Source organism: Vibrio renipiscarius (assembly GCF_000827885.1).
Taxonomy (GTDB): domain Bacteria; phylum Pseudomonadota; class Gammaproteobacteria; order Enterobacterales; family Vibrionaceae; genus Vibrio; species Vibrio renipiscarius.
On record NZ_JTKH01000006.1, the window covers coordinates 345,383 to 403,053 of the forward strand.

Annotated in this window: 48 protein-coding genes and 1 pseudogene (2 of these 49 running past the window's edge); 35 read left to right on the top strand and 14 right to left on the bottom strand. The window is 46.2% G+C overall.

Annotated elements, in window-relative coordinates; genetic code table 11:
• The 5 genes in view from OJ16_RS04865 to OJ16_RS04885 are tightly spaced (at most 15 nt apart) and all read right to left on the bottom strand, a layout consistent with a single transcriptional unit that may run on beyond the window.
• Positions 1-354, bottom strand: the 5' portion of a protein-coding gene (locus OJ16_RS04865) for a FecCD family ABC transporter permease (protein WP_040987985.1). Its footprint begins 717 nt before the window's first position; only the first 354 of its 1,071 coding nucleotides appear in the window; the start codon lies at positions 352-354; its stop codon lies beyond the left edge, outside the window.
• A 10-nt stretch (positions 355-364) separates the two neighbouring features.
• The gene (locus OJ16_RS04870) at positions 365-1,219 is read right to left on the bottom strand and encodes a heme/hemin ABC transporter substrate-binding protein (protein WP_040987987.1); all 855 of its coding nucleotides are present in this window, start codon (positions 1,217-1,219) and stop codon (positions 365-367) included.
• Positions 1,219-1,653, bottom strand: coding sequence for an ExbD/TolR family protein (locus OJ16_RS04875; RefSeq protein ID WP_040987989.1), 435 nt, complete (start codon positions 1,651-1,653; stop codon positions 1,219-1,221). Before OJ16_RS04875 ends, OJ16_RS04870 begins: the two co-directional genes overlap by 1 nt.
• The gene (locus OJ16_RS04880; RefSeq protein WP_040987991.1) at positions 1,653-2,366 is read right to left on the bottom strand and encodes a MotA/TolQ/ExbB proton channel family protein; all 714 of its coding nucleotides are present in this window, start codon (positions 2,364-2,366) and stop codon (positions 1,653-1,655) included. The genes OJ16_RS04875 and OJ16_RS04880 overlap by 1 nt, the downstream gene beginning before the upstream one ends.
• A 15-nt stretch (positions 2,367-2,381) precedes the next feature.
• The gene (locus tag OJ16_RS04885; protein ID WP_082030211.1) at positions 2,382-3,200 is read right to left on the bottom strand and encodes an energy transducer TonB; all 819 of its coding nucleotides are present in this window, start codon (positions 3,198-3,200) and stop codon (positions 2,382-2,384) included.
• Positions 3,201-3,511: 311 nt separating this feature from the next.
• On the opposite strand from OJ16_RS04885, the gene hutW reads away from it, so the two are divergent.
• The 17 genes and pseudogenes from hutW (at position 3,512) to pyrF (ending at position 23,441) form a co-directional block, all read left to right on the top strand.
• Positions 3,512-4,900, top strand: coding sequence for a heme anaerobic degradation radical SAM methyltransferase ChuW/HutW (hutW, locus tag OJ16_RS04890; protein WP_040987995.1), 1,389 nt, complete (start codon positions 3,512-3,514; stop codon positions 4,898-4,900).
• A 154-nt stretch (positions 4,901-5,054) separates the two neighbouring features.
• Entirely contained in the window at positions 5,055-5,576 is a 522-nt protein-coding gene (hutX, locus tag OJ16_RS04895; protein WP_040987997.1) for a heme utilization cystosolic carrier protein HutX, read from the top strand.
• Positions 5,573-6,169, top strand: a complete 597-nt coding sequence (gene hutZ / locus OJ16_RS04900) for a heme utilization protein HutZ (protein WP_082030212.1) — start codon at positions 5,573-5,575, stop codon at positions 6,167-6,169. The genes hutX and hutZ overlap by 4 nt, the downstream gene beginning before the upstream one ends.
• Before the next feature lie 81 nt (positions 6,170-6,250).
• Positions 6,251-8,416: a TonB-dependent hemoglobin/transferrin/lactoferrin family receptor gene (locus tag OJ16_RS04905; protein WP_040987999.1), complete on the top strand. Its 2,166-nt coding sequence runs from the start codon at positions 6,251-6,253 to the stop codon at positions 8,414-8,416.
• Between the two features lie 643 nt (positions 8,417-9,059).
• Positions 9,060-10,361, top strand: coding sequence for a trigger factor (gene tig / locus OJ16_RS04910; protein WP_040988001.1), 1,302 nt, complete (start codon positions 9,060-9,062; stop codon positions 10,359-10,361).
• Between the two features lie 106 nt (positions 10,362-10,467).
• The gene (clpP, locus tag OJ16_RS04915; protein WP_040988003.1) at positions 10,468-11,082 is read left to right on the top strand and encodes an ATP-dependent Clp endopeptidase proteolytic subunit ClpP; all 615 of its coding nucleotides are present in this window, start codon (positions 10,468-10,470) and stop codon (positions 11,080-11,082) included.
• A gap of 123 nt (positions 11,083-11,205) precedes the next feature.
• Positions 11,206-12,486, top strand: a complete 1,281-nt coding sequence (clpX, locus tag OJ16_RS04920) for an ATP-dependent protease ATP-binding subunit ClpX (RefSeq protein ID WP_040988005.1) — start codon at positions 11,206-11,208, stop codon at positions 12,484-12,486.
• Positions 12,487-12,612: 126 nt separating this feature from the next.
• Positions 12,613-14,965: pseudogene (gene lon / locus OJ16_RS04925) on the top strand (endopeptidase La).
• A 173-nt stretch (positions 14,966-15,138) separates the two neighbouring features.
• Positions 15,139-15,432: an HU family DNA-binding protein gene (locus tag OJ16_RS04930; RefSeq protein WP_268871251.1), complete on the top strand. Its 294-nt coding sequence runs from the start codon at positions 15,139-15,141 to the stop codon at positions 15,430-15,432.
• A 170-nt stretch (positions 15,433-15,602) separates the two neighbouring features.
• Entirely contained in the window at positions 15,603-17,462 is a 1,860-nt protein-coding gene (gene ppiD, locus OJ16_RS04935) for a peptidylprolyl isomerase (RefSeq protein WP_040988007.1), read from the top strand.
• A gap of 138 nt (positions 17,463-17,600) precedes the next feature.
• Complete coding sequence (locus OJ16_RS04940; protein ID WP_040988009.1) at positions 17,601-17,903, top strand: ComEA family DNA-binding protein; 303 nt, start codon at positions 17,601-17,603, stop codon at positions 17,901-17,903.
• Between the two features lie 208 nt (positions 17,904-18,111).
• Entirely contained in the window at positions 18,112-18,792 is a 681-nt protein-coding gene (cmk, locus tag OJ16_RS04945; RefSeq protein ID WP_040988011.1) for a (d)CMP kinase, read from the top strand.
• 108 nt (positions 18,793-18,900) lie between these two features.
• A complete protein-coding gene (rpsA, locus tag OJ16_RS04950; RefSeq protein WP_040988013.1) occupies positions 18,901-20,571 on the top strand; it encodes a 30S ribosomal protein S1 in 1,671 nt (556 codons plus the stop codon).
• A 202-nt stretch (positions 20,572-20,773) separates the two neighbouring features.
• Positions 20,774-21,052, top strand: a complete 279-nt coding sequence (ihfB, locus tag OJ16_RS04955) for an integration host factor subunit beta (RefSeq protein WP_040988015.1) — start codon at positions 20,774-20,776, stop codon at positions 21,050-21,052.
• A gap of 133 nt (positions 21,053-21,185) precedes the next feature.
• The gene (locus OJ16_RS04960; RefSeq protein WP_040988017.1) at positions 21,186-21,464 is read left to right on the top strand and encodes a lipopolysaccharide assembly protein LapA domain-containing protein; all 279 of its coding nucleotides are present in this window, start codon (positions 21,186-21,188) and stop codon (positions 21,462-21,464) included.
• A 25-nt stretch (positions 21,465-21,489) separates the two neighbouring features.
• On the top strand, positions 21,490-22,659 hold the full coding sequence (lapB, locus tag OJ16_RS04965; protein ID WP_040988019.1) for a lipopolysaccharide assembly protein LapB: 1,170 nt from the start codon (positions 21,490-21,492) through the stop codon (positions 22,657-22,659).
• 86 nt (positions 22,660-22,745) lie between these two features.
• A complete protein-coding gene (gene pyrF, locus OJ16_RS04970) occupies positions 22,746-23,441 on the top strand; it encodes an orotidine-5'-phosphate decarboxylase (protein ID WP_040988021.1) in 696 nt (231 codons plus the stop codon).
• A gap of 301 nt (positions 23,442-23,742) precedes the next feature.
• Here pyrF and OJ16_RS04975 read toward each other — a convergent pair whose 3' ends face one another.
• The gene (locus tag OJ16_RS04975) at positions 23,743-24,507 is read right to left on the bottom strand and encodes a hypothetical protein (protein ID WP_040988023.1); all 765 of its coding nucleotides are present in this window, start codon (positions 24,505-24,507) and stop codon (positions 23,743-23,745) included.
• Between the two features lie 349 nt (positions 24,508-24,856).
• Between OJ16_RS04975 and cysB the strand changes: the two genes are divergently transcribed.
• The 5 genes from cysB to OJ16_RS05000 all read left to right on the top strand — a co-directional run bounded on the left by cysB (position 24,857) and on the right by OJ16_RS05000 (position 30,306).
• Entirely contained in the window at positions 24,857-25,831 is a 975-nt protein-coding gene (gene cysB, locus OJ16_RS04980; RefSeq protein WP_040988025.1) for an HTH-type transcriptional regulator CysB, read from the top strand.
• A gap of 68 nt (positions 25,832-25,899) precedes the next feature.
• On the top strand, positions 25,900-27,093 hold the full coding sequence (locus OJ16_RS04985) for a methyltransferase (RefSeq protein ID WP_040988026.1): 1,194 nt from the start codon (positions 25,900-25,902) through the stop codon (positions 27,091-27,093).
• Positions 27,094-27,487: 394 nt separating this feature from the next.
• On the top strand, positions 27,488-28,453 hold the full coding sequence (locus OJ16_RS04990; protein WP_040988028.1) for an ABC transporter substrate-binding protein: 966 nt from the start codon (positions 27,488-27,490) through the stop codon (positions 28,451-28,453).
• Between the two features lie 126 nt (positions 28,454-28,579).
• A complete protein-coding gene (locus OJ16_RS04995) occupies positions 28,580-29,515 on the top strand; it encodes an ABC transporter permease (protein ID WP_040988030.1) in 936 nt (311 codons plus the stop codon).
• On the top strand, positions 29,512-30,306 hold the full coding sequence (locus tag OJ16_RS05000) for an ABC transporter ATP-binding protein (RefSeq protein WP_040988032.1): 795 nt from the start codon (positions 29,512-29,514) through the stop codon (positions 30,304-30,306). The genes OJ16_RS04995 and OJ16_RS05000 overlap by 4 nt, the downstream gene beginning before the upstream one ends.
• A 122-nt stretch (positions 30,307-30,428) precedes the next feature.
• Here OJ16_RS05000 and dusC read toward each other — a convergent pair whose 3' ends face one another.
• A complete protein-coding gene (dusC, locus tag OJ16_RS05005; protein WP_040988034.1) occupies positions 30,429-31,379 on the bottom strand; it encodes a tRNA dihydrouridine(16) synthase DusC in 951 nt (316 codons plus the stop codon).
• A 91-nt stretch (positions 31,380-31,470) separates the two neighbouring features.
• Complete coding sequence (locus tag OJ16_RS05010) at positions 31,471-32,040, bottom strand: prepilin-type N-terminal cleavage/methylation domain-containing protein (RefSeq protein WP_040988036.1); 570 nt, start codon at positions 32,038-32,040, stop codon at positions 31,471-31,473.
• Positions 32,041-32,257: 217 nt separating this feature from the next.
• Here OJ16_RS05010 and OJ16_RS05015 point away from each other — a divergent pair, with 217 nt between their 5' ends.
• The 5 genes from OJ16_RS05015 to OJ16_RS05035 all read left to right on the top strand — a co-directional run bounded on the left by OJ16_RS05015 (position 32,258) and on the right by OJ16_RS05035 (position 37,656).
• Positions 32,258-32,872 (top strand): YecA family protein, encoded by a 615-nt coding sequence (locus tag OJ16_RS05015; RefSeq protein WP_040988814.1) that lies wholly within the window; start codon positions 32,258-32,260, stop codon positions 32,870-32,872.
• An 85-nt stretch (positions 32,873-32,957) separates the two neighbouring features.
• Positions 32,958-33,554 carry an outer membrane lipoprotein chaperone LolA gene (lolA, locus tag OJ16_RS05020; protein ID WP_040988037.1) on the top strand — a complete coding sequence of 199 codons (597 nt, stop codon included), beginning with the start codon at positions 32,958-32,960 and terminating at the stop codon, positions 33,552-33,554.
• 63 nt (positions 33,555-33,617) lie between these two features.
• Positions 33,618-34,907: a replication-associated recombination protein A gene (locus tag OJ16_RS05025; RefSeq protein WP_328286855.1), complete on the top strand. Its 1,290-nt coding sequence runs from the start codon at positions 33,618-33,620 to the stop codon at positions 34,905-34,907.
• Positions 34,908-34,998: 91 nt separating this feature from the next.
• Complete coding sequence (serS, locus tag OJ16_RS05030) at positions 34,999-36,306, top strand: serine--tRNA ligase (protein WP_040988039.1); 1,308 nt, start codon at positions 34,999-35,001, stop codon at positions 36,304-36,306.
• Positions 36,307-36,768: 462 nt separating this feature from the next.
• Positions 36,769-37,656, top strand: coding sequence for a DMT family transporter (locus tag OJ16_RS05035; protein ID WP_040988040.1), 888 nt, complete (start codon positions 36,769-36,771; stop codon positions 37,654-37,656).
• 55 nt (positions 37,657-37,711) lie between these two features.
• Here OJ16_RS05035 and ansA read toward each other — a convergent pair whose 3' ends face one another.
• Positions 37,712-38,728, bottom strand: a complete 1,017-nt coding sequence (gene ansA / locus OJ16_RS05040; RefSeq protein ID WP_040988041.1) for an asparaginase — start codon at positions 38,726-38,728, stop codon at positions 37,712-37,714.
• A 145-nt stretch (positions 38,729-38,873) separates the two neighbouring features.
• Positions 38,874-40,724 carry a signal peptide peptidase SppA gene (gene sppA, locus OJ16_RS05045; RefSeq protein ID WP_040988816.1) on the bottom strand — a complete coding sequence of 617 codons (1,851 nt, stop codon included), beginning with the start codon at positions 40,722-40,724 and terminating at the stop codon, positions 38,874-38,876.
• Between the two features lie 410 nt (positions 40,725-41,134).
• On the opposite strand from sppA, the gene OJ16_RS05050 reads away from it, so the two are divergent.
• Positions 41,135-43,138 carry an NADPH-dependent 2,4-dienoyl-CoA reductase gene (locus OJ16_RS05050; protein WP_040988818.1) on the top strand — a complete coding sequence of 668 codons (2,004 nt, stop codon included), beginning with the start codon at positions 41,135-41,137 and terminating at the stop codon, positions 43,136-43,138.
• 65 nt (positions 43,139-43,203) lie between these two features.
• Here the strand turns inward: OJ16_RS05050 and OJ16_RS05055 are convergent, their stop codons facing one another.
• Both OJ16_RS05055 and purU read right to left on the bottom strand, forming a co-directional pair.
• The gene (locus tag OJ16_RS05055) at positions 43,204-43,785 is read right to left on the bottom strand and encodes a hypothetical protein (RefSeq protein ID WP_040988042.1); all 582 of its coding nucleotides are present in this window, start codon (positions 43,783-43,785) and stop codon (positions 43,204-43,206) included.
• Positions 43,786-43,987: 202 nt separating this feature from the next.
• Positions 43,988-44,821 carry a formyltetrahydrofolate deformylase gene (gene purU, locus OJ16_RS05060; RefSeq protein WP_040988044.1) on the bottom strand — a complete coding sequence of 278 codons (834 nt, stop codon included), beginning with the start codon at positions 44,819-44,821 and terminating at the stop codon, positions 43,988-43,990.
• Positions 44,822-45,088: 267 nt separating this feature from the next.
• Between purU and OJ16_RS05065 the strand changes: the two genes are divergently transcribed.
• The 7 genes from OJ16_RS05065 to rnd all read left to right on the top strand — a co-directional run bounded on the left by OJ16_RS05065 (position 45,089) and on the right by rnd (position 52,573).
• Positions 45,089-47,029 carry an ATP-dependent DNA helicase gene (locus OJ16_RS05065; protein ID WP_040988045.1) on the top strand — a complete coding sequence of 647 codons (1,941 nt, stop codon included), beginning with the start codon at positions 45,089-45,091 and terminating at the stop codon, positions 47,027-47,029.
• Complete coding sequence (gene tsaB / locus OJ16_RS05070; protein WP_040988047.1) at positions 47,030-47,731, top strand: tRNA (adenosine(37)-N6)-threonylcarbamoyltransferase complex dimerization subunit type 1 TsaB; 702 nt, start codon at positions 47,030-47,032, stop codon at positions 47,729-47,731.
• A 42-nt stretch (positions 47,732-47,773) separates the two neighbouring features.
• A complete protein-coding gene (locus OJ16_RS05075) occupies positions 47,774-48,076 on the top strand; it encodes a hypothetical protein (RefSeq protein WP_040988049.1) in 303 nt (100 codons plus the stop codon).
• Positions 48,077-48,131: 55 nt separating this feature from the next.
• A complete protein-coding gene (locus tag OJ16_RS05080; RefSeq protein ID WP_040988051.1) occupies positions 48,132-48,689 on the top strand; it encodes a Slp family lipoprotein in 558 nt (185 codons plus the stop codon).
• Positions 48,690-49,535 (top strand): alpha/beta fold hydrolase, encoded by an 846-nt coding sequence (locus tag OJ16_RS05085; protein ID WP_040988053.1) that lies wholly within the window; start codon positions 48,690-48,692, stop codon positions 49,533-49,535.
• Positions 49,536-49,664: 129 nt separating this feature from the next.
• Entirely contained in the window at positions 49,665-51,383 is a 1,719-nt protein-coding gene (fadD, locus tag OJ16_RS05090; RefSeq protein WP_040988055.1) for a long-chain-fatty-acid--CoA ligase FadD, read from the top strand.
• Between the two features lie 71 nt (positions 51,384-51,454).
• Positions 51,455-52,573: a ribonuclease D gene (gene rnd, locus OJ16_RS05095; RefSeq protein WP_040988056.1), complete on the top strand. Its 1,119-nt coding sequence runs from the start codon at positions 51,455-51,457 to the stop codon at positions 52,571-52,573.
• A 166-nt stretch (positions 52,574-52,739) separates the two neighbouring features.
• On the opposite strand, the gene OJ16_RS05100 is transcribed toward rnd, so the two are convergent.
• Together OJ16_RS05100 and rne are read right to left on the bottom strand one after the other, a co-directional pair.
• Positions 52,740-54,299: a SulP family inorganic anion transporter gene (locus OJ16_RS05100; RefSeq protein WP_040988058.1), complete on the bottom strand. Its 1,560-nt coding sequence runs from the start codon at positions 54,297-54,299 to the stop codon at positions 52,740-52,742.
• 337 nt (positions 54,300-54,636) lie between these two features.
• On the bottom strand, positions 54,637-57,671 hold the 3' portion of the coding sequence (rne, locus tag OJ16_RS05110; protein ID WP_040988063.1) for a ribonuclease E. The gene runs 151 nt beyond the window's last position; 3,035 of the gene's 3,186 nt are visible here — the last part of the coding sequence; the start codon falls outside the window, past its right edge — the gene reads right to left on this strand; the stop codon is at positions 54,637-54,639.

A 57,671-nucleotide genomic window follows, 5' to 3' on the forward strand; every position in this document is an offset into this window, starting at 1 on the left:
CCCAAGCGCGGCACCAGACGATACCCCGATAATGCCCGGATCGGCTAACGGATTGCGAAATAACCCCTGCATAACGGCACCACTAATGGCCAAAATACCACCGACCGCAATCGCCAGTAAGGTGCGAGGCAGACGAACTTGTTGCACGACCATTGTAATATGCGCGGGTAAATCACCACGGCTGGTGGAAAGTAAATCGCTTGGCAATAACGATTGAATGCTATCAAAAAAACCAATGTTCATCGGGCCGACACTTATCGATGCAACGGTCGCAAAATAAAGCGTGATGGCCGCGATAATACAGAGGGATTTAGCGCTCAACATGCGTGAGGCTGTCAGTGTGGAAACCGCCATAGTGAGCCTATTATTTGTTATCTTCTGGGTGGAATGTTTGGAATAAATCATCAGTGAGCTGCAAGCTCTCAATGCCTAATCCACCAATAATGGCGCTGCTTTGAATTGGAATAATGCGGTCTTGGCTACCTGCTGGTGTGGCGGCAAGTAATGGGAACTCTTTGAGGATGCCGTCCTTTCCGCCCATGGCTTGCCATGCGCGATCCGACACCAACAGATAATCAGGCTGCATTTCGACCATCGCTTCCTGAGAAACAGGCTTGTAGGAGCTCAGCATCTCTTTTGCTGGGTTTTGGCCTCCGGCAAGCTCAATGATCACATCAATGGTGGTTTTGTCCCCTGCGATGGTCGCGGGACGGCCTTTGCTTAACATGGCAAACAGCACTTTGGGTGTCGACGTGACTTCGCGCTGCTGCATAGTCTGCAATTTGGCTTTCAGTGAGGCTTTAAGCGCCTTAGCTTGCTCTTGTGTACCGGTGATAGCCGCAATTTTATCAATACGCAGAAATAATTCGTCTTCCGTATCCCCAGAAGGCACCGTTTCCACGTTGATTCCGCCATTTTTTAACAGCGTTAATGTACTTTCTGGGCCCATTTCTGCGGAGCCAATGATATGTGTTGGTGATAATGCCATTAGTCCCTCAGCAGAGAGTTGGCGATGGTAGCCGACAAGCGGTAATTGATCGTTGGTGTTGAATTTTTTACTGGTGACATCCAGTGCCACTAATTGATCGTCAGCGCCCAGAGCGATAAGAATTTCAGTAATGCTCGATCCTGCGCTGATGATGCGATTGTTTGGTTGTTCTTGCGCCATAATTGAGCTCGAAGCAACGAGTAGGCCAAGGGTTAACAGCAGTTTTTTCATTAGTGTTCTTCCATAACAATATTGGTGGCAGAGATGTGGTGTTTTTGCATAAAAGCGAGCAAGTTAAGCATGGATTCGACGTCTGCTTTTTTATCGGCGGCGATCACAATGGGCTTATCTGGCGTTTCACTACGGGCTTTCAACAATGCGGCGGTGAAGCCCCCCCAATCCTGAAACTCCGTACCGTCGACTGCCCAGCGATTACCTTGATTTGTATCCACATCGGAATAAAGAATGCCGACTGAAATTACGGGTTTATCTGGTCGGGTGAGCGCGCTGCTCTCTTCCGTTTTAGGGATGTCGACATTGAGTGTTTGAACGCTGACATTCGCCGTCAGCAGCAGAAACACCATGACAATAAAAATGATGTCGAGCATCGGAGTTAAGTCAGGTTTAAATTCGTCATCACCGAACTGAGAATGTGACTGGATCATCAAATTACCTCGTTCGTCGCAGGGGTGATGAAGACTTTTTTATTTGCACACTCTTGCTTCGCGCAGTGATTTTCCGCGCAAGGATCGACAGAGATCCCCTCAATATGCAAGTTACTGTGATTGAGGGTGTATTCGATTTTTGCCAAGGTTTTGTCTACCCACATACTCAAAAGTTGTGCGCCCATAATCGCGGGTAGGGCAATCAGCAAACCCGCGGCGGTGGTGGTCATCGCAAGCCCTAAGCCATCAGCCAAATTCGCCGGTGAAATCGCCCCTTCTGTTGATGTGATGCCTTTAAACATTTCCATCAAACCTAACACGGTGCCCAGCAAACCAATTAATGGGCTGATGACGCCAATCATGGACAATAATCGGATACCTGAACGAAATTGCTGACGCTTTTTGAATAGCCAAATGCTGACGGCTTCTTCACGCAAAGGTTTGGTGAAGTGGCGATGGTTGAGCAGCATACGCATCGATTGAAAGGCCAACTGGCGACCATTTAATTCTTGAGAAATAAAGCGGTCGACGGCTTCTGAATGATTGAAATCGAGTTTGTGCACCTGCTTTAAAATACGGGTGGTGTAAGTTCGCCCATTGAGCAACATATATAAGGTGCGCTCAATTAAGATAACCAGAGTGAGAAACGACATGATGATTAACGGCCATGTCATGATACCGAGTTGGCTTTGCATATGACTCAATGTTTGCATGATGATTTGTCTTTACTACTGTAATTTGAAATTGATAGGGATGTGAACACGGTGCGCGATGGCTTGCCCGTGCTCAATTCGACGAGAAAACTGCCACTGCTTAATGGTATTCAGTGCCCGCTGGTCCAGTATGGAATGGCCGCTGGATGTAATGATTTTTTGTTTAATTTGTTTGCCTTCCTGGTTGAGCCAAACCTCAATCAACGCTTTGCCTTCTAAGCCTTTTTTTCGTGCCAGTTTTGGGTAAGAAACCGGTACAGGCTTCGCACTAAATTGCGGCTTACTGACCAACATTGGCTCACTCGTCTGAGAGGCGCTTTGGGCTGTGCTTTGCTGTCGGTTTAATTCTGCCTCTTCTGGCAATTTTGTTGTTTTGCTCTCTTTCTGTGGTGATTTCGCCGGTTTTGGACTCGGCGTCTTTGTCATTAAGGGCTCTTTTTTGATCGGCTTTGCCGCAGGTTTAGTGACAGGTTTGTTTGTGGGCTTCGCAATGGGCTCAACCGCGTGTTTGGTTTCTGCCGGTGCCGGTGCCGGTGCCGTCGCTGTTTTCTGTTCGGATTTGGCGGTGTCTGCCTTCTTACTTTTCGGTTCGTGTTTTGTTTCAACGACCGCTTTCGGCTTCTTGGCGCTGTCTTGCTCTATTTCTTTGTTCGAATTTGGTTCTGCCTGTGGCGTCGGTGTTGAGGCTGCCCGAGCAAGTAACTGGATTTGCATTGCGTTGATGCCTTGCTCCATAGACACGTGAATGACCTTCTCTTGAGGCGAATATGACAACGCCATACCTTGGATAAGGCATGCAATTAGTCCAGCAATTAAGTAACGAAGCTTTGTCATAGGGAACCGCAAGTAATTGACGTTGAAAACAATATGGCGCAAAGCAATGCCGCGCCGTTTAAATAACGAGATGCATTATCCACTAAATGACAATGAGATCAAATATCATTTACATTATCATTTGGGATCTATATTATGTCGAGAATAATTCTTATTTACAATTTAATTTATAAGATTTCACCCACAAGTTTTATGTCTAAGTTCGTCTTTTCTGAATGACAGAGTCAGGTGATTCTCGAGAGGTTCGGGGCTTTACGAATGCCGAAATAGACAGGCTTTTTGTGGGATGAAATAGGTATTGTGTAAACACTATGAATCCAAATGCCCCAGAAAGTGCTTCAGATGCGTCCGAGATTGACGCTATTGTTTTTGATCACACTGATGAATCCATTGTTGGCAGAAATACACCCGATCCGCTTCGGTTTGCCTTTAGCGGTAAAACTGGCCCCCACGTAGGGGGCAGTTCTGTGCCCGTCCCGCAAAGTAAAACTCAAGACGTCGTTTTGAATGCACTCAATACCCCTGCGACGGTAAAAGCGCGCTGTTTGTATATCCACATTCCTTTTTGTCGCGTTCGTTGTACCTATTGCAATTTCTTCCAATACGCCTCGAGCGATCAGCTTATTGCGGAGTATTTTGCGGCATTGGTGATGGAAATTGAGCGTAAGGCAGCCTTTGCCTGGACACAAAGTTTGCCGTTTCAGGCGGTGTATGTGGGTGGGGGAACGCCAACAGACTTGAGTGCCGATCAGATCAAACAATTGGGCCAACTCATCCGAACGCGTTTTCCGCTGACGCCCGATTGTGAAATCACCTTAGAAGGCCGTGTGAATCGCTTTAGCGAAGCGAAATTTGAGTCGGCATTGGAGGGCGGGTTTAACCGTTTTTCACTGGGTGTACAAAGCTTCGATAGCAAGGTCCGTCGTGCGGCGAAGCGCTTAGATGATGGTGATGTGGTTTTAGAGACGTTACAAAAAATGGTGCGCTATAACGCCGCCCCTATTGTGATTGATCTGCTTTATGGCTTACCACATCAGACGTTAGACATTTGGCAAAATGATCTGGAAATGTACATCGAATCTGGCGTAGATGGTGTCGATCTTTATCAACTGCTCGAATTACAAAACCTGCCAATGGCGCGCTTGATTGAACAAGGCAAGTTACCTCAACCCGCCAATACGGCCACGAAAGCGCAGATGTATCAGATGGGGGCCGATTTTATGGCGCGTTTTCACCAGCGCCGCTTGAGTGTCAATCATTGGGCTTCAACCAATCGAGAGCGCAGCATCTATAACAGTTTGGCTAAAACCAGTGCGGAAGTTTTGCCTATTGGCGCTGGCGCTGGTGGAAACTTTAATGGGATTAGCGCGATGCAACACCGCGATATGACGGCGTATATCGATGCGATTCAACAGCAACAGTTCCCAATAGGTATGGCGTTTAAAGGCGATCCGAACGCTCGTTCCCTAAATCAATTTAAAGCAGCGTTTGACCGCGGCGCGTTATTGAAGCGTGACTGCATCGCTTGGTTTGACCGCTTAATGCCGCTGTTTGAAGCATGGCAAGACAGGGGCCTAGTGACGATTACACCTCAAGCGGTGGCACTGACGCAAGCGGGGCAGTTTTGGTCGGTTAACTTGGCTTCCAGCCTGATCAAAGTCATCCAAAATGAGAGTGCGACTCGGTTGGCCGTCGCTTAATACAACGGCCGATAGCGCAGGCACTTATCACGGACATAGGTGCCTGTTTGATCAGCGAATATTTTTAAGGGTTCGCATCATTCGACAGTCAATTCGACAGCCAATTCGACGGTATAGAACCCGACAACAACAGATTTGATGTGAAGGAGAAATCATGTACAGCACATGTTCAGAAGTAGAAGTTAAACAACAAGTCACCGCCGCGCTGGCGCTGGATGTCGCCACGCCGGTTTCAGAAATGTCTCAACAACTGGCGCTGAGTGAAGGTGCCATTACTTTTGCTTTACCAGCAGAGATGGTGACTCAAGTGAAGGGGCACCACGCGCAAGCGATTTTAGAGCAGTTACCAGCGTGGGGGACCGTCACTACGATAGTGCATTCATTTGGCTCCATATTCGAAAGTAAAGCCCGTTTCCCAAAAGGTAAGGTGGCGCATGGCTATTACAATTTAATGGGACGTGAAGGTGAACTGCACGGCCATTTACGTCTGGATTTGGTTGAGCATATTGCCTTTGTGAGTAAGCCGTTTAGAAGTATGGAAAGTCATTACATTGGTTTCTTTAACGCTGATGGTAGCTGTATTTTTAAAATTTATGTTGGCCGCGATAAAAAGCGCCAACTGATCGCAGAGCAAGTGGCAGCGTTTGGCCAAATGAAGGAGACATTGAGCGCATGAGTGTAGAAAGTCAGCCAGAGAATAATCAAGACCAAACCTCTCAGATCGATCTTGAAAGAGAAGAGGTACGTCGTGAACGTTTACAAAATCGTTTAGAGCCAGAAGTGCGTGAATTTAGAGACTCACGCCAAACGCTTCAGTTGGCAACGATAAACCCAGAAGGGATACCCAATGCGACTTACGCGCCTTTTGCCTTTGACAGTCAGGCCTATTACATCTTGGTGAGTGATATTGCTGCGCACGGTCGTAACCTGAAAACCAACCGTAATGTCTCGATCATGATGGTTCAAGATGAAAGCGAAGCGAAGCAAGTGTATGCCCGTAAGAGATTAACCTTCGATACCACCGCGGAACTCGTCGAAAAGCAGTCACCGGTATGGCACAGCGGCATCGCTGCGTTACAAGCACGTTTTGGTGAAATTATCGATAATCTCAGCCAGTTGGGAGATTTCAATTTATATCGCCTGATACCTGAATCTGGCCGCTATGTGAAAGGATTCGGTCAAGCGTTTGAAATTTCGGGAAATGACTTATTGGACTTTGTTCATCTCACCGAAGGGCATGTTCAAGCCGAAAAAGAGCGTATGGCTTAATTTTTAGCCTGAACATTAACGCTCCTTCATAAAAAAATCTAAATCGAGGGAGCATTTTTAGTATTTGAAATGGATATATTCATGATAAAGCAAACTCAACTTGCGCTCTTCATTGGCGCAGTTCTTTCTGCCCCTGCTTTGGCAGAAGACGTCTACTCATTCGATGAAGTGGTCGTTTCGGCAACCCGTACGGAACAAAATAAAGAAGATGTTGCTTCTTCTATTGAAACGGTCAGTCGCTCGGAACTTGATAACACCATGACCAACAATCTCAAAGATACGCTGAAATTCACACCAGGTGTGGAAGTGGAAGGCAGCGGTCGCTTTGGGGTGTCGGGCTTTAATATTCGTGGTGTCGATGATAGCCGCGTTAAAGTGATGGTGGATGGCATACAGCAACCAGTGCCGTATGACCCGGGGGCCAGTCAACAGCGTAAATACCCGAACACCATCGAGACTGATATGCTAGCGGGCATTGAAGTGAACAAGGGGCCGTCATCAAGTCTTTATGGCTCAGATGCGCTCGGTGGCGTGGTTTTATTTCGTACCAAAAATCCTGATGATGTGCTCGTAACAGACGGTGATGAACATCGTTTTGGTATTAAAAGCGGCTACGCGTCAGTGAATGAAGAATTCAAAAACACCCTGACTTGGGCGATGCGCAGCGGTGACTGGGAAACCATCACGATGCTGACTTATGCTGACGGTAAAGAGTATCAGACCCATGGCGATGGTGCTGATGTCTTAGGGAAAGATCGTGGCGCGGCCGATCCTGCTGATTCCAAACTTTATAATGGCTTAGCGAAAATATTCTATCAAGCAAATGACGCCCATCGCCTTGGTTTGACGTTTGAATACTACAACTATCAATACGATTCGTTCTTAGCCTCGGAAGAGGGCTATGAAATCATGCCAGACTTCGTCTATACCGACTCGAAAGTGGCCGATGATAACACGCGAGTTCGTGTGGGTTTTGAGCATGATTGGACCATGAACACGACGGTCGCCGATGAGCTATTGTGGAAACTGGCCTACCAGACTACCGAAAGCCAATCGGATAACTACGACACCACCAATTTCCCGGGCAGTGGTTTTATGCCAGGTTATGATGACCGCAAGCGTAACCGCCAACGTATCGCTCAAGACGATTCGCTGCAGTTCGATGCCCAATTTAACAAGTTGCTCAGTTACAGCACGCATTACCACGAGATTACTTACGGTGCGAGTTACTTGAAAAACGAGTTCTCGTTAGAAAATACCGATTATTTCATTCAAAGTGGCCAAGCTGGCGTGCCGGATGGAACCTCGAAGCCAGGTAGCACGGGCTTGCCGAATGCCAAAGTGACCCAGTGGGGCATGTATGTACAAGACCAGGCATTCTTAATGGATGAGCGTTTGGTACTGTCTGCTGGCCTACGTTACGACTCATTTAAAACGGCGCCAGAAACGTCAGACGGATATGACGTTGAACATGTTGATAATGACAACGATGCGTTGACTGGGCGAATTGGTGCGGTTTACCACGTATCCGACATGTTTAGCCCTTATGCGCAAATTAGCCAAGGCTTTAAAGCGCCAACGGTGTATGACTTGTACTACGTCTATGACCAAGGGGCGATTTTTGAAGGCAATCCCGACCTGAAAGCCGAAACCAGCCTTTCTTACGAGCTTGGTTTCCGTGGTAAAAATGAGGTTGTGCAGTACGAGTTGAGTGCGTTCTATAACGACTACGATAACTTCATTGCTGAGCAAAAAATCGGTGAGCAAGGTGGCAAAGACGTCATTACTATGCAAAACATCGATAAAGCTCGAATCTACGGTGCTGAATTTGCCACTACCGTGCTGGGGCCTAAAGGTCTTTATAGCCGTTTAAGCGTGGCATACGCCAATGGTGAAGACAGAAAAACGGGTAAAGAACTTGATTCTGTCGCGCCTCTGACCGGTATTATTGGGCTCGGTTACAATGACGCGAATCAAACTTACGGCGCGCTATTAAACTATAAAGTTGTCGCGAAGAAAGACGACTGGCAAGCGGACGATAACGTGACAGCGCCATCGTACAATATTGTCGATTTGACGGCGTATTATCGCCCAATAAAAGACATGACGTTACGCGCAGGTCTGTTCAATGCGCTCGATGAAAAATACTGGGCATACACCGATCTACAAGGTGAAAATGACGGCCTGAAAGACTTTGATACGCAAGCTGGCCGTAACTGGGGTATCAGCATGGAATACTACTATTAATGCGGCTTGTTAGATCGTCAATGACGTTCTGATCTCTACCGTTAAGGGCATGTCGGATTTTTCTGCATGCCCTTATTTTTCGGAGTGAACGATGGGTGAATTTATGGTGATTAGGCTCGTTTTTGCGGTGTTTTGGGTTTTCTTCTTGCGAGTGATTTTGTTATCAAGGTGTTGTGTTAAGTTGCCAAATAGGTAGATAAAACCTGACTTAGATCTCCTTTTATTACACCAATGAAAAAAAACGCTAGTTTCTCTTGAAAAACACATTAATGTCCCCATTTCTGTCACAGTTGACTGCTTTATCGTTCGTTTTTGGAGCAGTTAAATGAGAATTTAGGATATTCCCTGTATGTTGCATGGGATCGGCTCGACAGCTATGACCTAGGTCGTTAGAATGCTGCGTCTAAATTTATGTCCTGAGGCTAATCGGAGATACCTTTTGTGGTCGCTGAAGCGTTTTACGCACAGGCTGGGCGCAAAAAGATATCGCTAATTAGTTCGATAACACGAACGTTGTTTGGTGCTATCGATTCTCGAATCTAAATAGGTGCTCTTAGAGTACAAACAAGGATGCAGTTACCGAGCCTCGCTCTGGTAGCTCATACGCTCGGTTTAACCGAGCCAGTATTGAGGTTAATTTATAATGCAAGTTACTGTTGAAACGCTAGAAGGCCTAGAGCGCCGTCTAAACATTACTGTTCCAGCTGCAAACATCGAAGACGCTGTTACTGCTGAACTACGTAACATCGCTAAAAACCGTCGTTTTGATGGCTTCCGTAAAGGCAAAGTGCCAATGAAGATGGTTGCTCAGATGTACGGTCAAGCTGTACGTCAAGACATGATGGGTGAAGTAATGCACCGTCATTTCATCGAAGCGATCGTTAAAGAAAAGATCAACCCAGCTGGTGCTCCAACTTTTGCTCCTGTAGAGACAAAAGAAGGCGCTGATCTAGTATTCAACGCAACTTTCGAAGTGTACCCAGAGATCGCTCTTAAAGGTCTTGAAAACATCGCTGTAGAAAAACCACAAGCAGATGTACAAGATTCTGACGTTGAAGAGATGATCGACACTCTACGTAAGCAACAAGCGACATGGAAAGAAGTTGAAGAAGCGGCTGAAGCTGGCAAACGTGCATCAATCGACTTCGTTGGTTCTATCGACGGTGAAGTGTTTGAAGGCGGCAAAGCTGAAAACTTCCCTCTAGAAATGGGCGCTGGTCGCATGATCCCTGGTTTTGAAGACGGTATCACAGGTAAAACTGCTGGTATGGAATTCGAAATCGACGTGACTTTCCCAGAAGATTACCACGCTGAAGCTCTTAAGGGTAAAGCGGCTAAGTTTGCAATCAAAGTAAACAAAGTAGAAGCTCGTGAACTTCCAGAAGTAAACGACGAGTTCGTTGCTAAATTCGGCGTAGTTGAAGGCGGCATTGACGCACTTAAAGCTGAAGTTCGTAAGAACATGGAACGTGAGCTTAAGCAAGCGGTTAAAAACCGTATCAAAGAGCAAGCAATCGACGGTCTAGTTAAAGAAAACGACATCGACGTACCAGCTGCACTAATTGACCAAGAGATCGCTGCTCTTCGTCAACAAGCGGCTCAACGCTTCGGTGGTAACCCAGAAGCTGCAGCTCAACTGCCACGTGAATTGTTCGAAGAGCAAGCTAAACGTCGCGTAGTTGTTGGTCTTCTTCTAGGTGAAGTTATTCAATCTGAAGAGCTAAAAGCGGATGACGCTAAAGTGAAATCTCTAATCGAAGAGATGGCGACTGCTTACGAAGATCCAACTGAAGTTGTTGCTTACTACGAGCAAAACGAGCAAATGATGAACAACATGCGCAATATCGCTCTAGAAGAGCAAGCTATTGATGCAATCATCGCTAAAGCTCAAGTAACAGAAAAAGCGGTTGGCTTTAACGAGCTTATGAACCAACAACCTGCTTAAGAAGCAATATCTTGCGTAGAAAAGTTGACTAAGCATTAACTATTCTGCTAACAATGGTCCGTGTGATAATCATCATCCGGGCCATTTATTTTAGGGACATCAGAATATGAGCTACCAAGAACAAAATACTATCATGAACGCACTTGTGCCGATGGTGGTTGAACAAACTTCCCGTGGTGAACGTTCTTACGATATTTATTCTCGCTTGCTAAAAGAACGCATCATCTTCTTAACAGGTCAAGTTGAAGACAACATGGCAAACCTTGTGGTTGCCCAGTTGCTTTTCCTTGAATCAGAAAATCCAGATAAAGATATTTTCCTTTACATCAACTCTCCAGGCGGCAGCGTTACTGCAGGTATGGCTATTTACGATACCATGCAGTTCATCAAGCCAAACGTGAGCACGTTGTGTACGGGTCAAGCTTGCTCTATGGGTGCATTCCTCCTTGCTGGTGGCGCAAAAGGTAAGCGTTTCGCTTTGCCTAACTCACGCGTTATGATCCACCAACCACTAGGCGGATTCCAAGGCCAAGCGTCAGATATCCAAATTCATGCTCAAGAAATTCTATCCATCAAAAACAAGTTGAACGATTTGCTCGCTGAGCACACGGGTCAACCGATGGACGTGATTGAGCGTGATACTGATCGTGATAACTTCATGTCAGCGGCACAAGCTGCGGAATACGGTATTATCGATCAAGTGTTAACCCACCGCGGTTAATGAAACTTGCTTTGAGTCCAGTTTAGCGGAGTTGAGCGGAGGTTCTGCTCAATTCCGAGGGGAAAGTTGCCCCAAACTGTTATACACTCAAAGCGTATAGAGTTAAGGCTAAGAGGTTAGCGAATGACAGATAAAAGCAAAGAGAGCGGCAGTAAGCTGCTGTACTGCTCTTTCTGCGGCAAAAGCCAGCACGAAGTTCGCAAGTTAATCGCCGGTCCGTCAGTCTACGTTTGCGACGAATGTGTTGATCTATGTAACGACATTATCCGCGAAGAAGTCAAAGATGTGCTTCCTAAGAAACAATCTGAAGCGTTGCCTAAGCCACGCGAGATTCGTGAGCACCTCGATGATTATGTGATTGGCCAAGATTACGCTAAAAAAGTGCTAGCGGTAGCCGTTTACAACCACTACAAGCGTTTACGTAATGGTGATACAACGAGCGAAGGTGTTGAGCTTGGTAAGAGTAACATTCTGCTTATCGGTCCAACCGGTAGTGGTAAAACACTGCTTGCAGAAACGTTAGCTCGCTTCCTAGATGTACCGTTTACTATGGCGGATGCTACGACCCTGACAGAAGCAGGTTACGTAGGTGAAGACGTAGAAAACATCATCCAGAAGTTACTTCAGAAATGTGATTACGACGTGGCGAAAGCGGAACGTGGTATTGTATACATTGATGAAATCGATAAGATCTCTCGTAAAGCTGAAAACCCATCAATCACGCGTGACGTGTCTGGTGAAGGTGTTCAACAAGCGTTACTAAAACTTATCGAAGGCACGGTTGCTTCTGTTCCACCACAAGGTGGTCGTAAGCATCCTCAACAAGAGTTCCTTCAAGTTGATACATCAAAGATCCTCTTCATCTGTGGTGGCGCATTTGCGGGCCTAGATAAAGTGATTGATCAGCGTGTAGCAACCGGTGCTGGTATCGGCTTTGGCGCAGAAGTGCGTTCAAAAGACGAGAGCAAAACCATTGGCGAACTGTTCAAGCAAGTTGAGCCAGAAGATTTGGTTAAATACGGTCTTATTCCTGAATTCATCGGTCGTCTACCAGTTACAACGACACTGACAGAATTAGATGAAGAAGCACTGATCCAAATTCTTTGTGAGCCAAAGAATGCACTGACGAAACAGTACGCAGCACTATTCGAGCTAGAAGATTCTGAACTGGAATTCCGTGAAGACGCACTACGTGCTATCGCTAAGAAAGCGATGGATCGTAAAACAGGCGCTCGTGGTCTACGTTCAATTCTTGAAGCGGTACTGCTTGAAACCATGTATGAACTGCCATCAATGGACAACGTAAGCAAAGTTGTTATCGATGAATCAGTCATTAATGGGGAGTCTGAACCACTGCTGATTTTCAGCAATGCAGACAATCAAGCTGCTGGCGCGGAATCGTAATTTCGAGACTTGTGACAGTAAACAAAAAAGGAGGATATGAAATCCTCCTTTTTTTTATTCCTCTATTGAATCCAATCAATTAACCCCCATATATTGCTCATAAGACTAAGCGGAAGAGAGAATAATATGAACTTGGAACGTTCCGAACGTATCGAGATCCCCGTACTACCTCTACGAGACGTAGTAGTTTACCCGCACATGGTAATCCCTTTGTTTGTTGGCCGAGAGAAGTCGATTGCTTGCTTAGAAGCTGCGATGGAAGTGAACAAGCAAGTGATGTTGGTTGCGCAAAAAGAAGCCGATACTGATGAGCCGACGAAAGACGATCTGTTTTCTGTTGGAACCGTGGCGACAATCCTACAACTGCTTAAGCTACCTGACGGCACCGTTAAAGTGTTGGTTGAAGGTCAGCAGCGCGCTAAAATTCATCAGTTTATTGAAAGCGAATACTTCCTTGCCGATGCGGAATATCTTGTCACTAATGACCTAGATGAGCGTGAGCAAGAAGTCATTGTACGCAGCGCAATTAATCAGTTTGAAGGCTTTATCAAGCTAAATAGCAAAATACCGCCAGAAGTGCTTACTTCGTTAAATGGTATTGATGAAGCTGCACGCCTAGCGGACACAATTGCTGCGCACATGCCGCTAAAATTAGTCGATAAGCAAAAAGTACTTGAAATTCAAGATGTCACAGAGCGCCTAGAGTTCCTTATGGGCCAAATGGAATCTGAGATTGACATTCTTCAAGTCGAAAAGCGCATTCGCACTCGCGTGAAAAAGCAGATGGAAAAATCTCAGCGTGAGTATTATCTGAATGAGCAAATGAAAGCGATTCAGAAAGAGTTGGGCGAAGGCGAAGACGGTGTTGATGAATTTGAAGTTCTGAAAAAGAAAATCGAAGAATCAAAAATGCCGCAAGAAGCGCGCGATAAAACAGAACAAGAACTGCAAAAGCTTAAAATGATGTCGCCAATGTCGGCAGAAGCGACCGTCGTTCGTGGTTACATCGATTGGATGATCGGTGTTCCTTGGTCTAAGCGTACGAAAGTGAAGAAAAATCTGGCGAAAGCGGAAGAGATCTTAAACGAAGATCACTACGGCTTAGAACGCGTGTAAAGAACGTATTCTTGAGTACTTAGCAGTCCAAAATCGAATCAACAAGCTGAAAGGCCCAATCTTATGTTTGGTTGGTCCTCCTGGTGTAGGTAAAACCTCTCTAGGTCGTTCAATTGCATCCGCGACCGGTCGTCAATACGTCCGTATGGCGCTGGGTGGGGTACGTGATGAAGCTGAAATTCGTGGTCACCGTCGTACTTACATTGGTTCAATGCCGGGTAAATTGATTCAGAAAATGTCGAAAGTTGGTGTGAAAAACCCACTCTTCCTATTGGATGAAATCGATAAAATGTCTTCTGATATGCGTGGTGATCCATCATCGGCATTACTGGAAGTACTTGATCCTGAACAAAACAATGCATTCAACGATCACTATCTAGAAGTGGATTACGATTTGTCGGATGTCATGTTTGTTGCGACATCAAACTCAATGAACATTCCAGGCCCATTGTTGGACCGTATGGAAGTGATTCGTCTATCGGGTTACACCGAAGATGAGAAGCTCAATATTGCGAAAAGTCACTTGCTTGATAAGCAGGTAAAACGCAATGGATTGAAGCCTCATGAAATCACCATTGAAGACTCTGCAATCATCGGCATTATTCGTTACTACACGCGTGAAGCGGGTGTGCGTAGCTTAGAGCGTGAAATTTCTAAGATCTGTCGTAAAGCGGTGAAGAATATTCTGCTAAATAGCGAATTGAAGTCTGTCACTGTGTCGATGGATAACTTGAAAGAATACCTAGGCGTGCAGCGTTTTGACTTTGGTAAAGCAGACGACAGTAACCGAATCGGTCAAGTCACCGGTCTTGCATGGACAGAAGTGGGTGGCGATCTACTCACGATTGAAACTGAGTCAATGCCGGGTAAAGGTAAGTTGACGCAGACGGGTTCATTGGGTGATGTGATGAAAGAATCCATCCAAGCGGCAATGACCGTCGTGCGTTCTCGTGCTGAAAAACTGGGTATCAACTCTGACTTCTACGAGAAGCGTGATATTCATGTTCACGTTCCTGAAGGTGCAACACCAAAAGATGGCCCAAGTGCGGGTATCGGCATGTGTACGGCGCTGGTTTCAAGTTTAACCGGTAACCCAGTGAAAGCCGAAGTGGCGATGACGGGTGAAATTACCCTACGCGGTGAAGTTTTACCTATCGGTGGTTTGAAAGAAAAACTACTGGCAGCGCACCGTGGTGGTATCAAAACGGTACTGATTCCGAAAGACAACGAACGTGATTTGGAAGAGATTCCTGAGAATGTGATCGCAGACTTGAAAGTCATTCCAGTTCAATGGATTGATGAGGTTCTGAGCGTTGCGCTTGAAAGAGATCCGTCAGGGGTTGAGTTCGCTGTTGAAAAATAGTGATGTGCAGCAAAAATAAGTAAAAGATTACGCTGATCAGCTGAAAAATGCTTGTCAGCGTTTTTTTTGGACGCTAACTTTAGCCACTGTAGCTTGAACCCTTGCTAGATAAGGGGTAGAGCTGAATTTTGAAATTAAACGGAACGAATAGCCGTCTTAAAAAATAATAACAGATGGCGCAAAGGGGAAATACCGTGAACAAAACTCAATTAGTAGAAAAAATCGCTGAAAACTCAGACCTATCTAAAGCAGCAGCTGGCCGTGCACTAGACGCATTCATCGAGGCGGTAAGCGGTACTCTACAATCTGGCGACCAAGTAGCTCTAGTCGGCTTTGGTACTTTCAGCGTACGTACGCGTGCAGCTCGCACAGGTCGTAACCCTAAAACTGGCGAAGAGATTCAAATTGCTGAAGCGAAAGTACCTGCGTTCAAAGCGGGTAAAGCACTAAAAGACTCTTGCAACTAATCAAGCAAGCTAAGCGTCATTAGTTTGTTAAAACCGTTTTAAATTATGCGCATCCTACTGATGCGCATTTCTTTTTCTGATATCATCGCACTAACGAAATTATTTTTAATAGAAGCCGTGTTGTCTCATGCAGAGACGATAACGGATCATACGCGGAGAGTAACAATAGTATGATGGATCGATTACGCGAAGGCGTGAATAGCATCGCGGTTAAAATTATCCTAAGCCTGATTATCCTATCTTTCGTATTTGCGGGAGTAGGTAGCTACATCGTTGGTGGTACCAACAACGTGGCCGCTCAAGTAGGAAATGTCGAAATCAGTCGTGGTGACTTCGAACAGGCTTACCAAAACGAACGTAATCGTATGCAAGCTCAGCTTGGTGATTATTTCTCTAATTTACTGGCTGACCAAAACTACGTTGAGTCTTTCCGCAAATCAGTGCTTGACCGCATGGTTGATGATGCGTTGTTAGAGCAGCATGCTCAAACACTGGGTCTGCGTGTTGGTGATGCACAAGTACGTGAATTGATGCTGGCAATGCCACAATTCCAGGTAGACGGAAAATTCGATTCAGAAGTTTACCAGGCAGGACTGCGTCGTGCTGGTTTTAGCCCTGAAAGCTTTGCTCAATACCTGCGTCGTCAACTTGTTCGTAATCAATTAGTTTCTGCGACTCAAGCAAGCGATTTTTCACTGCCTGGTGAAGTGAATGCGCAAAGCAAATTGATCATGCAAACACGCGAAGTAAAAACGATTACTTTGGCTTTAGCTGATTTTGCTCAAAAAGTAGAACTAAGCGAAGACGAGATTTCTGAGTACTACACGCAGAACCCTGATCGTTACACGCGTCCTGAGCAAGTTAAAGTCGCTTATATCGAGCTTTCTGCTGAAGCACTAAAGCAAGGCATCACGATTGATGATGCGCAAGCACAAGCCTACTACCAAGCGAATTTAGATAAGTTTTCTTCAGAAGAGCAACGTGAAGTAAGTCATATCTTGGTGCAAGGTGATGACCAAGCAAAAGCTCAAGCTATTTTAGATGAGCTGAATGCGGGTGCTGATTTTGCGACGCTAGCAGAAGAGAAGTCTGACGATCTCGGCAGTTCAGACGTGGGTGGCTCACTCGGTCTTATCGAGCGTGGTACGATGGATCCTATGTTTGAAGAAGCGGCTTTCGCTTTGAAAAATCCAGGTGACGTAACGGGTTTAGTTAAATCTGATTTTGGCTACCATATCATTAAGCTAGATGCGCTTAAGGATGCAGTCGCGAAACCATTTGCTGATGTTGTCGCAACGATCAAGCAAGAAATGCGCGATCAACAAGCGGTAGACCAGTACTACGAGCTACAAAGTGAATTGGAAAAAGTCGCGTTTGAATACCCAGACTCGCTAGACGATGCTGCAAACGCAATTAATGCGACGATTCAAACGACCGATTTCATCTCTCAAGTTGATGCGCCTGAATTGCTAAAATCACAAGCGGTGATTCAAGCGATTCTTAGCCCTGAAGTGAAAGATGACGGTTTGAACTCTGAAGTGATCGAAGTGGCTCCTGAGCACGTTATCGTTGTTCGTGTTGAAGATGCGCGTGATGAGACGGTATTGCCACTTGAAGACGTTCGTGAACAAGTTGTCGCGCAACTGTCGAAGGTCAAAGGCGAGCAGAACGCAATCGAGTTAGCGGAAACCATCGTTGCTGAGCTGAAAGCAGGGAATCAAGCGGTATTGGCTGAAAATGGCCTTGCATTTGGTGACGTTGAAAATGTTGACCGTGGTTCTCATCTTGCAGATGTTGTTTTTGCAATGACAAAACCGGTTGATGGCAAGGTTGAATACGCTCAAGCGAAAGTGTTTAACGGTGATGTTGCTGTCGTTGAATTGTTATCGGTATCCGATATGTTCACAACTCAATACAACGACCAAATTGCAGAGCAAATGATCCAAATGAATGCGCAACAAGACCTTTCTGGCTTGATCAGCATTCTACGTAAAACAACCGATATCGAGTACTTTGATGTGGCCCAATAAGTCGCCGCAATGTAAATGATATTGTTATCAAAATGGGCAGCCTCGGCTGCCCATTTTGTTTCTAGCGATTGATATTAACAATTCGTTATATAACGGAATATGGTAGCCATTCCATCATTCTGTGAATAAGGAATCCTAATGAATATCAAAGCACTCTTTCTCTCTATCGTACTGACGCTTTGCCTGCCTATAAGTGCGGCTTTTGCTGAGGAAACGATGGGCGACCCTAAATACGATGGCATCGAAATTGTTGTTAACGTGAATCAAGCATCGGCGCAAGAAATCGCAGATTTACTGAAAGGGATTGGTCTAAAGAAAGCGGAAGCGATTGTGCAGTATCGGGAAGAGCAAGGCCCGTTCAAACACATCGATGACTTAGCAAAAGTAAAAGGAATCGGTGAAGCGACGGTGGCCAAAAATGCCACACGCATTCAACTCTAACGCTTGGCCCGCGTCTAAGTTCCTTCTACTGGCTTAGCTGAACAAAAATGCCCAAGAGATAACCAATATTTCTTGGGTTTTCATTTCTACTGAAAATCCCTAGTCAATTAGCGAAATCTTCCCTAGAACCTAGCGACAAATAGCACTATAATTTCCCGCCGAAAGGCCATGGCATTATTGCGGTGGCAAAACCAACTTGGAGTAATTCATGTCCTCTCATACGCCGGTTATTACCGTTGATGGACCAAGTGGTGCGGGTAAAGGCACTCTTTGTATGCAACTCGCAAATAAAATGGGTTTCCACTTGTTGGATTCTGGCGCTATCTATCGCGTACTTGCGTTAGCCGCTATCCATCATGGTGTTGAGCTTGATGCTGAAGATGCACTTGTTGCACTAGCGACTCATCTTGATGTGCAGTTTGTTGCCGAAGGTGAGTTAGTGAAAGTCATCCTTGAAGGCGAAGACGTCTCGGGTGAACTTCGCAAAGAGCAAACCGGTATGGCAGCATCTAAAGTTGCAGCGTTACCACGAGTACGTGAAGCTTTACTGCGTCGTCAACGTGCTTTTGCCGATGGCAAAGGTTTGGTGGCGGACGGTCGTGACATGGGAACCGTCGTCTTTCCGCAAGCTGAAGTGAAAATTTTCCTTGATGCAAGCGCACAAGAGCGTGCCCAGCGACGCCTTAAACAGTTGCAAGATAAAGGGTTAGATGTTAACTTTGCTGACCTTTTAAGCGAGATCCAAGAGCGAGACGACCGAGATCGTAATCGCCCTGTGGCGCCATTGCGCCCAGCTGAGGATGCGCTAGTGCTTGATTCTACAACAATGAATATCGACGAAGTGGTCGAAAAAGCACTACAATATATCGAATCTAAACTGACTGCGTAATTCGCGGGGTCAGCTCAGAGCGTTGGCTGCAAGGATGATGGCCGGCGAATTTAATAACCCCATGTGGTAGGACACCCGTGGACGTTTAATTTATTGAAGATTAAATAAATGACTGAATCTTTTGCTCAACTCTTTGAAGAGTTTCTGAACGAAACTGAATTCCAACAAGGCAGCATCGTTAAAGGTACTGTAGTAGCTATCAAAAACGGTTTCGTTCTTGTTGACGCTGGTCTTAAGTCTGAATCTGCTATCCCAGCTGAACAGTTCAAGAACGCTGCTGGCGAACTTGAAGTTGCTGTTGGCGACGAAGTAGACGTAGCTCTAGACGCTGTTGAAGATGGTTTCGGTGAAACTCAACTTTCTCGTGAGAAAGCGAAACGTCACGAAGCTTGGATCGTTCTTGAGAAAGCTTACGAAGAAGCTGAAACTGTTGTTGGTATCATCAACGGTAAAGTTAAAGGCGGTTTCACTGTTGAACTAAACGGTATCCGTGCTTTCCTTCCAGGTTCACTTGTTGACGTACGTCCAATCCGTGACACTGCTCACCTTGAAAACAAAGAGCTAGAGTTCAAAGTTATCAAGCTTGACCAGAAGCGTAACAACGTAGTTGTTTCTCGTCGCGCAGTTATCGAATCTGAAAACAGCGTTGAACGTGATGAGCTACTTGAAAACCTACAAGAAGGCGCAGAAGTTAAAGGTATCGTTAAGAACCTAACTGACTACGGTGCTTTCGTTGATCTAGGTGGTGTTGACGGTCTTCTACATATCACTGATATGGCATGGAAACGCGTTAAGCACCCATCAGAAATCGTTAACGTAGGTGACGAAATCCTAGTTAAAGTTCTTAAGTTCGATCGTGAGCGTACTCGCGTATCACTAGGTCTTAAGCAACTTGGCGAAGATCCATGGGTAGCAATCGCTAAGCGTTACCCAGAAGGTCACAAACTTTCTGGTCGTGTTACTAACCTAACTGATTACGGCTGCTTCGTAGAAATCGAAGAAGGCGTTGAAGGTCTAGTTCACGTTTCTGAAATGGATTGGACTAACAAGAACATCCACCCATCTAAAGTTGTTAATGTTGGCGACGAAGTTGAGGTTATGGTTCTTGAGATCGACGAAGAACGTCGTCGTATCTCTCTAGGTCTAAAACAGTGTAAAGCTAACCCTTGGCAGTCATTCGCTGAAGCGCAAGCTAAAGGCGATAAAGTAACTGGTAAGATCAAGTCTATCACTGACTTTGGTATCTTCATCGGTCTAGACGGCGGCATCGACGGTCTAGTTCACCTATCTGACATTTCTTGGAATGTTGCTGGCGAAGAAGCTGTACGTGAGTACAAGAAAGGCGACGAGATCTCTGCAGTTGTTCTAGCAGTAGACGCAGAGCGTGAGCGCATCTCTCTAGGCGTTAAGCAAATGGAAAATGACCCATTCAATGCTTACGCTGCAGAGAAGAAGAAAGGCGTTCTAGTTAACGGTACTGTAACTGCAGTTGATGCTAAAGGCGCAACTATCGAGCTTGAAGAAGGCGTAGAAGGTTACATCCGCGTTTCTGAAATCGCTCGTGACCGCGTAGAAGACGCATCTCTAATCCTAAGCGTTGGTGACAGCGTTGAAGCGAAATTTACTGGTGTTGACCGTAAAAACCGCGTAATCAACCTATCTATCAAAGCTAAAGATGAAGCTGATGAGCAAGAAGCAATGGCATCTATCAACAAGCAAGATGACGCTGCATTCGGCAACGCAATGGCAGACGCTTTCAAAGCAGCTAAAGGCGAATAATTTTATTCCCCTATAGTAAAAAGGAGCCGCAAGGCTCCTTTTTTATTTTTGTGGTCTAAAACCAATTTCAGCAATGAGAAGTTAACATGCTGAATTACATTTGCGCATATTGGTTAAATTTTGTTTAGAATTACTAGCAAGTGTTTGTTGGAATTGGTATTAGTTACTATAATAAGTGATAAATTACTCTACGAGGGAAATTATGACTAAGTCTGAATTGATTGAAAGACTTTGCGCTGAGCAAACACATCTTTCAGCAAAAGAAGTCGAAGATGCAGTAAAAGACATTCTTGAACATATGGCATCAACACTTGAGGAAGGCGATCGCATTGAGATCCGCGGTTTTGGTAGTTTCTCTCTCCACTATCGTGAGCCTCGCACTGGTCGCAACCCTAAAACAGGTGACAAGGTTGAGTTGGAAGGTAAATACGTTCCTCACTTTAAACCGGGTAAAGAGTTGCGTGAGCGTGTTAACGGTTAATTCAATTTGAATAAATAAAAGGCGGTTTGCTTCTGGCACTCCGCCTTTTTTCTTTCATACTAAGATAACCATGGAGTGTTTGACGCTTTTACTGCATAATCTTAGCATTAGATTTTCAGATGGATAATGGACTATGAAAATTATAAAAATCGTTATCGTATTGGTTTTATTTTTGGTAGCGTTAGCATTAGGTGCGCAAAATCAAGCAGTTGTCGACTTTAATTACTTGTTGGCTCAAGGCGAATTTCACTTATCCACTTTGCTTGGTGTTGTTTTTGTCTCTGGTTTTGTGGTCGCATGGATCATTTTTGGCAGCCTACATCTGAAATCACAGTTACAGATACGTAAACTGAACAAACAAATTAAAAAGCTCACTCCGGCCTCTTCTGAGGTTGAAGAAAGTAAAGCATAATCGAGATAGGTAGACTTTTTCCTCAATGCTAGAAATACTCTTCTTGTTATTGCCACTGGCCGCTGCATATGGCTGGTATATGGGTAATCGTAGTGCCCAGCAAGATAAGCAGAAACACTCGAATCAAATATCCCGTCAGTACGTGATGGGCCTTAACCTGCTGCTGTCAGATCAATCTGATAAGGCTGTCGATCACTTCATCGAACTACTTCAAGTTGATAGTGATACCATCGACACCCACTTAGCATTGGGTAATCTATTTCGTTCTCGCGGCGAGGTTGATCGGGCCATCCGTATTCACCAAAACCTCATCTCGCGTTCTGGTTTAACGATAGACCAAAAAAATATTGCCCTTCAACAGCTCGCAAAAGACTACATGGCGTCAGGTTTTCTTGATCGCGCGGAAAAGATTTTCGAACAACTTGTCGATGAACCCGATCACCGCGAAGCCGCACTGCAACAGTTAGTCGCGATTTATCAGCAGACTCGTGAATGGCCGAAAGCAACGCATTATGCGCAGTTACTGGTTAAGTTAGGTCGTAAGCGTATGCGAAATAGCATTGCACATTTCTATTGTGAGATGGCGATGCAAGCGCAAGGAGAAGGGGAGCGTCAAAACGCCATTTCTTACTTTAAGCGCGCGTTGAGCGAAGACCCTAAGTGTGTTCGTGCCAGTATCTCTTTAGGCAAGTTGTATCTAGAAAGTGAAGATTATCTTCATACCATCAAGTATATGACGATGGTGATTGAGCAAGATATCGACTTTATCAGTGAAGTCTTGCCAACGCTGGCTGACTGTTATCACCATTTAGGTCAGGAAGATGAGCTGCTTGAATTTTTGCGTCACTGTATCACGAGCAAAGCGGGTGTTTCTGCTGAATTGATGCTAGCGCAGTTAGTGGCTCAGCACGATGGTTCTGTTGCGGCTCAGGAGCTGTTAACTCGTCAATTAGTGAAAAACCCAACCATGAAGGGTTTCTTCCGCTTGATGGATTACCACTTGATGAATGCAGAAGAGGGCCGAGCGAAAGAGAGTTTGGCGACGTTGCAAAAATTGGTGGGCGAACAACTTAAAGTAAAACCACATTTTCGTTGCCGCAAGTGCGGATTTTCAACGCACTCTATGTATTGGCATTGTCCGTCCTGTAAAGGTTGGGGCACGATTAAGCCAATCCGTGGGTTGGATGGCGAATAAACGATTTAAATGCAGCTAATTTATTAGCTGCATTTTTTTAAATAAAAAAATTTTAATGATAATAAAGAAGTTAATTAGGAGATGAAATGATCGACCAAAAAGTCATCGTAGCACTGGATTATGACAACCAAGCGGACGCATTTGCATTTGTAGATCGTATTGACCCTGCGTCATGCCGTCTTAAAGTAGGCAAAGAAATGTTTACGCTGTTTGGTCCTGATTTCGTCAAAGAACTGCATAAACGTGGTTTTTCTGTGTTCCTTGATTTGAAATTTCATGACATTCCAAACACATGTTCAAAGGCTGTTCGTGCTGCCGCTGAAATGGGTGTTTGGATGGTCAACGTTCACGCGAGTGGTGGTGAACGTATGATGGCAGCCTCTCGAGAGATTCTTGAGCCGTATGGCAACGATCGCCCACTATTGATTGGTGTGACCGTGTTGACCAGTATGGAGCAAAGTGATCTGGCTGGTATTGGTTTGGATATGGCACCGAAAGATCAAGTGATTCGTCTTGCGAGTCTTACTCAAAATGCAGGTTTGGATGGTGTTGTGTGTTCTGCGCATGAGTCATCAATGCTTAAATCTGCGTTAGGCCAAGAGTTTAAACTGATCACTCCGGGTATTCGTCCTGCTGGTTCAGACCAAGGCGATCAACGCCGTATTATGACACCGGTTGAAGCGATGCAAGCGGGCTCAGATTACTTGGTTATTGGCCGTCCTATCACGCAAGCGGCAGATCCAGCGTCAGTACTGGCTGCGATTAACGCGACATTAGCGTAACAAAATAGCGAATACCCAAACAACGTGAAGATGCAGGTAGGCGAACTGCGGACAAAGTCTCTGAACATAGATGCGCTATGTGATGAGGTTTGAGCAGTGCCAGTCAACACCCCACGCAACTTCACGTCGGAAGGGTATATAACGTGATGACCTATATCAAAACCAGCCGTTGGCTGGTTTTTTTGTGTCAACGTTGATCAACGCGGCAGGATGCAAGTAAGTGCTCGCTTGTTGCCCGGCGATGAGCAGACAATAAAAAAGGCCGCTAATGCGACCTTTAATCAAAATTAAAGCAGTATGCTTACCACTTTTTCTTTTCGCCAAACAAAATGTCCATATCTTCTTCGCGCTCTCTATCGGCCATTTGCTGCATTTCAGTCGCATTTTGGCTTTGTCGGCGTTTGATGATCTCATCGTGCATGGCTTGCAGTTTTTCACGAGCTTGCACTGAGTAAGGATCATTTTTGGTCGCAAGAACGTCCAAGCCTTTTCGTAGTAGCTGGATTGCCGTACCAGGTTGGTCGCGATTAATCGCATCATTTGAACGTTTTACGACGTTTTCAATATTAATGCGTACTTGAATGCTTTCTAGGCGTGCGTTTTCAATGACATACGCTTCTGTACCAAAACGACCTTTGTTGTGTTCATTACGAACGGTATCGCGTAAACGCTTTACCAGCTTGAGCATAACAATGGCTTGTTTGTCTGTGCTTGGTACTTTGAAGGTCGTACTTTCGCCGCTTTGAAAATTGGCTTGTACATTATCAATTTGCTGCTTAACGTGTTGAACTCTTTGCTCAAGTTGTTTGTTCTTTGGGTCTAATTCGCACATGTTTTGCACTGCATCGAGAATGCGATGGTTTAAACAAAGCAGGAGCTCTTTGCTAAAGGGCAGGTGATGAGCGTGACCAATGAGTTCTTCAGTCGTGTCGATAATGGCGATATAGCGCGCACTTTCTTGTTTTTTCGCCGTAGCGATTTTTGCATTGTATTGGAGGATGATGTTGTAACCGACGACAAGCACCAACAAGATTGCGACTAAGGCAATGATTAAACCAATATTCATAAATTCCGTTATCTTAAGTTTATGATGGCTAGCCGCTAAGCATACACGATTGTGTAAGCCTAAGGCACCAAATATTCCGACACGGCCTCATTATTACTGCTTGCTAGATTGATTAATATGGAAAAGCGATTTTCAGGCGATAAACTGAGCTTTCGATTGCAAAATCATGCTGATAAAATCGCCAACGTCGAGGTGTGGGGACGAATCCATCAATTTTACTACCAATTTAGTTATAGAGACGTTATAACTAAATCTTATAATTAATATAACCAAGTCCTCATTAAAGATGATTTCAGTGACGACTTTGTTATATTTACCTGAACGTCGATAAGGGATTACGAGGTCAAGAATGAAATTACAGCAATTGAAGTATATTGTTGAGGTCGTCAACCATAACTTAAATGTGTCCGCCACCGCAGAGAGTCTTTTTACGTCCCAGCCTGGGATCAGTAAACAAGTTCGATTACTTGAAGATGAACTGGGTATCCAAATTTTTGAGCGTAGCGGCAAGCATTTAACGCAAGTGACCACCGCCGGCGAAGACATTATTCGTATTTCTCAAGAAATATTGGCGCGAGTGGAGAGCATCAAAGCCGTCGCGGGTGAGCATACCCATCCAGAAATGGGCACGTTGAACATTTCCACCACGCATACGCAAGCACGCTATGCATTGCCCGATGTGATCAAGGGATTCACGGCACGCTATCCGAAAGTGTCATTGCATATGCATCAAGGTACGCCGAGTCAAATGTCAGAAGCGATTGCCAAGGGAACGGCAAACTTTGCGATAGCGACCGAAGCGCTGCATCTCTATCAAGATGCGATTATGTTGCCTTGTTATCACTGGAATCGTTCCATTGTCGTCCCCAAAGATCACGCTCTAGCACAGAAGGCAAAGCTCACGATTGAAGACCTAGCTTCTTATCCGTTAGTGACCTATGTATTTGGTTTTACTGGCCGCTCGGAACTGGATACCGCGTTCAACAAAGTCGGTTTAACACCAAAAGTTGTCTTTACGGCCACAGATGCTGACGTTATCAAGACGTATGTTCGCATGGGAATGGGGGTTGGTGTGATTGCGAGTATGGCGATCGATAAAGATCAAGACCATGATTTGGTCGCGATTGATGCCAGTCATATATTCAGTGCCAGTACCACCAGTATTGGTTTCCGTCGTGGTACGTTCTTACGCTCTTACATGTTTGATTTTATGGTGCGCTTTGCTCCACATTTAACCCGTCCGGTTGTCGAACAAGCGTTATCACTTAAATCGAACGCTGAAATCGAAGAAATGTTTAAAGACATTGAATTGCCAGTGCGTTAATTCACTACAAAATCGTTTCACTTCCCTCTAAACTTAGCGCCTCGCAACGTGGCTCATTAGAGGGAAGCATGCACACTCTATTCAACTCCATCGATACCTACCTCCTAGAGCATCAAGATTATTGGCGCTTTGAGCCATTCTTTGTTTCTCAAAATACAGAATTACCTTGGCAGCAAAGTCATCCATTGTTATGTCAGTGGCTTGCTGAACTGACCAATAGTCAGGTTGACAGTTTCAAACAAGACCAAGATAAATTGGTTCAGGCCGTCGCCTGCTATCTGCCTCAAATAAGCTCTATTCAGTCACAGTTATCTTTACCAACGTTGACGCTAAACGGCTTGGAACTCGCACGGGGCGTCGATAGTGGTGTGCCGGGGCGGAAACTGTCCCAAATTACCGCGATGGGAGAAGCCGCATTGCAAAACCATCATGGTGAAGAGTGGCTAGAATGGTGTTCTGGTAAGGGCTTTTTAGGGCGGATTTTGGCTAGCCAAAGTCATCAAAAGGTTACTAGCTTGGAATATCAAGCGCCGCTCTGCCAATCTGGTCAGTTGGAAGCGGATAAACAGCAATTACCAATGACATTTATTCAGGGCGATGCGTTGAGCGAGGACGTAAACCAAGTGTTTAATTCGCACCAACATGCAGTTGCCTTACATGCTTGTGGTGATTTGCATGTTTCTCTCATTGAAAAAGGCGTTAATCATAACTTGCCGGCAATGACGCTTTCACCTTGCTGCTATCATTTGACATCAGGGGCAGGCTATCGAGCGCTTTCTTCTCAAGGCCAGCGTTCAAGCTTGACTCTGAGTCGTTCGGAGTTGCGCATTCCATTGCAAGAACTCGTCACCGGAGGCGAGCGTGTTAAGCGTCATCGCTTATTGGAAATGAGCTACCGCTTAGGGCTGGATCTCCTATTGAGAAAAGAGCTCCAATTTGATGATTATCTTCCTGTTCCCAGTGTGAAAAAATCGCAGTTGTCTGATGGTTTCACCGCTTTTTGCTACTGGGCGGCAGAGCAAAAAGGATTTGTTTTACCATCGTGTGATTTTGACGAATATCTGCGACAAGGAACCGCGCGCTATTGGAGAATGGAGAAATTAAGTTTAGTGCAACAGCTTTTTAAGCGCAGTCTTGAGTTGTGGCTGGTACTGGATAAAGCACTCTATTTGCAGCAAAGCGGCTATGAGGTGACAGTGAGCGAGTTTTGCTGTCGTGAAGTGACGCCACGAAATTTACTGATTCAAGCTAAGCGAAAGTAACGCTATTTGAGTGATTACCCTAATGTCTAGCGGTCGAGATCGCTTGAAATCGACGCGCCACAAGATGTTGTTTGAATATAGAAGAAGGTTGGATAGTCATATCTAGCCTTCTTTTTTTGTTTGTTAAATGTTAAATTTTCTTCCAATTTGTTTCGCTAATTGGTAATAATTAACTACCTGCACAAGAAGCGTGCAGAATTGACAACAATGAGTCGCCGAGGTTATTGGCGCATATACCCGTCCTACTTGAAGTTGCAGCGGTGTTGATTGGCACTCACAAACCTCATCACATAGTACATCTATGCTCAGAGGCTTTGTTCCTTTGTCGCCTACCTGCATCTCCAAGTTGTTTGGGTATACAACATCCAACCAATGCTTAAATCAAGGAGTTAAGATGAAAGCAGGCAAAGTCATCGCAAGTATCGTTCTCGCGAGCGCAGCATTACTCTCTTCTCACAGTATCATGGCAAAAACCGCCACGGTCGCCGTATCACAAATCGTAGAACATCCAGCCCTCGATGCCACTCGTGAAGGTTTAATTGATGGCCTCAAAGCGCGCGGTTATGAGCAAGGCAAAAATCTTGAGTTTGATTATAAAACCGCGCAAGGCAATCCCGCGATTGCGGTGCAGATTGCCCGTCAATTTGTCGGGGAAAGACCCGATGTCCTCGTCGGTATTGCGACACCCACCGCCCAAGCGTTGGTCGCAGCAACGCGCGATATTCCTGTGGTGTTTACCGCAGTAACGGATCCTGTCGGCGCCAAATTGGTGAATCAGCTAGAGCAGCCAGGAAAAAACGTAACGGGCTTATCTGATTTATCCCCAGTTGCTCAGCACGTTGAACTGATTAAAGAAATTCTACCTGACGTTAAAACGATCGGTGTGGTTTACAACCCTGGGGAAGCGAATGCGGTGGCCCTGGTGAATCTATTAAAAGACAGCGCTAAACAGCACGGTATTGAAATTATTGAAGCAACGGCTCTGAAAAGTGCAGATGTGCAATCGGCAACACAAGTGATTGCAGCCAAATCGGATGTCATTTATGCCGCAACAGACAATACCGTGGCGAGTGCTTTTGAGGGCATGATTGTCGCGGCAAATCAATCAAAAACCCCCGTGTTAGGCGGTGCGACGTCTTATGTTGAGAAAGGTGCGATCGCTGGGCTTGGTTTTGATTACTATCAAGTGGGCGTGCAAACGGCGGCCTATGTGGCGGACATTCTCGAAGGCAAAGCCCCTGGCACTCTGGATGTGAAAGTGGCAGAGGGCTCCGATTTAGTCGTGAATACTAAGGTCGCGAAAGCGCTGGGTATTGAAATTCCAACGTCTGTTTTAGAGCGCGCGACGAGCGTTAAGTAAAGCATTGGCATGATAGGGCAATGCGTTCATTGCCCACTTTGCCAATCGAACCGACCATTGATGACCATTATGTGATTCGTGATGACGGTTAACCTAGATTGGCATTAAGCAGAGAAGGGAGTTCGTATGTCTGCTTTTGCATTTTTCGGTGCGCTTGAAATTGGCCTTGTTTATGGCTTGGTCGCGCTGGGCGTTTACCTGACTTTTCGTGTGCTTGATTTTCCAGATCTGAGTGTTGATGGCAGCTTTCCGATGGGAGCCGCGGTTGCGGCCACCGCGATTGTTGCTGGAATCAACCCTTGGCTAGCGACGGGAATGGCGGTTATTGCGGGGGCAATGACGGGTTGGGTGACGGCATTTTTAGCCGTTCGTTGCGGTATTCTACATCTACTGGCGTCGATCTTGACCATGATTGCCGCTTTTTCCATTAACATTCGCATTATGGGCGGTCCCAATACTCCGTTACTTGGGCAAGAAACCATTTTAACCCCATTTGAAGCGTTGGCGGATCCGGTCTACGTTCGCCCACTTGTTGTTGGCGTATTGGTGTTGATTTCTGCGTGGTTCGTGGTGCGCCTGCTCAATAGTGATTTTGGTCTTGGTCTTCGAGCCACTGGCGTCAATGCGCGCATGGTCTCAGCTCAAGGCGGAAGCACGTCTTTCTATACCTATTTTGGCCTTGCTTTATCGAACGGTTTCGTTGGGTTCGCCGGGGCGCTGTTTGCTCAAACCAATAGCTTTGCTGATGTAACGTCAGGTGTCGGTACGATTGTGGTGGGTTTAGCGGCGGTCATTCTAGGCCAAACGTTGATCCCGGGTCGTAAAATTTGGATTGCAGTGGTGGCCGTTATCGTGGGGTCAGTGCTTTATCGACTCGCGGTTGCCTTTGCCTTGAGTTCGGGCATGTTTGGCTTACAAGCATCAGACCTGAATCTTGTGACCGCCGTATTGGTCGCACTGGCGCTTATTGCTCCAAAAATTAGGAGTAATATGCGGGCAAAAAAGCGTAGTTCGCCCAGCGCGGCGACGGTAAAAACCAAAGGGTCAGGAGAAGCGGTATGATTCGTCTCGAAGATATTCAAGTCACCTTTAATCCGGGCACTGTTCTCGAAAATAGAGCGTTGAAAGGGATTCATTTAGAAGTACCAGAGCACCAGTTTCTAACGGTGATTGGCTCTAATGGTGCGGGCAAATCGACGCTGCTCGGCGCGGTGACCGGAGAAACCCCAATTGTGGGTGGGCGAGTGTTGATTGATGAACTTGATGTGACCCGACAAACGGTGGCACAGCGAGCCAATCAATGTGCGCGTGTATTCCAAGACCCGCTGGCGGGTACGTGTGGTGATCTCACCATTGAAGAGAATATGGCTTTGGCGTACATGCGCGGTAAGCGCCGTGGTTGGAGTCATTCACTTTCGACGAATCGCCGTAAATTGTTCCAAGAACGAATCAGCATTCTAGGCCTTGGCTTGGAAGATCGCCTTGGAGACAACATTGGCTTGCTGTCTGGTGGGCAACGCCAAGCGGTGAGTTTGGTGATGGCAACACTCTCAGACAGTAAATTGTTGTTGCTCGATGAGCATAGCGCCGCTCTTGATCCACGCATGGCGGCTTTTGTTCTGGATCTGACTCGTCGGATTATCGGGGAATTTAATCTTACCGTGATGATGGTGACGCACTCTATGAAGGATGCTTTAGCTTGTGGTGATCGCACAGTGATGCTGCATCAGGGCGAAATTGTCTTGGATGTTGCTGGGGAAGAACGTGCCAATATGGCGGTGCCGGATTTGCTCGAAATGTTCTCTAAAGTGCGCGGTGAAGAGTTGGCCGATGACAGTTTGCTACTGAGTTAAGATAAGTATAATTTTTCGGTTAAAACGATTCAGTTCAAACAATAAAAATCACCCCATCAGGCGGGCCCGCCTGATGGGGTGATTTTTTTAAAGTCAGATGTTATCGCACTAATAAGCGCCGCTTAGCCATGTAAGCTATCGCGGTAGTACGTGATACGTTCAACAATGGGTTCTGCTTTATTGAAGGTACGAATTTCACGGAATAAGTCAGCCGCTTCAGGGTATTGGTTGCGTAGGTAGGCGAACCATTGCTTGATGCGATTTGGGTAATACAACCCTTTGTCACCCTTCATTTCATATTGAGAGTAAACCAACATCAATTCAACCACTTCAGACCACGGCATAATGGTGGCGTTGTGTTTGACCACGTTACCCAAGTTTGGCACGTTGAATGCACCACGACACACCATCAGTGAATCGATGCCGGTGGTTTCAATACACGCTTGGCCATCTTGGTAGTTCCAAATTTCACCATTAGCAATCAGTGGAATGGAACTGCGTTGACGAATTTGGTTGATGTAATCCCATTTTATTTCACTGGCTTTATAACCGCCAGATTTGGTGCGAGCATGAACGGTGAGCTCATTGGCACCAGCAGATTCAATGGCGCTGACGATCTCAAAGCAGTCGTCAGGGTTTTCCCAACCTAAGCGGATCTTTGCCGAGACAGGAATCGAATCATCAACGGCGTCGCGGCAGGCTTTAACGACGCTATGAATCAGCTCAGGGTGCTGCAATAACGCCGCGCCACCTTTGCTTTTGTTGACCAATTTAGCCGGGCAACCAAAGTTGAGATCAATGCCTCGTGCGCCAAGCTCTGCGGCCGCCACAGCGTTTTCCGCCATCCAGTGAGGATCTTGTCCTAGTAATTGAATGTGAACGGGTACGCCAGATTTGGTTCGTGAGCCTTGATCTAATTCAGGGCAAAGACGCTTAAAGACGTGTTCAGGTAAGCGCTGATCGACCACGCGCACAAACTCAGTGACACACAGATCGTAGTCATTGATGTCTGTTAAAATCTCACGCATTAGGTGATCTAAAACGCCCTCCATAGGGCCCAAAACAACTCGCATACAAAAACGCCTCCAGTTAGGGAGGCGTGATTTTAATGATTAATAAGCGCGAAGTCACTTTTTACTGCGATAAGGCCTTTATCAAAAGAGGTCAAGCAGGATTGTTTGAGTTATTGCCTTGCACTTTGAACGTAAATTCACCCGTTAGAGGGGAATACAGCATCGTCGGCATTTTTTCGTCTAGATCAAAACCTGTTGTGTAGTGATACGTGCATTCACCGCTTCCCTTGTACCAAGTCGCGATGTCGGCGGTTGAGGGTAATATCGTGCCTGTATCGCCACTCGCCCCGTAGGCACGGATGGTTAAATCAACATCCATGAGTGCATGCCATAACTCCGCACAATTTTCACCCGTCACTGGGTACTTCGAATTGGCCGCTTTACCAACCGAAATTGGAAAACCGGCCTCTGATGGAAAAATATTGCCTTCGCCATAATCAACGGACTGTTCAGGACTCGGTTCACCTTCAACCAGCCATTTGTTATGGAATAGGTTAACCGCTGACTGAAAACTGGCAAAAGCACTATCAGCGGTTGAGAGATGAGCTTCTCTTTCATAATTTATAAAGCGAGGAAATGCGACCACCGCGAGGATCGCAAGGATCACGATGACCACCACCAGCTCTATGAGCGTAAAGCCGGATTGATTATTCTTATTCATAGTATTTTCGCAGAAAAATATAAATGTAAAAATTTGTTTCAGCCGAATAGTGCGCTAATTTTGTATAAAATAAAAGTTTAAATGACGTAATGAGCATTCGGTTGGGCTGGTGTTCATTTGCTTGGCTTGGTCTGATTGTGCTCAGCTTGCTAATTAGTGACCGAGGAACGACGGCAAGGTATAATCACCGGCTACGAAATTTAAAATGAAAATGGTCATGAACTATCAACTTATTTCTTTAACGAATACTACTTATCAAGAATCGCCAATATTTGTTGAAGGTGTGGTGCTTGCCGCCAATTTGGCAACAAAAGCATTGCAACCAGAGTCGTGGCTAGAAGAGGTGTTTGGTGAACATGCCGCAGAGCTAAACAGCGCAGTGGTTGGACAAATTAATCATCAATACAGTTTTTTGAAGTGCAATGAGTATTCACTACAAAGCTTAGTCTCTGGTGATAATCAAGCAGAAAAGCTTGCCGATTTTGCTCAAGGCTTCATGGCATTGTGGCCTACCATTGAAACACAATGGCTAGAGACTAACATTAGTGATGGTACGCTGCGCATGCTGCAAGCCTTGTTAACCACGTTTATGTTGGCGCTTGATGAAGAGCAAACGCACGCTCAAATGAAAGAAGCGGGTATTGATACGCCGCCGACGGTTGCTGACTTTATCGAACAACTGGATTTGATGGTCAATGAAGTTGCACAAGCGGCGGATGAGGCCCTTGTTGGAGCGAAGGGACAAAGCGTTAATCCATACAAAACGATAGGTCGTAATGATCCTTGCTCGTGTGATAGCGGCAAAAAATTTAAGCAATGCTGCGGAAAATAATCGCAACATAATTGCCTTTCTCCGGTCATAACTCGATATAAAAGGCGCTATCACCGTCAGGTAAATAAATTTCAGGAATGAATCAATGAAAAAATTAGCACTACTGTTTTTAGCGAGCTTTTCTGTGTGGGCGACGCCACAACAGGAACTGAGTGAACGTTTACAAAAGACCGATGGATTTAGCGCAGACTTTGCTCAGCAGGTGATTAGCCCTGAAGGTGATGTAGTGATGGAAGGCCAAGGTGATGTAGAAATCGCACGCCCAAGTCTGTTTCGTTGGACAACGACACTGCCGGATGAAAACGTTTTAGTTTCTGACGGAGAAACACTGTGGTATTACAGCCCGTTTATCGAGCAAGTGAGTATTTACTGGCAAGAGCAAGCAACAGAGCAAACGCCGTTTGTTTTGTTAACTCGTAATCGCGCTAGCGATTGGGATAACTACAACGTTAGCCAACAAGGTGACCTGTTCACGTTGACGCCAACCGCATTGGACAGTAATCAAGGTCAATTCAAATTGGAAATTGACGCCAAAGGCGCGGTAAAAGGTTTCCGAGTGATTGAGCAAGATGGCCAAACCAGCCAGTTCAGCTTTACTAATATTGATTTGAATAAGCCTAATGCCGATCGTTTTACCTTCGCAATTCCGCAAGGTGTCGAGGTTGACGACCAAAGGAACTAATCGTTGAGTAACTACTTGTTTGATTTTTCTGGGGATGAAGATTTTCGTCCTCTTGCGGCCAGAATGCGCCCACAAACGTTGGACCAATATATTGGTCAACAACATATTTTGGGTGTGGGTAAGCCGTTGCGTCGTGCGCTTGAAGCGGGTCATATCCATTCAATGATCTTGTGGGGCCCTCCGGGCACCGGCAAAACTACGTTAGCGGAAGTTGCGGCGAATTACGCTAATGCGGAAGTGGAGCGTGTTTCTGCGGTCACCTCTGGTGTCAAAGAGATCCGAGCAGCAATTGAGCGTGCGCGTGAGAACAAACTTGCAGGTCGTCGCACCATCTTGTTTGTGGACGAAGTACATCGCTTTAATAAATCGCAGCAAGATGCTTTTTTACCGCACATTGAAGATGGCACGGTGACGTTTATCGGTGCAACAACCGAAAATCCATCCTTTGAGTTGAACAACGCATTACTTTCTCGTGCTCGGGTTTATAAACTGACATCTCTGGCGAGCGCGGATATTCAATTGGCGCTGCAACAAGCGATCAATGATAAAGAACGGGGTTTAGGCGATGTGCCGGCGACGTTTGTCGATAATGTGCTGGATCGTCTGGCGGAGCTAGTAAATGGTGATGCGCGTATGTCGCTTAATTACCTTGAACTGCTCTACGATATGGCGGAAGAAAACGAGCAAGGTGAAAAGCTGATAACCTTGCCATTGCTGGCAGAAGTCGCGGGTGAAAAAGTCTCTCGTTTCGACAACAAAGGCGATATTTGGTACGACCTTATTTCAGCGGTACACAAGTCTATCCGTGGCTCTAACCCTGATGCGGCTTTGTATTGGGCTGCGAGAATGATGGCGGCGGGCTGTGATCCGCTTTATATCGTGCGTCGCTTATTGGCCATTGCGTCTGAAGATGTCGGCAATGCTGACCCGCGCGCGATGCAAATTGCCATTTCAGCTTGGGATTGTTTTACCCGAGTTGGCCCTGCCGAAGGCGAGCGAGCGATCGCTCAAGCGATCGTTTATTTAGCCTGCGCACCAAAAAGCAACGCTGTTTATACCGCTTGGAAGCAAGCTCTCACCGATGCTCATAACTTACCTGAGTATGAAGTACCGCATCATCTGCGCAATGCACCGACCAACTTAATGAAAGATTTGGGTTATGGCGCGGAGTATCGTTACGCCCATGATGAGCCGGGAGCCTACGCCGCTGGCGAGCAGTATTTACCACCGGAAATGTTAGGCAGACGTTACTATCAGCCGAGCAATCGTGGCTTAGAAAGCAAAATCGGCGAAAAGTTAGATTACTTGGCTAATTTAGACGCAAATAGCCCACAAAAGCGCTATGAAAAGTAGTCGTTTTTGGATACATTTATTCGGTTAAATTATATAACGCGTGTGTGTGGAACGTACGCGTGTTTTCACAACTCAAAGCATAGGATTAACAATGCTGGATTCTAAATTACTTCGTACAGAGCTGGATGATACAGCTGCTAAACTGGCGCGCCGTGGCTTTAAGCTAGACGTAGAGACAATCCGTACCCTTGAAGAACAACGCAAGTCGATTCAAGTCGAAGTTGAAAATTTACAATCCACGCGTAACTCGATCTCCAAGCAAATTGGCCAAAAAATGGCGGCTGGTGATAAAGAGGGTGCTGAAGAGATTAAAAAGCAAATCGGTACACTAGGTAGCGATCTAGAAGCGAAAAAAGCTGAACTTGATGCTTTAATGGCGCAACTAGACGACATCACGCTTTCTCTACCAAACATCCCTTCTGATGAAGTGCCAGACGGTAAAGATGAAAATGATAACGTTGAGATCTCTCGCTGGGGTGAGCCAAAAGCTTACGACTTCGAACTGAAAGATCACGTTGACCTAGGTGAAATGGCTGATGGTCTAGATTTCGCAAGTGCGGTTAAAATTACCGGCGCTCGCTTTATCGTAATGAAAGGCCAGTTTGCTCGTCTTCACCGTGCTATCGCTCAGTTTATGCTTGATCTTCATACAGAAGAGCATGGCTACACTGAAATGTACGTGCCTTACCTAGTCAACTCAGAGAGCTTGTTTGGTACGGGTCAGCTACCAAAATTTGGTAAAGACCTATTCCATACTGAACCGCTAGCTGAGAAAGTGAACGACGAAGAGCCACGTAAACTGTCTTTGATCCCAACCGCTGAAGTGCCTGTCACTAACTTAATGCGCGATACGATTTCTGATGAAGCCGATCTGCCGCTTAAGATGACAGCGCATACACCTTGTTTCCGTTCAGAAGCGGGTTCTTACGGTCGTGACACTCGTGGTCTTATCCGTATGCACCAATTCGACAAAGTAGAATTGGTTCAAATCACTAAGCCTGAAGATTCAATGGCTGCGCTAGAAGAGCTAACGGGTCACGCTGAGAAAGTACTGCAATTGCTAGAACTTCCTTACCGTAAAGTTGTGCTTTGTACTGGTGATATGGGCTTCGGTTCTCACAAAACTTACGATCTAGAAGTATGGGTTCCTGCACAAGAAACTTACCGTGAGATCTCTTCATGTTCAAACATGTGGGATTTCCAAGCTCGTCGTATGCAAGCGCGCTTCCGTCGTAAAGGCGAGAAGAAACCTGAATTGGTTCACACGCTAAACGGTTCTGGCCTAGCGGTTGGTCGTACTATGGTTGCTATCCTAGAAAACAACCAAGAAGCAGATGGCCGTATCCGCGTTCCAGCAGTGCTTCAGAAATACATGAACGGTGCTGAATACATCGGTTAATCACGGTTTATAGATTGATAAAACCGGCCCTCGAGGCCGGTTTTTTTGTATCTGTTATCTAGGGGGGGGTGAAAGATCATCATGTGATGTAAGTTAACTGTCATTTTTATCAATTTGAGAGGTAAAACGTGGCTGAGATTGGCGTGAGACACTATGCTCTGCCCATTCATGATAGGAACAAGTAACGCTACGCTGGGTATCTGCTCAAGCAGTAGAAGTGCGATGCGATTGAATATGAAAACAGGAAACGTATCTGCTGTTTAGATCACGAGTCGCATTTTACTTACCAATGCAGTGAACAACGTGCCGCTGCAAATAAACCCATGCAGTGGACAAAAGTAATACAGCGCATTCTTAATCGGTGAGAATAGAATAGCCACTTATCTCGCCTTCGCTGTATCAAACTGGCATCATCGCCCAAAATGAAGCAAAACGTCTTCGCACAATAACGAGTACATTATTTTGAATGCTGAACGCAAAGCTGTCTTGATTTTAGTTTCCGCAACGGTTCTCTCTGCGTTCGGTTGGATTTTTTCTAAAGAAGCGATTCAAGGTCTGCCGCCTTTTGGTTTTGTTGGATTAAGATTTACGATCGCGTCTTTATGCTTACTGCCATTTTGTTACAAGGCACTGCGTCGCGCGAGTTGGCATGACGTGCGCTCTGCCGCAACAGTCGGCTGCTTGTTAGCGATGGCATTGATGAGTTGGATTCATGCCATTTCCATCAGCGAAACGCTGGGTGAGGGCGCGTTTATCCTCAGCTTGTCGATGTTGATGGTGCCATTTGTTGCATGGATACTCTTTAAACAAAAGCCAAAACGTATTTTTTGGTTCTCACTACCTATCGCATTTATAGGCTTAGCGTTTCTGTCGCTCAAAGATGGCTGGCAAGGTTCTATCAGCCAATTTTGGTTTTTGCTCAATGCGGTCATATTAGCGATTTACTTCAATATCAATAGTAAGTATTCGCAAACCTTGCCAATCATGTTGTTGACTTGCATTCAGTTGTTTGTGACAGGGATGATCGGCTTAGTCGCCAGTGCGTTGTTTGAGACAGTGCCGGTGTCGGTTGAACCTTCCATTTGGGGTTGGTTTGCCGCCAGTACCATTTTGGCGACAGCAATGCGTTATGTGATGCAGACGATGGCGCAAAAGCAGATCAACCCGGGCAATGCGGCGCTCATTATGATTCTAGAGCCGGTATGGACGGTGTTTCTGAGTGTCATCTGGTATGGCGAAGAATTGTCTCGCAACAAGTTGATTGGCTGCGGTTTGATTTTGTTCTCACTGATCCTCTACCGAACCGATGGTAAGTTGATCCCCCAGTTCGTTAGACGAAAGCAGCAATAATGAAATAAAAAAACCGGCCCTCGAGGCCGGTTTTTGCATTTTGCTTAGAAGAGAATTAAAGACTCATCTCACCACGCAATACTTGCTGCATTTGTTGTTTGACTTGCTCGTAGCTTAAGCCTTGGCTAAGTAGGTAATGCAGTTTGGCAAGTGCAGCTTCTGGCGTCATATCAAAGCCACTGATTACCCCGGCTTCTGCCAGCGCACAGCCTGTCGCATAACCACCCATGTTTACTTTACCTGCTAAACACTGCGTTAAGTTCACCACGATCACGCCGCGTTGAGAGGCGTCTTTTAAATGCGCCAATAAATCTGGGTTTTGTGGTGCATTACCGACGCCAAAGGTCAGTAAAATCATTGCATTTACAGGTTGCATCAAGGTGTTGCGAATCACTTCGTGAGAAATGCCAGGGTACATGGTGATCACGCCAATCGGTTGTGGGGTGATGTCATGGACTTTGAATTCGCCTTCAGGCTGAGCATCAACCGTTATCTCATTGCTGATCTGGATGTTGATACCCGCTTCCAGCAGTGGCGGCAGGTTTGGCGACGTAAACGCATTAAAACCGTCGGCATGTGATTTGGTACTACGGTTGCCGCGCATCAGCTTGTTATTGAAGAACAAGGTGACTTCATTGATCGGGTAATTTGCCGCGATGTGCAGGGCGTTAAGCAAGTTTGCTTGACCGTCTGAACGCAGTTCAGCTAAGGGGATCTGTGAACCCGTCACGATCACCGGTTTGCTAAGATTTTCCAGCATAAACGATAGCGCTGACGCTGTATACGCCATGGTGTCGGTGCCATGTAGGATCACAAAACCATCGTATTTATCGTAGTTGGCACGAATATCGTCCGCGATTTGTTGCCAGTCAGCGGGCGTCATATCCGACGAGTCGATCAGCGGCTCGTATTCATGGATGGTAAATTCCGGCATTTCCGGGCGATGAAACTCTGGCATGCTTGCAAGCTGTTTTTCCATAAAGCCGGCAACCGGCACGTAGCCGTGGTCATGTGACTTCTGCATACCAATGGTGCCGCCAGTGTAGGCGATATAAATGTGTTTTCTTACCATTGCTCGAAACCAGTGAAGTGTAGGGGGAACAGACTCGAGGATTATAACGAAATATGAGCTAATAAAAAGGGGCACTGCTTAGCAACAATGCCCCTGTGGGAGGTGAGTTCACTTGCGGCGGTCTAATCGCCCAATTAGTAAGCGGTTATTGAACTTGGCAGTTTAAACAAAAAGCATACTGACCTTTGGGATCATTGAAGCTTTGCAATAAGCTTGCATCTTGGTTCAGCTGTTGTACGACCGGCTGTAATGCTGGTGGTAACAATGCGCTCACATCAAGGCCCAGAGATACGTGCACTTGATTCATAAACTCTTGCATAAACTGTTGTGCTGGCGTTAATGGCTCTTCAATCCAATAGATGTTGTAGCGGTCTAGTTTGGCGAGCTCAGCCGCTAATACCACAGCATCATCAAAATCACCCATTTTATCGACTAAGCCAAGGCGAAGTGCGTCTTGCCCTGTCCATACTCGACCTTCTGCAATCCCATCCATCTTATCTAGAGCGATATTACGGCTTTGGCTAACCAGATTCACAAAGCGGTGGTAGCCATGTTCGATACCAAGTTGGAACGCATCTGCGGCCTTTTCAGGAATTCCTGTTGTCACGCCAATGCCAGAGAATGGGGACGTCCCGACACCATCGGTATACACGCCAATGTTGTTGAGTCCTTTTTCAAAGGTGGTAATCACACTGAAAATACCGATCGAGCCAGTGAGTGTGGTTGGTTGTGCAACAATGCGGTCTGCGCTGGTCGAGATCCAATAACCGCCCGAAGCCGCTAGGCTCGACATGGATACCACCACCGGTTTACCGGCTTCTTTTAGAGCTTCAATCTCATTGCGAATAACCTCTGAAGCAAACGCGCTGCCTCCTGGGCTATCAACACGCAGGACAACGGCTTTTACGTTATTGTCGTTACGCGCTTCACGTAATAAATAAGCAACGGTGTCACCACCAACGGTACCGCGTGGTTGCGTGCCATCCATAATCGCTCCGCTCGCCACGACGACGGCGATATCATCGTTATTGGCATTAAAGCTTGGTTGAAGGGTGGCAGAATATTGGTAGTAATCGACGTAGTGGTAGCTATCGTCGCCATTGCTGCCAAACACATCAATCATGGCTTTACGCACTTCTTGGCGCGTCGCCAGTTCATCGACTAGCCCCGTTTTTAACGAGAGCGCCGCGAGATCACCATTCGCTTCTTTCAACAGAGTGAGAAACTCATCCATACTAGGATTGAACGTTGCGTTATCGATAGAACGATTGGTCGCGACATCATCCACATACGCTCCCCACAACTGACCTAACCAAAGCGATGCGGACTCTTTTGCTTCTTGGGACATATTATCACGGATAAACGGCTCAATCGCGGATTTATAGGTACCCACGCGGAAGACATGCGTGTTGACATCAAGCTTTTCAAGCAAGGTCTTATAGTACATCGAGTAAGCACTGTAGCCCTTAATCATCACCGCACCATCTGGTGCTAAGTAGATTTTGTCGGCATAGCTGGCGAGGTAATACTGGCTTTGGTTATAAAAACTACCCGCGGCATAGATGGGTTTACCTGCTGCCTTGAATTCGTTTAACGCTTTAGCGATATAACGCAACTTGGTTAAATTGGTTTCTGGCATATCACCGAGCGACAAAACGATGCCCGAAATCATAGGGTCATTTTTGGCGTGACGTACGGTTTCAACGATATCAAACAGAACATTTTCGCGAGGTAAATCATTACCAAAGAGCGAGCTGCTCAGTGAATCGAGTGGATTACTGTAGGTCGACTGCTCAACAATAGGACCGGATAGATTTAGGATCAGTGCGGATGGCTGTTGCTGCGTTGGTTCTGGTGATTCGGCGCTTGAATAAATGAAGTAGAGAGCCGCGATCACAACGAGGAAAAGAAGATTGGCGATGGCCAAACGGACAAAGGTAATCAGTTTCCAAATACCTTTGAAAAAGAGGCCGATATACTTAAATATTGTTTTCATTGTTTCTCCGCTGTGCGCGACATCAATCACCAAGATGCCTTGTCATAACCCGATTTCAACTTTGCAGCGATCTTGTTATGAAAAAGACACAGTGTTAAGGCCGCTTATACCAATCTAGATAAGTTTGTTCGCCGTTACTTTCAATAATAAGAATGTTCAAACACTTATTTAGGGGGATATAAATTCCTAGTTTATAACGACATCCTACTGAAACTCATAGATTCAAGCCAGTTCGATTAAGCAGTTTCAAATATAAATTTAGTCAATCACTGACATCTTGTGGCCATGATTGGTGAATCAGCAATGATAACTTGATGAATGTTTCAAAAATGTAAATGCATGTTTGATTTTTGTGTTGCTTATGCATATTGTGGTCAGACCAGAATAATAAAAGAAGAGTGATGTCAGCCATGTACCCGAACTTACTCAAACCTCTAGATTTAGGCTTTACTCAATTGCCGAACCGCGTCCTGATGGGCTCAATGCATACGGGATTGGAAGAAGACAAGCGTGGCCTCGATAAACTCGCTGCCTTTTATGCTGAGCGAGCAAAAGGGGGGGGAGGGCTTATCGTTACGGGTGGTTTCTCACCTAATCTGCGTGGTCGATTGCACCCATTCAGCGCCGAATTTAGTAAAACGAAACACGCCGATGCGCATCGAGTTGTGACGGAGGCGGTTCACCAACATGGTGGGAAGATCGCTCTTCAACTGTTGCATGCCGGTCGCTACGCGATGCATCCATTCGCGCAAAGTGCTTCGGCAATTAAAGCCCCAATCGCTCGGTTTGCGCCGAGCGAAATGAGTGAAAAGCAAATTCTTAAAACCATTGAGGCTTTTGCCAACAGCGCTCGACTTGCTCAACAAGCGGGTTATGACGGTGTCGAAGTCATGGGCTCAGAAGGCTATCTAATCAACCAATTTATCTGTCAACGTACCAATAATCGTTACGATGATTGGGGCGGCAGTTATCAAAACCGAATGCGCTTGCCGCTCGACATTATTAAGGCGATTCGTCAGGTTGTTGGTGAGCGCTTTATCATCATCTTTCGTTTGTCGATGTTGGACTTGGTTGAGCAAGGCAGCACTTTTGAGGAAGTGATTGAACTAGCCAAAGCGCTCGAGCAAGTTGGCGTGACACTCCTTAATACCGGTATTGGTTGGCATGAGGCGCGGATTCCCACGATCGCCACGCAAGTGCCACGGGGCGCATTTGCTTGGGTGACGGAAAAGGTGCGCCCGCATGTGTCGATCCCGATCATCACGTGCAATCGAATCAATATGCCAGAAGAAGCGGAACGTATTTTGGCTTCAGGCCAAGCGGATATGGTGTCGATGGCAAGGCCATTTCTCGCCGATGCCGATTTCGTCATCAAAGCCGAAAAACAGCAAGCGCAATTGATTAATACCTGCATTGGTTGCAACCAAGCGTGCTTGGATAACGTCTTTAAAGGCAAGCGAGCCAGTTGCTTGGTGAACCCTTATGCATGCCGTGAAACGGAGTTGATAGAACAGAGCGCGAAGGTTGTGAAAACGGTCGCGGTTGTCGGCGCGGGGCCGGCTGGGCTTGCCTGCGCGACGACATTAGCGAGAAGAGGTCACCAAGTTGATTTGTTTGAGCGCAGCGACCGAATTGGCGGTCAATTTCGTCTTGCGATGCAGATTCCAGGCAAAGAAGAGTTTCGAGAAACCATACGTTACTTTGCCAATCAAATTGACGAAACTGGCGTCAAGTTACATCTGGAAACAGAAGCCGATTTCGACTTACTCCAAGAGTACGATGAAGTGATTATCGCGTCGGGAGTGCAACCGCGTAAGGTGGATATTCAAGGTATCAATAATCAAGAAAAAGTCATTGATTATCAAACGCTGATTAAAGAGAAAACGTACTTAGGCGACAAAGTGGCCATTGTCGGGGCGGGAGGCATTGGTATTGATATCGCGACCATGATCACCGAACCACAAGATAACCAACTCGACGATTGGTTGCATGATTGGGGAATTGATAAAGACATTGCTCATCCGGGAGGGTTATACCCATTTCCGGACTGTTCAAGCGATACGGAAGTGTGGGTATTGCAGCGTCGTAAAGGGCGAGTTGGTAAAGGACCCGGAAAAACGACGGGTTGGATACATAAACGGACCCTTGAAAAGCGCGGTGTGCATTTGCTGGGCGGAGTCAGTTACGAGTCGATTGACGAAGAAGGTTTGCACATTGAGTTAGATGGTCAGGCTCAATTGATTGCCGCTGATAAAGTGGTGATCTGTGCCGGACAAGAGTCGGTGCGGCCGTTTGAAGAACAATGGCAACAGTTTGGCGACAAATTGCATGTCATTGGTGGGGCAGATCATGCGGGCGAGCTCGATGCGGTGCGCGCGATTCGTCAAGGCGTCGAGTTGGGCTTAAAGCTGTAACCCAATGAATATCGTTTAAAACAACCATCCCTCCATTTGGAGGGATGGTTGTTTTAACTGGCGGACTATTTCGCCAGTTCGTAGTTTTCGTGCATTTCTTTTGGCGCAATACCGTACTCGTAGTCAGCAAGGTAGCCATCTTTGTACACTTTCATGCCTTTATCATCCCAACTGACTTTAATCACGGCTGTTTTTCCGTCCGTGCTGCCCAAAAGCTCAAGCATTTGTTCATCAATTTTAACCGCTTTAATGGTGGTAATGCGTTTGAATGATTCAAATTCGGTCGAGGTTGGCAAATCACCGTAAGTGTCTACCCACACATCAGTAGGAATAAGCCACTGGTTATAGACTTCATCAACGATAGGCCTATGCATGCTCGCGACAACCACATCGTCGGTCATGATGTTATTGGTTTCAAGCGTGTAACCACCTTTGCCATCTGCCACATAAGTTGGGAAATCTTGGCCTAATTCTTGTTGTTTTGGTAGGCGGCCTAGGGTTGGGGCTTTTTTAACATAGAGATCCGCTGAATCAAATTGACTCATGATCTGAGGGATTTTTTGGAATTCAACTGGCTCAGCAGCAAACAGCGCAGTAGGCAATGATAGTGCAGCCGAAACGGCAGCAATAAGGAATGCTTTTTTCATTTGGTGACTCGTTATTAATATAATTTTCAGTATGTGATTTTTTGTGTTGATGCATTGCAAGTGGCAAAAATATCAACGCGGCTCATCATAGGCTGAGAACGCAAACGTTTCACTGATTTAGATGCGGGTTTTCTCTAAAGATGAAAATTTCAGCTGAACGTGACGCAGAAACGGTTCAGCTGAACATTTTGGGTGAGGGCGACTATAAGATGACGGTTTTGTTGCCGTAAACAAAGACATGGTCATTAACCACTTTGTTCAATGCTTTGCTTAACACACTTTTTTCAACATCTCGGCCAGCCTGCGCCATGTCTTTCGCACTAAACGTATGATCGACAGGAATCACATCTTGTTTGATGATTGGGCCTTCATCGAGATCATTGGTAACGAAGTGTGCGGTGGCACCGATGATTTTTACACCTCGTTCAAAGGCTTGTTGGTACGGTTTGGCCCCAATAAAGGCGGGTAGGAAGCTGTGGTGAATGTTGATGATCTTATGATGAAAATTATCCACAAAGCTTGGGGTTAGTACGCGCATGTACTTCGCCAGAACAAGGTAATCCGCTTGATAAGGATTGATGATATCCAACATCGCTTGCTCATGCTCTTCGCGTGTTAAACCTTCATGGCTGACGCAGTGATAAGGAATATCAAATTTCTCTGTTAAGCCTTGCAAAGAGTCATAGTTGCCGACAACGGCGGCGATATCGATGTCTAAGCTACCATCATAATTTTTAATTAAAATATCACCCAAGCAATGGGCTTCTTTAGTCACTAAAATCACGACGCGCTTACGGCTGGCATCCATAAGCTTACGCTTAGCGCCAGTCGGTAGTGCTTGGTCGAGATCGGCAAGAAAAGTGTGGTCGTTAAAATAGCCTTCCAATTCGGTACGCATAAAAAAGTGACCGCTTGGATTATCAACAAACTCGGCGTTATGAATAATATTTAGCTGATGTTTGTAACAGATGTTGGTGATTTTTGAAATCAATCCAGGTGCATCACTACAATGTGTTAGCAGTGTTTTTTTTTCCATTTTGCTCGTACTTCCGTGATTTGTTTTTGCGTATGATGATGTTGTTCGAGGCGTGCTAAGAGTGAGCGAACACTTAATGATTGAGTAACAATTAAACTAATATCGACACAAATTCAATAAGAAATCCATCTAAAACAGGGTGGGTTATCGAGTTTATCGAGGTTTTATCCCCTTTATCTATACTTTTAATCGCGGCTCTAATCATCGCTATCCCCTTCATTACAACGTTTAGGGTATACTGATTTTTTTGCTACGACTCTCACTTGCATGATCACAAAAACCTTTTCTCAAGATGGCGCACTCGGTAAAGCAATACCCGGTTTTCAGCCACGCCAAGCGCAGCTCGATATGGCTGAGTCAGTGCTAAAATCGATTCAAGAACAAGGTCAATTGGTGATCGAGGCAGGAACGGGTACCGGTAAGACATTCGCCTATCTTGTCCCAGCCTTAATGAGCGGCAAAAAAACCATTATCAGTACGGGTTCCAAAAACCTTCAAGAGCAGCTCTTTCACCGTGATTTACCCTTGATGACCAGCGCATTGGGTTTTTATGGGCAAGTGGCGCTACTTAAAGGGCGAGCGAACTATTTGTGTTTAGATCGCCTCAGCCGTCAAATGATTGAAAGCCATGGCAACCATTCGGATCCAGCGCTATTAGCTCAATTGGTTAAGGTTAGAGCGTGGTCTTCGGCGACCAAAACTGGCGATCTGGGCGATTGCGATGAGATCGCAGAAGACAGCCCAGTGATTCCAACCATCACGTCGACCAACGATAATTGCTTAGGTAAAGAGTGCCCAAGCTACACCGATTGCTTCGTTTTAAAAGCGCGCAAGAAAGCGATGGACGCCGACATTGTTGTGGTTAACCATCACTTATTCTTTGCCGATTTGGCGATCAAAGAAACTGGCTTTGGCGAGTTAATTCCTGAGGCTGAAGTTTTTATTTTTGATGAAGCGCATCAACTACCGGACATCGCCAGCCAATATTTTGGTCAATCGATCTCTAGCCGTCAGATACAAGAACTCAGTAAAGACATTGAGATTGCTTATCGCACCGAAGTCAGAGACATGCGTCAATTGCAGAAAGTGGCGGAGAAACTTAACCAATCGGCCATGGATTTACGCATTGTGTTGGGTGAGCCTGGTTTTAGAGGCAACTGGCGTGAGGCGATTAAATCCCCTTCGATTGCCAGAGAGATTGAACGTGTGCGTGATGCGATCGACTTTACGATTGAAGTGCTGAAGTTAGCCTTAGGCCGTTGTCAGTTACTCGATACCGCGTTTGAACGCGCACATACGATTAAAGGGCGAATTGACCGCGTCTGTGATGTCTCTATTACCGGTTATTCCTATTGGTTTGATACCACGCCGCGTCACTTTAGCCTGCATATTACCCCGCTAAGTGTGGCGGATAAGTTCAATGAACAGATCGCGCTTAAGCAAGGGGCGTGGATTTTCACTTCCGCAACTCTTGCGGTGAATGGCGACTTCTCGCACTTTACTTCACGCCTCGGCATTCAGCCTCAAGCGCAGTTTTCTTTGGCCAGTCCGTTTGACTATCAAACTCAGGCTCGCTTATGTGTGCCGCGCTATTTGCCTGAACCGAATAGCCCAGGTATGGCCGAAAAATTGGTCAAGATGCTCGCGCCCTTGATCGAACAAAACCAAGGTCGCTGTTTCTTCCTTTGTACCTCACACAGCATGATGCGTGATTTAGGCGAGCGCTTTCGAGAAGTGCTCACTGTGCCAGTGTTGATGCAAGGAGAAACCAGCAAACAAAAAACCTTAGCGGAGTTTATGGAGCTAGGGAATGCCTTGCTGGTGGCCACGGGGGCATTTTGGGAAGGCATTGATGTTAGAGGTGACACCCTTAGCTGTGTTATTATCGACAAATTACCGTTTACTGCGCCTGATGACCCATTGTTAAAAGCGCGCATTGAAGATTGCCGACTGAAAGGGGGCGATCCTTTCGCACAGGTACAATTACCCGATGCGGTGATCACCCTTAAGCAAGGGGTTGGGCGTTTAATACGTGACAAAAAAGACAAAGGAGCGCTGATCATTTGTGATAACCGATTGGTGACACGTGATTATGGTGGCGTTTTCCTCGGAAGTTTACCGCCGATTCCTCGTACGCGAGATTTGGGTTCGATTGAAGACTTCCTTCAACAGATTTCAGAAACACATAACTTAAGATTAGAGAATTGAATGAGCGCAAAAATTCTTGCCCTAGATACTGCAACGGAAAACTGTTCGGTTGCCTTATTAATTAATGACAAAGTGTACTTCCGCAGTGAAGTTGCGCCTCGTGACCATACCAAGCTGATTCTGCCGATGGTGGATGAAGTATTGAAAGAGGCGGGTATTTGCCTTACCGATCTTGACGCCTTGGCATTTGGCCGTGGTCCTGGCAGTTTTACCGGTGTGCGTATCGGTATTGGCATTGCACAAGGTCTTGCTTTTGGTGCTGAGTTACCAATGCTGGCTATCTCAACACTTGAAGCAATGGCACAAGGTGCGTACCGCTTAAACGGCGCGACACAAGTGGCCAGTGCGATAGATGCACGCATGAGCGAAGTTTATTGGGGTCGTTACCGTCGCCAAGAGAACGGTTCATGGATCGCGATTGATCAAGAATGTGTTATCGCACCGAGTGTGCTTGCCGAGCAAATCCAAGCGGATGAATCAGAATGGGCGACGGTGGGTACCGGTTGGGCGGCGTATCAAGACGCAATGGAGACACTTCCACTGACTCGTGTTGACGGTGGTGTCCTTTACCCAGATGCACAAGATATCGTGCATATTGCTCAGTTTGCGTTTGCAAATGGCGAAGCGGTTGCTGTGGAAGATTCAACGCCAGTTTATCTGCGTGACAATGTTGCGTGGAAAAAACTACCAGGGCGCGAATAGCCACACGTTTGAGTTTCTAATTCGAGGATAATGGCGAATAGTATGGTGTCGATTCATGGATTACCGGCGGCGATTCCTGGCCTAAAGAAAGCGAATAAGGCCAGTAAACAAAGCAAAATTAATAAATCGCAAAGTCAGCAATCGGCTAACCAGACATCAAAAGTGGCCAATGCGGTTGCTCATACTATTCGTTATGTCCAAGAGTCGGATATTCATAAAGCGCAAATCCAATACGATTTACCTGAAGGTCGCAGCTGTAAAGCGCTTGAAGAGTACATGCGAGTGATGAATCAGGCGAAGCGAGATGAACTGATCCAAATGCTTGGTGTCGATATTTATATCTAACCCTGAGTGTTTAGTATTGAATACTCATCGATAACTGACTAAGAGCGAGAGCACTATGAATATGACCCGTTTACTCCGATTCGTTATTGTTGGTTGTGCTTCCCTTATCCTGCTGGGGTGTTCTTCTTTGCCTGACACGTTAAAAACGGACAATCCTAACCTCGTTACCGATTATCAAGTGTGGCAGTCTGCACCTCAGGCTGAATATGCACTCCGTCTTGGTGGCGTTATCGCTGCGGTGACCAATTTTCCGCAGCAGACGCGTATTGAAGTGGTGAACCTGCCGATTAATGCATCCGGTAAGCCTGATATCAATCAAGAGCCCAATGGTCGCTTTGTGGCTTATATTAAAGGGTTTGCCGACCCAGTGGCGCTAAGTGAAGGCCGTCTAGTTACGTTCTTAGGGGCTGCGAATGGCTCCGAAAAGGGCCAAGTCGGTCAGTTTGATTATGACTTCCCGGTCATGGATGCCTCTCAATATCACTTATGGCGCATTGAAGAGCGAGTGATCGTAAATGACGTTGGCAGTTACATGTACCCATGTCGTGACGTTCACTGTCGAAATATCCACTCAAGTACTCGCCAAGGCAGGGTCATTCAAGAAGTAAGATAAATGCTTCGTAGTACACACTTTGAGCTCTCATTCGGTTCGGTTGCAGCTTTAGAATACGGTGATGTTAAAACTGCGCCGTATTCGATTGTCTTTTTGCACGGTTGGTTAGATAACGCAGCCAGCTTTCAAACGACAATAGACGCGCTGATTACGCTGGAACCTAACGTCCATATTTGTGCGATTGATTTACCAGGGCATGGCTTCTCAAGTCATAAATCTGCCGATAACTTCTATCTGTTTTTCGACTATCTGGACGATATTTATCAACTTTTGGCGAATATATCGCCAAACAAGTTGCTGTTAGTTGGACATTCCCTTGGTGCTTTGTTAGCAAGTTGCTATAGTGCCGCCTTTCCTGAACAAGTGGCAGGATTAGTACAGATTGAAGGGAACGGTCCCTTGGCAGAAAGTCCGGAAAATAGCGTGATGCGTTTGCGTGCAGGCATTAAAAGTCGCCAGCGTATTCGCAACAAACCCCTTCGTACTTTTCCCACTTTAGACGACGCCGTCGCGTTGCGTGCACGAGTCAACCAGTTGCGAGTTGAACAAATTAAACCCGTGGTTTGCCGAGGTTTGTTTGAACGCGAGAATGGGTGGGCTTGGCGACATGATGTGAAACTGCAAAGCGATTCGCTATATCGCATGGCGAATGAACATGCCGCGCAGTTTCGTCAGCAGATCGTCTGTCCTCAGCTTATTATCTTGGGGACAAGTGGCTTTGAGCATCTTCGGCAAGATAACGACAGTGTTCAGCATGTTGTCTACATTGAAGGTGGCCATCACTGCCATTTACAGCAGCCACAAGCCGTCGCAGAGCGGATTTTTGGCTTAGTTAACATAATTTAAACAAGTGTTTGAGTGTTTCGTGCTCGAACCCTTCGCCTGTGCTGTAATTGGGATTATAAATGGCGTGCTCTAAACGCTATTCGTTTTCTATTTTATTACCGCACCTGATTTTTTCGAGGAGTAGTTATCGTGGATAAACCTTGGTTGTCTCGTTATCCAAATGAAGTGCCTGAGCACATCAACCCAGATCAGTACCCATCACTGGTTGAAATGTTTGAGCAGTCAGTACAAAAATATGCTGATCAGCCAGCGTTCATGAATATGGGCTCTGTGATGACTTTCCGCAAATTGGAAGAGCGTAGCCGCGCATTTGCCGCTTACCTGCAAAATGATCTTAAGCTGAAAAAAGGCGATCGTGTTGCGTTGATGATGCCAAACTTACTGCAATACCCAGTTGCATTATTTGGTGTGTTGCGTGCCGGTCTGATTGCGGTCAACGTCAATCCACTGTACACCCCACGTGAACTCGAACATCAGTTGAATGATTCTGGCGCGAAAGCGATTGTGATCGTGTCAAACTTTGCCAATACGCTTGAGCAAGTGGTTGAGAACACGCCGGTTAAACATGTGATTCTAACGAGTCTTGGCCAAATGCTGCCACGTGCAAAAGGTACGCTGGTTGATTTTGTGGTTAAGTACGTTAAAGGTATGGTGCCTAAATACGATCTGCCGGGTGCGATTTCAATGCGTAAAGCATTGCACAAAGGCCGCCGCCTGCAGTACGTGAAACCGTTCATGTCTGGCGATGATATCGCGTTTCTGCAATACACGGGTGGTACGACTGGCGTGGCAAAAGGCGCAATTTTAACGCATCGCAATATGGTCTCAAACGTTCTGCAAGCCAAAGGCGCCTATGGCCCTGTACTGTCAGAAGGTCGTGAGCTAGTGGTCACTGCTCTGCCGCTTTATCATGTGTTTGCGTTAACCGTAAACTGCCTTCTGTTTGTTGAAATTGGGGGTAATAACCTACTGATCACCAACCCACGTGATATTCCGGGCTTTATCAAAGAACTGCAAAAATACGCGTTTACGGCGATCACCGGTGTGAACACATTGTTTAATGCTTTGGTGAACAACGAAGATTTCCACGAGCTTAACTTCAAAAATATGAAGTTATCTGTTGGTGGTGGTATGGCAGTTCAACGCGGCGTAGCGGATAAGTGGAAGAAAATTACCGGTGTGCACCTTTTAGAAGGTTATGGCCTGACAGAATGTGCACCATTGGTGACGGGTAACCCGTACGATCTGACGGATTACACCGGTGCCATTGGCCTACCTGTACCGTCGACGGAAGTGCGCATTGTCGATGAAGAAGGGCAACCGCTGCCGAATACGGAAGTGGGTGAGCTGCAAGTTCGTGGCCCACAGGTCATGCAAGGTTACTGGCAACGTCCTGAAGCAACCAAAGAAGTATTAACGGAAGATGGTTGGCTATCGACGGGTGATATCGTTAAGTTCGATGACGAAGGCTTGCTGTACATCGTTGACCGTAAAAAAGACATGATTTTGGTTTCAGGCTTCAACGTTTACCCGAATGAACTTGAAGATGTCGTGTCACTGCATGGCAAAGTGTTGGAAGTTGCTGCAATCGGCCAGCCACATGAAGTGTCAGGTGAGGTTGTGAAGCTTTATGTCGTGAAACGAGACCCAAGCTTAACCAAGGAAGAAGTGATTGCTCACTGCCGTCAACATATGACTGGCTACAAAATTCCTAAATTGGTTGAGTTTAAAGATGAACTGCCAAAAACCAATGTAGGCAAGATTTTACGTCGCGTGTTGCGCGAAGAAAATGATGCGAATCTTGCAAAAGCGGCACAAGAAAAAGCCGCGGACGCAAAGGCTGAGTAAGCCAAGCACCATTGAATAATTAGTGATAGAATGCCGGCTCATGTAGCCGGCATTTTTTATGCGAGAATTAAGTGAACTATCAGATTATTACCCAGAGTACTGAATTAGACGTTGTCTGTAAGCAAGCCCGCACGGTAGAAACCGTCATGCTAGACACTGAGTTTGTCCGTACCCGAACCTTTTATCCTCAGTTAGGCTTAATTCAGCTATTTGATGGCCAAACCTTATCATTGATCGACCCTCTGGCGATTGACGACATGAGTGCCTTTGTGGATTTGCTGCAAGATACTTCGGTAATGAAGGTTTTACATGCCTGTGGTGAAGATCTGGAAGTGTTTAATAACAGCTTTGGTTGCCTACCACAGCCAATGGTTGATACACAAATCATGGCCGCGTTCTTAGGTAATGGCCTTTCAACAGGCTTTGCGGCGCTTGTAAAAGACAACTTGGGTGTCGAGCTGGATAAAAGTGAATCTCGTACCGATTGGATGGCGCGCCCATTAACACAAAAGCAGCTTGATTATGCCGCCGCTGACGTGCACTACCTTAAGCCGCTTTACGAAAAGTTGCTTAGTGAGCTTGAGCCGACAGGCTGGTGGCCAGCCGCTAAACAAGAATGTGCTTTGATTGCTTCTAAGCGCATCAAAAAAGTCGATGCTGACAAAGTCTATCTTGATATTAAAGGCGCATGGCAATTAAGACCGCGTGAGTTAGCGATCTTAAAACCATTGGCGACTTGGCGTTATAAAGAAGCGATTCGCCGTGACTTGGCTTTGAATTTCGTTTTCAAAGAAAATGATTTGCTGACGGTTGCGCGATTGGGTATCCAGAATCGCAATCAAATGGAACAGGAAGGGGTTGACCCTCGTTCGGCTCAGCGCCACAGCGCACGTATCATCTCATTGGTTAAAGCCGCGAAAGAGACACCGGCCGATCAGTTCCCAGAGTCGATTGAGCGCTTAATGGATATGCCAGGCTACAAGCAGTTGTTTAAAGTACTAAAAGATGAAGTGAAGAAAGCATCGGACAGCAGCGGTTTGGCGAGTGAGTTTTTAGCGTCTAAAAAGCAATTGAACAGTTTACTAACGTGGGTGTGGCGTCGTAATCGTGACGAAAATAAACGTCCTGATTTGATGCAAGGCTGGCGCTTAGAGTTGCTAGGCAACAAACTGGATAAATTGATCAAATAGCAGGCGTGTTTCCTTTCTTGATCACCCGTGTATAACTTGGATTGATTGGGGTTGTACACTTTTGAGGTTGTGCACTATCAAGATTGGAACCAACGCTTGAGTAAAAAGAAAGGCTAGGTATTTAAATACCTAGCCTTTCTTTTTTTAACGAGTAGACGTATGAGGGTTAACCTGCCAACACGTCTGTCGCGACTTTGTAGCTTGGATCTTCTTTCACGTTGATTTCAACGAGGCTGCCTGCTTTATGCAGTAATGCACGACAATCTTGGCTTAAATGACGAAGATGCAGTGTTTTGCCTGCTGCCACATAGCGTTCTGCCAGTGTTTCAATCGCTTCAATCGCTGAGTGGTCGGTCACTCGTGAATGAGCAAAGTCGACGATAACGTCATCAGGGTCGCTTTTCGGGCTAAATAGCTCCAAGAAGTTTGCTGCGCTGCCAAAGAAGATTGGGCCGTGAATATGGTAAACCTTCACACCATCTTCATTGGTTTTACTTGATGCGTAAATGTGTTTAGCGTGTTCCCATGCAAACATCAATGCTGAAGCGACAACCCCCACAGCAACGGCAACCGCAAGGTCAGTCAGAACAGTGACGACGGTAACCAATACGATAACAAAGAAGTCTTGTTTAGGTACACGACGAGCCAGTTTGAAGGTTGCCCATTCAAACGTACCGATAACCACCATAAACATCACGCCAACAAGCGCCGCAAGTGGGATCATCTCAATCAGTGCTGACGCAAACAAAATAAAGCACAGCAATGCAACCGCAGCAACAATACCCGAAAGACGACCACGGCCACCTGAGTTCACGTTGATCATTGATTGACCGATCATGGCACAGCCACCCATCGCACCAAAAACAGAACATGTCACGTTAGCCAGGCCTTGGCCCATACACTCACGGTTAGATTGACCGCGTGTATTGGTCATCTCATCAAGTACCGTCAGTGTTAGTAGTGATTCAATCAACCCGATCGCTGCCAGGATGATCGCGTAAGGGAGGATCACTTGCAGAGTTTCAAGGGTAAATGGCACGGTCGGAATAGAGAAGGTAGGCAGTGAGCCTGCCAGCGTTGCGGCTTCATCACCAGACATTGTACGCAAGAAATCGACGACGGTGCGTGTGTCTAAGTCCAATCCAACCACTAAAGCCGTCACCGTTACGATTGCGACGAGAGACGATGGAACAGCGGTAGTGAACTTTGGCAGAAAGTGAATAATCGCCATCGTCAACGCAACCAAGCCTAGCATTAATGCCATTTGGTCGGTTGGTAACCATGTTAGCGCGCCGCTCATATCAGGCGCTTTGAATTGGCCTAGCTGTGCAAGGAAGATAACGATAGCAAGACCGTTAACGAAGCCAATCATTACTGGGTGTGGCACCATGCGGATAAATTTACCCAGCTTGAATAAGCCAGCGGTAATTTGCAGTAGGCCAGCGAGCATGATCGCAGCGAATAGGTATTGAACACCGTGTGATGAAACCAGAGCGACCATCACAACGGCCATGGCGCCCGTCGCACCAGAAATCATACCAGGACGGCCACCAAAAATAGAAGTAATCAGGCCAACGATAAAGGCTGCGTAAAGACCAACCATAGGGTCCACGCCAGCGACGAAGGCAAAGGCAACGGCTTCAGGTACAAGGGCAAGTGAAACCGTTAAACCAGATAACACATCGTTTTTTACGGAGTGTTTTGAAAATTGAGGGAATTCAAACATATTTGCTCAGTTTGGCTAAGTGTTTAAAATTATTCTAAATTGTACTCTATGCGTTACTAAAGCAAACGGTGATGTAAAAGAGCAGAGTAACAAAAGATAAAATTCAGATCGCGCGAGGCATGCTACAGAAAACTGTGATTAAGTTCAAGAATGAAGCAGTTTTTAACCGCCATTTGTACGAAATAACACGGCATCTAAAGGCCCACTTGTTGTTTGCGCAATTGTGCACATATGTGCTTGGGCGAATCAGCATAAATAAAAAAAGGCTGCTATTACTAGCAGCCTTGATTGGTTCTATCGTTGCTTAGAAATCGTGCAACTTAAGAAGCCTTATCGCTTAGAAGCTTTGAGGCTTCGTCATTCCAGCCCCAGCTTGGGTCTTCGCTGACTGGCTACCCGCGCCGATGGCTTGGTATCGCTCAGTACGGAAAGGTGCTGCCGTTACAGAAATTTCACGCAGTTCTTGCGGGCCAGGGGCTTTCGCCATTGGAGAGCAAGCATGTGCTTTCAAGTTCGCAACTTTATCTGCTGAAGGTGCTTTTACCGTTTCAGTCATTACGTCAACAACGGCTTCAACGACCACTTCTGGTGCAGTTTCAACCGCGACTGTCTCTTCAACAATCACGACTGGAGCTTCAGTTGGTGCTTCAACGATAACGGTTTCAGCCGGAGCCTCAACAATCACAGTCTCTTCTACAACAGGTTCGTTAACGATGATGACATCAGCAACTTCAACCGCAGTAACAGGTGCTTCAACAATCGCTTCAGTCACAACTTCAACTTCTGCAACCGCCGCTTCAGCAACAGTTTCATTGATTGCAGCTTGCGGTGCAACGTACTCTTCATGCTGAATAATCACTTTACCCATTGCTGTTTCAGGGCAAGCGAATCCACCTAGTGTTTCTGTCGAAGCGATGGTCACTTCTTCTTCAACGATCTGTGGTTGAACAGGTTGAGGGCGTTGCGCTGGTTTAGCTAGGTCGTAACGAGGCATCACTTTACCCATTGCCATCTCAGGAGAGGCGACACCACCTTTGCGTAGGCGGAATGGGTTAGGGCGACGATCGCGACCACGACGACGACGTTGTCCGCTCGCACGTAAGTGACGAGGTGAACGACGGTTACGACGTTGCTTGCCATTATCAGCATCGTTTTCGTTGTTATCCGCTTTGATCGTTTCAACCGCTGGCTCAACGGCTACAGGTGCTTCAACGGCCACTGGTACTACAACCGGTTCAGCGATAGCTTCTTCTGCATTTGCACGTTGATCTTTAACGCGAATTTGCTTCGTTAGCTTACGACGTTGACGACGTTCTTTGATTTTTGCTGTTTTTTCTTCAGCACGAACATCGACAACTGGCTCAACTTGAGCTTCAGCAGCCAGTTTTAGACCTTCTTCAGCAACTTTGCTTGGCTTAACATCTTCACGCTTGTTACGGCGCTCTTGTTTAGGCTTGCGATTTTGCTGTTTAGGTTCAGTTGATAGCGCTTGTTGCTCGTTGTTGCTGTCATCGCGATTTGGCTTGTTACGCTTGTTATCACGTTTATCATCGCGGTTGCGACGATTACGGTCATTGCGGTCATTGCCATTACGGTCATCACGTTCGTTGCGATCGTTACGGTTGTTGTTACGATCATTACGGTCGTTGCGCTCGTTACGATTATTGTTGCGATCATTACGGTCGTTACGATTATTGCGACGATTGCGATTGTTACGATTTGGACGCTCGTTTGCTTTCGGCTCTTCTTTTTTCTCTTCATCTTTAGCTGAGCCAAAAATGAAGTCGCCTAGTGCTTTAATGAATCGGCTGATTAGGCCTGGTTGAGCGTCGCTTGCTTCTACTTTTTTCGCTGGTGCTGCTGGTTTTACTGGTGCAGCGGTTGGCGCTGGAGCAGGAGCTGGCGCTGATTGTGCCGGCGCTGCAAAACCGCGTAGAGCAGGTTCTTCAATCTTCTTAGGTTTGATGTCAGTGTCAGGAATATCTTTTCCTTCCGCTTCTTTCAGAGCATCTAGCTTTTTAGGCAGTAGATAAGAAAGTAGGTCAAACTCTTCGCCTTCACGAACACGAACCACTTCAAAGTGAGGGGTTTCCATGTCTGAGTTAGGCACAACTAAGATTTTAACGTCTTGGTTTTTCTCGATATGGTTTACTGAGCGACGTTTTTCGTTCAATAGGTAAGAAGCGATTGGCACAGGCACAACAGCAAGAACTTGTGCTGTGTTGTCTTTTAATGCTTCTTCTTCGATCAAACGCAGTACAGAAAGTGCTAGAGATTCGTTATCACGAATCACACCGGTACCGGTACAACGAGGACAAATGTGGTGGCTTGCTTCAGCAAGAGACGGGCTCAAGCGTTGACGAGACATCTCAAGTAGACCAAAGCGAGAAATACGACCAATCTGAACACGAGCACGATCCATACGAACCGCGTCACGTAGACGGTTTTCAACTTCACGCTGGTGACGAACAGGGGTCATATCGATGAAATCGATGACCACTAGACCGCCAAGGTCGCGCAGACGTAGCTGACGAGCAATTTCGTCCGCTGCTTCTAAGTTAGTGTTTAGAGCCGTTTCTTCGATATCGCCGCCTTTTGTTGCGCGAGCTGAGTTGATATCGATAGAGGTGAGGGCTTCTGTTGGGTCGATAACGATCGAGCCGCCAGAAGGCAAACGAACTTCGCGTTGGAACGCGGATTCAATTTGGCTTTCGATTTGGTAGTGGCTAAATAGCGGCACTTCACCATCGTATTTCTTCACACGGTTAACGAAATCAGGGCGTACTAGACGAATGTGCTCAAGAGCGCGATCGTACATAGTGTTGCTGTCGATTAAGATTTCGCCAATATCGCGACGCAAGTAGTCACGAATCGCGCGAACGATAACGTTACTTTCTTGGTGAATTAGGAATGGTGCTGCGTTGCTATCAGACGCTTGTTTGATTGCGCTCCAATGATTAAGAAGAACGTTTAGGTCCCACTCAAGCTCTTCTGCACTTTTACCTACACCAGCGGTACGCACGATTAGGCCCATACCTTGCGGTAGTTCCAATGTGCTTAGTGCTGCTTTAAGTTGAGTGCGCTCGTCACCTTCGATACGGCGAGAAATACCACCGGCACGAGGGTTGTTAGGCATAAGAACTAAGTAACTACCCGCAAGAGAGATAAAAGTGGTTAACGCTGCACCTTTGTTGCCGCGCTCTTCTTTCTCAACTTGTACGATTACTTCTTGTCCTTCCGTTAGCACTTCTTTAATGCTTGGACGGCCTTGGTAGGTATAACCTTGAGGGAAGTATTCGCGAGCAATTTCTTTAAGAGGGAGGAAACCGTGTCTTTCTGCACCATAGTCAACAAAAGCCGCTTCAAGGCTTG

Excerpts from the sequence above, each read along its gene's own strand:
- OJ16_RS04870 (WP_040987987.1), bottom strand. The coding sequence starts at position 1,219 with ATGAAAAAACTGCTGTTAACCCTTGGCCTACTCGTTGCTTCGAGCTCA.
- OJ16_RS04875 (WP_040987989.1), bottom strand. The coding sequence starts at position 1,653 with ATGATCCAGTCACATTCTCAGTTCGGTGATGACGAATTTAAACCTGAC.
- OJ16_RS04880 (WP_040987991.1), bottom strand. The coding sequence starts at position 2,366 with ATGCAAACATTGAGTCATATGCAAAGCCAACTCGGTATCATGACATGG.
- OJ16_RS04885 (WP_082030211.1), bottom strand. The coding sequence starts at position 3,200 with ATGACAAAGCTTCGTTACTTAATTGCTGGACTAATTGCATGCCTTATC.
- hutW (WP_040987995.1), top strand. The coding sequence starts at position 3,512 with ATGAATCCAAATGCCCCAGAAAGTGCTTCAGATGCGTCCGAGATTGAC.
- hutX (WP_040987997.1), top strand. The coding sequence starts at position 5,055 with ATGTACAGCACATGTTCAGAAGTAGAAGTTAAACAACAAGTCACCGCC.
- hutZ (WP_082030212.1), top strand. The coding sequence starts at position 5,573 with ATGAGTGTAGAAAGTCAGCCAGAGAATAATCAAGACCAAACCTCTCAG.
- OJ16_RS04905 (WP_040987999.1), top strand. The coding sequence starts at position 6,251 with ATGATAAAGCAAACTCAACTTGCGCTCTTCATTGGCGCAGTTCTTTCT.
- tig (WP_040988001.1), top strand. The coding sequence starts at position 9,060 with ATGCAAGTTACTGTTGAAACGCTAGAAGGCCTAGAGCGCCGTCTAAAC.
- clpP (WP_040988003.1), top strand. The coding sequence starts at position 10,468 with ATGAGCTACCAAGAACAAAATACTATCATGAACGCACTTGTGCCGATG.
- clpX (WP_040988005.1), top strand. The coding sequence starts at position 11,206 with ATGACAGATAAAAGCAAAGAGAGCGGCAGTAAGCTGCTGTACTGCTCT.
- OJ16_RS04930 (WP_268871251.1), top strand. The coding sequence starts at position 15,139 with ATGGCGCAAAGGGGAAATACCGTGAACAAAACTCAATTAGTAGAAAAA.
- ppiD (WP_040988007.1), top strand. The coding sequence starts at position 15,603 with ATGATGGATCGATTACGCGAAGGCGTGAATAGCATCGCGGTTAAAATT.
- OJ16_RS04940 (WP_040988009.1), top strand. The coding sequence starts at position 17,601 with ATGAATATCAAAGCACTCTTTCTCTCTATCGTACTGACGCTTTGCCTG.
- cmk (WP_040988011.1), top strand. The coding sequence starts at position 18,112 with ATGTCCTCTCATACGCCGGTTATTACCGTTGATGGACCAAGTGGTGCG.
- rpsA (WP_040988013.1), top strand. The coding sequence starts at position 18,901 with ATGACTGAATCTTTTGCTCAACTCTTTGAAGAGTTTCTGAACGAAACT.
- ihfB (WP_040988015.1), top strand. The coding sequence starts at position 20,774 with ATGACTAAGTCTGAATTGATTGAAAGACTTTGCGCTGAGCAAACACAT.
- OJ16_RS04960 (WP_040988017.1), top strand. The coding sequence starts at position 21,186 with ATGAAAATTATAAAAATCGTTATCGTATTGGTTTTATTTTTGGTAGCG.
- lapB (WP_040988019.1), top strand. The coding sequence starts at position 21,490 with ATGCTAGAAATACTCTTCTTGTTATTGCCACTGGCCGCTGCATATGGC.
- pyrF (WP_040988021.1), top strand. The coding sequence starts at position 22,746 with ATGATCGACCAAAAAGTCATCGTAGCACTGGATTATGACAACCAAGCG.
- OJ16_RS04975 (WP_040988023.1), bottom strand. The coding sequence starts at position 24,507 with ATGAATATTGGTTTAATCATTGCCTTAGTCGCAATCTTGTTGGTGCTT.
- cysB (WP_040988025.1), top strand. The coding sequence starts at position 24,857 with ATGAAATTACAGCAATTGAAGTATATTGTTGAGGTCGTCAACCATAAC.
- OJ16_RS04985 (WP_040988026.1), top strand. The coding sequence starts at position 25,900 with ATGCACACTCTATTCAACTCCATCGATACCTACCTCCTAGAGCATCAA.
- OJ16_RS04990 (WP_040988028.1), top strand. The coding sequence starts at position 27,488 with ATGAAAGCAGGCAAAGTCATCGCAAGTATCGTTCTCGCGAGCGCAGCA.
- OJ16_RS04995 (WP_040988030.1), top strand. The coding sequence starts at position 28,580 with ATGTCTGCTTTTGCATTTTTCGGTGCGCTTGAAATTGGCCTTGTTTAT.
- OJ16_RS05000 (WP_040988032.1), top strand. The coding sequence starts at position 29,512 with ATGATTCGTCTCGAAGATATTCAAGTCACCTTTAATCCGGGCACTGTT.
- dusC (WP_040988034.1), bottom strand. The coding sequence starts at position 31,379 with ATGCGAGTTGTTTTGGGCCCTATGGAGGGCGTTTTAGATCACCTAATG.
- OJ16_RS05010 (WP_040988036.1), bottom strand. The coding sequence starts at position 32,040 with ATGAATAAGAATAATCAATCCGGCTTTACGCTCATAGAGCTGGTGGTG.
- OJ16_RS05015 (WP_040988814.1), top strand. The coding sequence starts at position 32,258 with ATGAACTATCAACTTATTTCTTTAACGAATACTACTTATCAAGAATCG.
- lolA (WP_040988037.1), top strand. The coding sequence starts at position 32,958 with ATGAAAAAATTAGCACTACTGTTTTTAGCGAGCTTTTCTGTGTGGGCG.
- OJ16_RS05025 (WP_328286855.1), top strand. The coding sequence starts at position 33,618 with ATGCGCCCACAAACGTTGGACCAATATATTGGTCAACAACATATTTTG.
- serS (WP_040988039.1), top strand. The coding sequence starts at position 34,999 with ATGCTGGATTCTAAATTACTTCGTACAGAGCTGGATGATACAGCTGCT.
- ansA (WP_040988041.1), bottom strand. The coding sequence starts at position 38,728 with ATGGTAAGAAAACACATTTATATCGCCTACACTGGCGGCACCATTGGT.
- sppA (WP_040988816.1), bottom strand. The coding sequence starts at position 40,724 with ATGAAAACAATATTTAAGTATATCGGCCTCTTTTTCAAAGGTATTTGG.
- OJ16_RS05050 (WP_040988818.1), top strand. The coding sequence starts at position 41,135 with ATGTACCCGAACTTACTCAAACCTCTAGATTTAGGCTTTACTCAATTG.
- OJ16_RS05055 (WP_040988042.1), bottom strand. The coding sequence starts at position 43,785 with ATGAAAAAAGCATTCCTTATTGCTGCCGTTTCGGCTGCACTATCATTG.
- purU (WP_040988044.1), bottom strand. The coding sequence starts at position 44,821 with ATGGAAAAAAAAACACTGCTAACACATTGTAGTGATGCACCTGGATTG.
- OJ16_RS05065 (WP_040988045.1), top strand. The coding sequence starts at position 45,089 with ATGATCACAAAAACCTTTTCTCAAGATGGCGCACTCGGTAAAGCAATA.
- tsaB (WP_040988047.1), top strand. The coding sequence starts at position 47,030 with ATGAGCGCAAAAATTCTTGCCCTAGATACTGCAACGGAAAACTGTTCG.
- OJ16_RS05075 (WP_040988049.1), top strand. The coding sequence starts at position 47,774 with ATGGTGTCGATTCATGGATTACCGGCGGCGATTCCTGGCCTAAAGAAA.
- OJ16_RS05080 (WP_040988051.1), top strand. The coding sequence starts at position 48,132 with ATGAATATGACCCGTTTACTCCGATTCGTTATTGTTGGTTGTGCTTCC.
- OJ16_RS05085 (WP_040988053.1), top strand. The coding sequence starts at position 48,690 with ATGCTTCGTAGTACACACTTTGAGCTCTCATTCGGTTCGGTTGCAGCT.
- OJ16_RS05100 (WP_040988058.1), bottom strand. The coding sequence starts at position 54,299 with ATGTTTGAATTCCCTCAATTTTCAAAACACTCCGTAAAAAACGATGTG.